57 protein-coding genes and 1 pseudogene (2 of these 58 only partly in view) are annotated in these 57,671 nt (G+C 40.2%); 22 read left to right on the top strand and 36 right to left on the bottom strand.

Annotated features, from left to right (window positions below; all coding sequences use genetic code 11):
• Positions 1–858 carry the 5' portion of an iron-sulfur cluster carrier protein ApbC gene (gene apbC / locus RB214_RS07360; RefSeq protein WP_309168701.1) on the bottom strand. The gene continues 219 nt to the left of window position 1, outside the view, so the window shows 858 of its 1,077 coding nt (coding positions 1–858); its start codon is at positions 856–858; the stop codon falls past the left edge of the window.
• A gap of 187 nt (positions 859–1,045) precedes the next feature.
• Between apbC and metG the strand changes: the two genes are divergently transcribed.
• Complete coding sequence (metG, locus tag RB214_RS07355) at positions 1,046–3,067, top strand: methionine--tRNA ligase (protein WP_309168700.1); 2,022 nt, start codon at positions 1,046–1,048, stop codon at positions 3,065–3,067.
• 182 nt (positions 3,068–3,249) lie between these two features.
• On the opposite strand, the gene lepB is transcribed toward metG, so the two are convergent.
• Positions 3,250–3,900 (bottom strand): signal peptidase I, encoded by a 651-nt coding sequence (lepB, locus tag RB214_RS07350; RefSeq protein ID WP_309168699.1) that lies wholly within the window; start codon positions 3,898–3,900, stop codon positions 3,250–3,252.
• Between the two features lie 183 nt (positions 3,901–4,083).
• Here lepB and RB214_RS07345 point away from each other — a divergent pair, with 183 nt between their 5' ends.
• Positions 4,084–4,584 (top strand): fasciclin domain-containing protein, encoded by a 501-nt coding sequence (locus tag RB214_RS07345; RefSeq protein WP_309168698.1) that lies wholly within the window; start codon positions 4,084–4,086, stop codon positions 4,582–4,584.
• Positions 4,585–4,667: 83 nt separating this feature from the next.
• Here the strand turns inward: RB214_RS07345 and RB214_RS07340 are convergent, their stop codons facing one another.
• The 3 genes from RB214_RS07340 to aceK all read right to left on the bottom strand — a co-directional run bounded on the left by RB214_RS07340 (position 4,668) and on the right by aceK (position 7,782).
• Complete coding sequence (locus tag RB214_RS07340) at positions 4,668–4,919, bottom strand: DUF2999 family protein (protein ID WP_007582532.1); 252 nt, start codon at positions 4,917–4,919, stop codon at positions 4,668–4,670.
• A 63-nt stretch (positions 4,920–4,982) separates the two neighbouring features.
• Positions 4,983–5,945 (bottom strand): zinc-binding dehydrogenase, encoded by a 963-nt coding sequence (locus tag RB214_RS07335; protein WP_309168697.1) that lies wholly within the window; start codon positions 5,943–5,945, stop codon positions 4,983–4,985.
• Positions 5,946–6,009: 64 nt separating this feature from the next.
• Positions 6,010–7,782, bottom strand: a complete 1,773-nt coding sequence (gene aceK, locus RB214_RS07330; protein WP_165742918.1) for a bifunctional isocitrate dehydrogenase kinase/phosphatase — start codon at positions 7,780–7,782, stop codon at positions 6,010–6,012.
• Positions 7,783–7,898: 116 nt separating this feature from the next.
• Between aceK and RB214_RS07325 the strand changes: the two genes are divergently transcribed.
• From RB214_RS07325 to RB214_RS07310, 4 genes are all read left to right on the top strand, one after another.
• Positions 7,899–8,846 carry a LysR family transcriptional regulator gene (locus RB214_RS07325; protein ID WP_165742917.1) on the top strand — a complete coding sequence of 316 codons (948 nt, stop codon included), beginning with the start codon at positions 7,899–7,901 and terminating at the stop codon, positions 8,844–8,846.
• A gap of 82 nt (positions 8,847–8,928) precedes the next feature.
• Positions 8,929–9,378: an N-acetyltransferase gene (locus RB214_RS07320; RefSeq protein ID WP_182720381.1), complete on the top strand. Its 450-nt coding sequence runs from the start codon at positions 8,929–8,931 to the stop codon at positions 9,376–9,378.
• 29 nt (positions 9,379–9,407) lie between these two features.
• On the top strand, positions 9,408–9,614 hold the full coding sequence (locus tag RB214_RS07315; RefSeq protein ID WP_007375422.1) for a hypothetical protein: 207 nt from the start codon (positions 9,408–9,410) through the stop codon (positions 9,612–9,614).
• A gap of 425 nt (positions 9,615–10,039) precedes the next feature.
• Positions 10,040–10,471: a hypothetical protein gene (locus tag RB214_RS07310; protein ID WP_002961558.1), complete on the top strand. Its 432-nt coding sequence runs from the start codon at positions 10,040–10,042 to the stop codon at positions 10,469–10,471.
• A 12-nt stretch (positions 10,472–10,483) separates the two neighbouring features.
• Here RB214_RS07310 and icd read toward each other — a convergent pair whose 3' ends face one another.
• On the bottom strand, positions 10,484–11,752 hold the full coding sequence (gene icd / locus RB214_RS07305) for an NADP-dependent isocitrate dehydrogenase (RefSeq protein ID WP_309168696.1): 1,269 nt from the start codon (positions 11,750–11,752) through the stop codon (positions 10,484–10,486).
• A 188-nt stretch (positions 11,753–11,940) separates the two neighbouring features.
• Here icd and RB214_RS07300 point away from each other — a divergent pair.
• Positions 11,941–12,745, top strand: a pseudogene (locus RB214_RS07300) (hypothetical protein).
• Here RB214_RS07300 and RB214_RS07295 read toward each other — a convergent pair.
• Positions 12,742–13,293 carry a hypothetical protein gene (locus tag RB214_RS07295; protein ID WP_309168695.1) on the bottom strand — a complete coding sequence of 184 codons (552 nt, stop codon included), beginning with the start codon at positions 13,291–13,293 and terminating at the stop codon, positions 12,742–12,744. The pseudogene RB214_RS07300 and the gene RB214_RS07295 overlap by 4 nt on opposite strands.
• 395 nt (positions 13,294–13,688) lie before the next feature.
• On the opposite strand from RB214_RS07295, the gene RB214_RS07290 reads away from it, so the two are divergent.
• Together RB214_RS07290 and RB214_RS07285 are read left to right on the top strand one after the other, a co-directional pair.
• Positions 13,689–13,832: a hypothetical protein gene (locus RB214_RS07290; RefSeq protein ID WP_167381322.1), complete on the top strand. Its 144-nt coding sequence runs from the start codon at positions 13,689–13,691 to the stop codon at positions 13,830–13,832.
• A gap of 139 nt (positions 13,833–13,971) precedes the next feature.
• Positions 13,972–14,814: a transporter substrate-binding domain-containing protein gene (locus tag RB214_RS07285; protein ID WP_154903278.1), complete on the top strand. Its 843-nt coding sequence runs from the start codon at positions 13,972–13,974 to the stop codon at positions 14,812–14,814.
• Positions 14,815–14,897: 83 nt separating this feature from the next.
• Here the strand turns inward: RB214_RS07285 and RB214_RS07280 are convergent, their stop codons facing one another.
• The 5 genes from RB214_RS07280 to RB214_RS07260 all read right to left on the bottom strand — a co-directional run bounded on the left by RB214_RS07280 (position 14,898) and on the right by RB214_RS07260 (position 18,492).
• Positions 14,898–15,479 (bottom strand): YceI family protein, encoded by a 582-nt coding sequence (locus tag RB214_RS07280; protein ID WP_309168694.1) that lies wholly within the window; start codon positions 15,477–15,479, stop codon positions 14,898–14,900.
• Between the two features lies 1 nt (position 15,480).
• Complete coding sequence (locus RB214_RS07275; protein WP_309168693.1) at positions 15,481–16,032, bottom strand: cytochrome b; 552 nt, start codon at positions 16,030–16,032, stop codon at positions 15,481–15,483.
• A gap of 145 nt (positions 16,033–16,177) precedes the next feature.
• Positions 16,178–17,014 (bottom strand): ScpA family protein, encoded by an 837-nt coding sequence (locus tag RB214_RS07270; protein WP_149606048.1) that lies wholly within the window; start codon positions 17,012–17,014, stop codon positions 16,178–16,180.
• Between the two features lie 6 nt (positions 17,015–17,020).
• Positions 17,021–17,641, bottom strand: a complete 621-nt coding sequence (locus RB214_RS07265) for an L-threonylcarbamoyladenylate synthase (protein WP_002961576.1) — start codon at positions 17,639–17,641, stop codon at positions 17,021–17,023.
• Positions 17,638–18,492 (bottom strand): PHP domain-containing protein, encoded by an 855-nt coding sequence (locus RB214_RS07260; protein ID WP_002961577.1) that lies wholly within the window; start codon positions 18,490–18,492, stop codon positions 17,638–17,640. The genes RB214_RS07265 and RB214_RS07260 overlap by 4 nt, the downstream gene beginning before the upstream one ends.
• Positions 18,493–18,956: 464 nt before the next feature.
• Between RB214_RS07260 and RB214_RS07255 the strand changes: the two genes are divergently transcribed.
• The 6 genes from RB214_RS07255 to trpA are packed head-to-tail and all read left to right on the top strand — an operon-like array spanning position 18,957 to position 25,545.
• A complete protein-coding gene (locus RB214_RS07255) occupies positions 18,957–20,525 on the top strand; it encodes an anthranilate synthase component 1 (RefSeq protein WP_309168692.1) in 1,569 nt (522 codons plus the stop codon).
• 1 nt (position 20,526) lies between these two features.
• On the top strand, positions 20,527–21,129 hold the full coding sequence (locus RB214_RS07250; RefSeq protein WP_182194407.1) for an aminodeoxychorismate/anthranilate synthase component II: 603 nt from the start codon (positions 20,527–20,529) through the stop codon (positions 21,127–21,129).
• A gap of 11 nt (positions 21,130–21,140) precedes the next feature.
• Positions 21,141–22,178: an anthranilate phosphoribosyltransferase gene (trpD, locus tag RB214_RS07245; protein ID WP_309168691.1), complete on the top strand. Its 1,038-nt coding sequence runs from the start codon at positions 21,141–21,143 to the stop codon at positions 22,176–22,178.
• Positions 22,171–23,535, top strand: a complete 1,365-nt coding sequence (trpCF, locus tag RB214_RS07240; protein WP_309168690.1) for a bifunctional indole-3-glycerol-phosphate synthase TrpC/phosphoribosylanthranilate isomerase TrpF — start codon at positions 22,171–22,173, stop codon at positions 23,533–23,535. The genes trpD and trpCF overlap by 8 nt, the downstream gene beginning before the upstream one ends.
• 7 nt (positions 23,536–23,542) lie before the next feature.
• On the top strand, positions 23,543–24,727 hold the full coding sequence (trpB, locus tag RB214_RS07235; protein ID WP_309168974.1) for a tryptophan synthase subunit beta: 1,185 nt from the start codon (positions 23,543–23,545) through the stop codon (positions 24,725–24,727).
• Complete coding sequence (trpA, locus tag RB214_RS07230) at positions 24,724–25,545, top strand: tryptophan synthase subunit alpha (protein ID WP_024595006.1); 822 nt, start codon at positions 24,724–24,726, stop codon at positions 25,543–25,545. The genes trpB and trpA overlap by 4 nt, the downstream gene beginning before the upstream one ends.
• Before the next feature lie 63 nt (positions 25,546–25,608).
• Here trpA and RB214_RS07225 read toward each other — a convergent pair whose 3' ends face one another.
• Positions 25,609–26,187 carry a type 1 glutamine amidotransferase domain-containing protein gene (locus tag RB214_RS07225; RefSeq protein WP_024595007.1) on the bottom strand — a complete coding sequence of 193 codons (579 nt, stop codon included), beginning with the start codon at positions 26,185–26,187 and terminating at the stop codon, positions 25,609–25,611.
• A 358-nt stretch (positions 26,188–26,545) separates the two neighbouring features.
• Positions 26,546–26,815 carry an HU family DNA-binding protein gene (locus RB214_RS07220; RefSeq protein ID WP_309168689.1) on the bottom strand — a complete coding sequence of 90 codons (270 nt, stop codon included), beginning with the start codon at positions 26,813–26,815 and terminating at the stop codon, positions 26,546–26,548.
• 191 nt (positions 26,816–27,006) lie between these two features.
• Here RB214_RS07220 and RB214_RS07215 point away from each other — a divergent pair, with 191 nt between their 5' ends.
• Both RB214_RS07215 and RB214_RS07210 read left to right on the top strand, forming a co-directional pair.
• Entirely contained in the window at positions 27,007–27,582 is a 576-nt protein-coding gene (locus RB214_RS07215; RefSeq protein ID WP_096792927.1) for an inner membrane-spanning protein YciB, read from the top strand.
• A 66-nt stretch (positions 27,583–27,648) separates the two neighbouring features.
• Complete coding sequence (locus tag RB214_RS07210; protein WP_309168688.1) at positions 27,649–28,290, top strand: CPBP family intramembrane glutamic endopeptidase; 642 nt, start codon at positions 27,649–27,651, stop codon at positions 28,288–28,290.
• A 109-nt stretch (positions 28,291–28,399) separates the two neighbouring features.
• On the opposite strand, the gene prpF is transcribed toward RB214_RS07210, so the two are convergent.
• The 5 genes from prpF to RB214_RS07185 all read right to left on the bottom strand — a co-directional run bounded on the left by prpF (position 28,400) and on the right by RB214_RS07185 (position 35,142).
• Positions 28,400–29,566: a 2-methylaconitate cis-trans isomerase PrpF gene (gene prpF / locus RB214_RS07205; protein WP_309168687.1), complete on the bottom strand. Its 1,167-nt coding sequence runs from the start codon at positions 29,564–29,566 to the stop codon at positions 28,400–28,402.
• Between the two features lie 15 nt (positions 29,567–29,581).
• Positions 29,582–32,188, bottom strand: a complete 2,607-nt coding sequence (acnD, locus tag RB214_RS07200; RefSeq protein ID WP_309168686.1) for a Fe/S-dependent 2-methylisocitrate dehydratase AcnD — start codon at positions 32,186–32,188, stop codon at positions 29,582–29,584.
• A 130-nt stretch (positions 32,189–32,318) separates the two neighbouring features.
• Complete coding sequence (gene prpC / locus RB214_RS07195; protein WP_309168685.1) at positions 32,319–33,443, bottom strand: 2-methylcitrate synthase; 1,125 nt, start codon at positions 33,441–33,443, stop codon at positions 32,319–32,321.
• Positions 33,444–33,491: 48 nt separating this feature from the next.
• On the bottom strand, positions 33,492–34,370 hold the full coding sequence (prpB, locus tag RB214_RS07190) for a methylisocitrate lyase (RefSeq protein WP_002962361.1): 879 nt from the start codon (positions 34,368–34,370) through the stop codon (positions 33,492–33,494).
• 82 nt (positions 34,371–34,452) lie between these two features.
• Entirely contained in the window at positions 34,453–35,142 is a 690-nt protein-coding gene (locus tag RB214_RS07185; RefSeq protein WP_024604139.1) for a GntR family transcriptional regulator, read from the bottom strand.
• A 265-nt stretch (positions 35,143–35,407) separates the two neighbouring features.
• Here RB214_RS07185 and rsmF point away from each other — a divergent pair, with 265 nt between their 5' ends.
• The gene (rsmF, locus tag RB214_RS07180; RefSeq protein ID WP_309168684.1) at positions 35,408–36,859 is read left to right on the top strand and encodes a 16S rRNA (cytosine(1407)-C(5))-methyltransferase RsmF; all 1,452 of its coding nucleotides are present in this window, start codon (positions 35,408–35,410) and stop codon (positions 36,857–36,859) included.
• 749 nt (positions 36,860–37,608) lie between these two features.
• On the opposite strand, the gene RB214_RS07175 is transcribed toward rsmF, so the two are convergent.
• From RB214_RS07175 to yceD, 14 genes are all read right to left on the bottom strand, one after another.
• Positions 37,609–39,468 (bottom strand): metallophosphatase, encoded by a 1,860-nt coding sequence (locus RB214_RS07175; protein ID WP_309168683.1) that lies wholly within the window; start codon positions 39,466–39,468, stop codon positions 37,609–37,611.
• 4 nt (positions 39,469–39,472) lie between these two features.
• On the bottom strand, positions 39,473–40,252 hold the full coding sequence (locus RB214_RS07170; protein WP_309168682.1) for a YchF/TatD family DNA exonuclease: 780 nt from the start codon (positions 40,250–40,252) through the stop codon (positions 39,473–39,475).
• A 115-nt stretch (positions 40,253–40,367) separates the two neighbouring features.
• Entirely contained in the window at positions 40,368–40,694 is a 327-nt protein-coding gene (locus RB214_RS07165; protein ID WP_002962367.1) for a PilZ domain-containing protein, read from the bottom strand.
• A gap of 11 nt (positions 40,695–40,705) precedes the next feature.
• The gene (locus RB214_RS07160) at positions 40,706–41,620 is read right to left on the bottom strand and encodes a DNA polymerase III subunit delta' (protein ID WP_309168681.1); all 915 of its coding nucleotides are present in this window, start codon (positions 41,618–41,620) and stop codon (positions 40,706–40,708) included.
• A 1-nt stretch (position 41,621) separates the two neighbouring features.
• Positions 41,622–42,248: a dTMP kinase gene (gene tmk, locus RB214_RS07155; RefSeq protein WP_002962371.1), complete on the bottom strand. Its 627-nt coding sequence runs from the start codon at positions 42,246–42,248 to the stop codon at positions 41,622–41,624.
• Positions 42,249–42,254: 6 nt separating this feature from the next.
• Positions 42,255–43,241, bottom strand: coding sequence for an endolytic transglycosylase MltG (gene mltG / locus RB214_RS07150; RefSeq protein WP_309168680.1), 987 nt, complete (start codon positions 43,239–43,241; stop codon positions 42,255–42,257).
• Positions 43,235–44,050, bottom strand: coding sequence for an aminodeoxychorismate lyase (gene pabC / locus RB214_RS07145; RefSeq protein WP_309168679.1), 816 nt, complete (start codon positions 44,048–44,050; stop codon positions 43,235–43,237). Before pabC ends, mltG begins: the two co-directional genes overlap by 7 nt.
• 59 nt (positions 44,051–44,109) lie before the next feature.
• Positions 44,110–45,348, bottom strand: a complete 1,239-nt coding sequence (gene fabF, locus RB214_RS07140) for a beta-ketoacyl-ACP synthase II (protein WP_309168678.1) — start codon at positions 45,346–45,348, stop codon at positions 44,110–44,112.
• 216 nt (positions 45,349–45,564) lie between these two features.
• Positions 45,565–45,801, bottom strand: a complete 237-nt coding sequence (gene acpP / locus RB214_RS07135) for an acyl carrier protein (protein ID WP_002962377.1) — start codon at positions 45,799–45,801, stop codon at positions 45,565–45,567.
• 250 nt (positions 45,802–46,051) lie between these two features.
• The gene (gene fabG, locus RB214_RS07130; RefSeq protein ID WP_002962378.1) at positions 46,052–46,798 is read right to left on the bottom strand and encodes a 3-oxoacyl-ACP reductase FabG; all 747 of its coding nucleotides are present in this window, start codon (positions 46,796–46,798) and stop codon (positions 46,052–46,054) included.
• A gap of 11 nt (positions 46,799–46,809) precedes the next feature.
• The gene (gene fabD / locus RB214_RS07125) at positions 46,810–47,736 is read right to left on the bottom strand and encodes an ACP S-malonyltransferase (protein WP_039490050.1); all 927 of its coding nucleotides are present in this window, start codon (positions 47,734–47,736) and stop codon (positions 46,810–46,812) included.
• A 52-nt stretch (positions 47,737–47,788) separates the two neighbouring features.
• Positions 47,789–48,829: a phosphate acyltransferase PlsX gene (gene plsX / locus RB214_RS07120; protein WP_309168677.1), complete on the bottom strand. Its 1,041-nt coding sequence runs from the start codon at positions 48,827–48,829 to the stop codon at positions 47,789–47,791.
• A gap of 12 nt (positions 48,830–48,841) precedes the next feature.
• A complete protein-coding gene (gene rpmF, locus RB214_RS07115; RefSeq protein WP_002962381.1) occupies positions 48,842–49,012 on the bottom strand; it encodes a 50S ribosomal protein L32 in 171 nt (56 codons plus the stop codon).
• Positions 49,013–49,021: 9 nt separating this feature from the next.
• Positions 49,022–49,546, bottom strand: coding sequence for a 23S rRNA accumulation protein YceD (gene yceD / locus RB214_RS07110; RefSeq protein WP_007375269.1), 525 nt, complete (start codon positions 49,544–49,546; stop codon positions 49,022–49,024).
• A 131-nt stretch (positions 49,547–49,677) separates the two neighbouring features.
• Here yceD and RB214_RS07105 point away from each other — a divergent pair, with 131 nt between their 5' ends.
• The gene (locus RB214_RS07105; RefSeq protein WP_309168676.1) at positions 49,678–50,277 is read left to right on the top strand and encodes a Maf family protein; all 600 of its coding nucleotides are present in this window, start codon (positions 49,678–49,680) and stop codon (positions 50,275–50,277) included.
• 9 nt (positions 50,278–50,286) lie between these two features.
• On the opposite strand, the gene RB214_RS07100 is transcribed toward RB214_RS07105, so the two are convergent.
• Positions 50,287–50,949, bottom strand: a complete 663-nt coding sequence (locus tag RB214_RS07100) for an HAD-IA family hydrolase (protein ID WP_309168675.1) — start codon at positions 50,947–50,949, stop codon at positions 50,287–50,289.
• Complete coding sequence (gene rluC, locus RB214_RS07095; RefSeq protein ID WP_309168674.1) at positions 50,946–51,905, bottom strand: 23S rRNA pseudouridine(955/2504/2580) synthase RluC; 960 nt, start codon at positions 51,903–51,905, stop codon at positions 50,946–50,948. The genes RB214_RS07100 and rluC overlap by 4 nt, the downstream gene beginning before the upstream one ends.
• A 772-nt stretch (positions 51,906–52,677) precedes the next feature.
• Here rluC and rne point away from each other — a divergent pair.
• A complete protein-coding gene (gene rne, locus RB214_RS07090) occupies positions 52,678–55,860 on the top strand; it encodes a ribonuclease E (protein ID WP_309168673.1) in 3,183 nt (1,060 codons plus the stop codon).
• 344 nt (positions 55,861–56,204) lie between these two features.
• On the opposite strand, the gene yejK is transcribed toward rne, so the two are convergent.
• Positions 56,205–57,221 carry a nucleoid-associated protein YejK gene (yejK, locus tag RB214_RS07085; protein ID WP_002961473.1) on the bottom strand — a complete coding sequence of 339 codons (1,017 nt, stop codon included), beginning with the start codon at positions 57,219–57,221 and terminating at the stop codon, positions 56,205–56,207.
• A 62-nt stretch (positions 57,222–57,283) separates the two neighbouring features.
• Between yejK and RB214_RS07080 the strand changes: the two genes are divergently transcribed.
• Complete coding sequence (locus RB214_RS07080) at positions 57,284–57,496, top strand: DUF1414 domain-containing protein (RefSeq protein ID WP_309168672.1); 213 nt, start codon at positions 57,284–57,286, stop codon at positions 57,494–57,496.
• Between the two features lie 5 nt (positions 57,497–57,501).
• Positions 57,502–57,671: the start of a DUF3413 domain-containing protein gene (locus tag RB214_RS07075; RefSeq protein WP_309168671.1), read on the top strand. Its footprint extends 1,327 nt past the window's final position; 170 of the gene's 1,497 nt are visible here — the first part of the coding sequence; it begins with the start codon at positions 57,502–57,504; its stop codon lies off the right edge, out of view.

Raw genomic sequence — 57,671 nt, 5'->3', positions numbered from 1 at the left:
GTCTTTACCAAATACGTGGTTAGCTTCACCACAGTGAGTGCAAATGTAGTGGCTCATATTTTCGATTAAGCCAAGCACCGGTACGTCTACTTTATTAAACATAGCAATGCCTTTTTGCGCATCAGCTAGCGCTAAGTCTTGCGGTGTAGTGACAATAACAGTGCCGCTAGCGGGTACTTTTTGGCTCATTGTAAGCTGAATATCACCGGTGCCCGGTGGCATATCAACAATTAAGTAGTCAAGCTCGCCCCAATCGGTTTCGTTAAGTAACTGGCTCAGCGCGCCTGACGCCATTGGCCCGCGCCATACCGTGGCATCATCGCTTGGAACTAAAAAGCCAATTGATTGCGCTTTAATGCCATTGGCATCAAAAGGCTGTAGCTGTTTGTTATCTTTAGTGACGGGCTCTGCGCCCACTAATCCTAAAAGCATTGGGATAGATGGGCCATAAATGTCAGCATCTAAAATACCCACCTTTGCGCCTTCATTTTTAAGCGCGCCTGCCAAGTTAACAGCAGTAGTCGACTTACCTACCCCACCTTTGCCTGAGGCAATAAGTACAATATGTTTAATCGCTTTAAACTTAGCCGCCTCTTTAATGATAACCTTGGCGCTAATTGTTACAGGCACATTTAAGCTTTCACTTACGTGTTGCTCAACTAAAGGCATTTCTGATTGCCCAGCAAATGGCAGAGTTAATTTAATGTGTAGTGATTTATCGTCATTTTGAGTAATAGTATCAATGAAGCTTTCGTCAATACCGACGGCAAAAGCCGCACTACGATATGCCGCTAAGGCAGTTATAATCGGTTGTTTTTGCACCGATTTAGAAGAGAATAGTTTCGACAGTCCAAACATAGCAATTAAATAGCGTTTCTTTGATGAAAAGTGCCACGGAATTATGTAACATTCAGGGCATTAACACCAGTCAATTAATAAAAATCCATAAGCTGTGCGCACTCTAAGCAGATAGCTTGTAGATAAATTAATGATAATTGCCGTTTGTATAATAAAAACGGCGTTTTATCCTCAATTCGGAATGATTATGACGCAGCGAAAGATCCTGATTACCAGCGCATTACCTTATGCAAATGGCCCTACTCACCTAGGTCATTTATTGGAATATATTCAAACTGATATTTGGTCACGTTTTCAAAAACTACAAGGCCACGAAGCTTATTATGTTTGCGCAGACGATGCCCACGGCACGCCAATTATGCTTAATGCGCAAAAGCAAGGGATCACGCCTGAAGAAATGGTAAAACAAGTGAGCATAGAGCGCCAACGCGACTTTGCTGACTTTAATATCAAATTTGATAACTACCACAGCACGCACAGCCAAGAAAACAAAGAATTAAGCGAACTTATTTATAACCGCCTAAACGATGCCGGTCATATTAAAAAGCACACTATTTCACAATTATTCGACCCTGAAAAAGGTATTTTCTTACCAGACCGCTTTGTAACAGGTACTTGCCCAACGTGTAAGTCTGAAAACCAAAACGGCGATAGCTGTGATTCGTGTGGTGCTACATACAGCCCTACCGAACTTATTAATCCGCGTTCTGTAATGTCAGGTGCTGAGCCTGTACTTAAAGATTCTGAGCATTACTTTTTTGACCTGCCAGCATTTGAAGGCATGCTAAAGGAGTGGTTACACTCGGGAACTATTCAACAAGAAATGGCTAACAAGCTAGACGAATGGTTTACCGATGGCTTGCAACAGTGGGATATTAGCCGTGACGCACCTTATTTTGGTTTTGAAATCCCAAATGCACCAGGCAAATATTTTTACGTTTGGTTAGATGCACCTATTGGTTACATGGCGAGTTTTAAAAACCTATGTGACGAAAAAGGCCTCGACTTTGATGCGTTTTGGGCTGAAGGTTCAGACGCAGAGCTTTATCACTTTATTGGTAAAGACATTATCTACTTCCACAGCTTATTTTGGCCAGCAATGCTAGAAGGCGCTAATTTTAGAAAGCCAACTAACGTATTCGCTCATGGTTTTGTAACTGTGAATGGCGAAAAAATGTCTAAATCAAAGGGTACGTTTATTAAAGCGCGTACTTATTTAGATAACTTAAACCCAGAATACTTACGTTACTACTACGCAGCAAAATTAAGCAGCGGTATTGTTGATCTGGATTTAAACCTAGAAGACTTTGCACAGCGCGTAAATTCAGACCTAGTAGGTAAAGTAGTCAACATAGCGAGCCGTTGTGCTGGCTTTATTACTAAAAAGTTTGATGGCAAGCTAAGCAGTACTATTATGCAACCAGAGCTGTTAACAGAGTTTCAAGCTGCTGCACCTAGCATTACAACACACTACGAGAACCGCGATTACAGCCGCGCAATTCGCGAAATAATGGCGCTTGCCGACAAAGCAAATCAGTTTATTGATGGCGCAGCGCCTTGGGTATTAATTAAAGACGAAACTAAGCAACAAGAAGCACACGAAGTGTGTTCTCTTGGTCTTAACTTGTTCCGCGTTTTAATTACTTACTTAAAACCCGTGCTACCAGGAATGGCAGACAACGTACAAGCGTTTTTAAATGACGACCTTGCATGGGACGGCGTTCAAAATGCACTCGTAAGCCACCCTATCAATAAATTTAAACCGTTAATGCAACGTGTTGAAATGGATAAAGTAAACAAAATGGTTGAAGAATCTAAAGAAAGCTTAGCATCAAAAGTAACAATTGACCCTAACAGCCCACTTGCAAAAGAGCCGATTAGCGACGAAATTGAGTTCGATGATTTTGCAAAAGTAGACTTACGCGTAGCTAAGATTGCTAAAGCAGAGCACGTAGAAGGCGCAGATAAACTACTTAAGCTAACACTTGATTTAGGCGGCGAAACTCGCCAAGTGTTTGCGGGTATTAAATCAGCTTACGCACCTGAGGATATCGAAGGCAAGCTAACCGTTATGGTTGCTAACCTTAAGCCTCGTAAAATGCGCTTTGGTATGTCTGAAGGCATGGTATTAGCAGCAGGCCCTGGCGGAAAAGAAATTTATATTCTTAACCCAGATGACGGCTCAGAGCCTGGTATGCGCGTAATGTAATATTACTCATACAATAAAAAAACCGCTGATATGTCAGCGGTTTTTTATGGGCTAAAGTAATGTTTAGTCGTATATTAAATACCGAACACGAGCGTAGTGTTCTTACCAAGCTTGTAAAAAAATATATAAGTAAACTGCCTAAATAGGCAGTTATATTTTAACTCTAAAATCAATTATCTTATTTAATTGAGCTTTTTCAATACGCGGTCTTTTCTTGGTAGGTAATAGTTATCGTAATTAAGTGAGACTATAACGCGCTCTGCTTTTCCTAATAACTCATTACGCGGAATTAAACCTATTACACGCGAGTCAGCGCTATTGTCGCGGTTATCGCCCATTGCTAAATAATAATCATCAGGAATTGTAATTGCATCAAAGCCCGATAAACGTGAAGGAATATTTGCCACTCTTATCGAATGCGCTAACCCGTTTAAATCTTCGATTTTATCAAGCGAGTCTATGTTGCTTTGCTGATCTGCATAATTAAGTTTTTTACCATTAATAATGAGTTCATTATTTTCAAGCGCAACGGTGTCTCCTGGCACACCAATTACACGTTTAATTAAACGGTTATCGGCAGCTTGTGAGTCAAAAACAATAATATCACCGGTTTGTGGGTCCGCTACTTTAAGTAGTTTTATATGCGTAAATGGGACACGAATATCGTAGGCCATTTTATTGGTAAGTATTCTGTCACCTTCTTGAATTGTTGGTTTCATTGAGCCTGTTGGCACTTCGTACCAGTCGGCTACAGCGCTTCTAAATACGCTCATTAGTGCAATAAATACGATAAGAGAGCGGTTGTTTTTCCAAAACCTATAAACTAATTTCATGCCTATTCCCTTCAATTGAACAAGTCTTTAATTGAGTAACTATTTATATGACTTTGTTAATTAGCTGCAGTTCAATCAATGATGTAACAAAACATGTTGACTAGTAATTTTAATTGATCGATTAAATTTAGAGCGTCGTAACATTTAACGAAGCCAACGGGTATTAACTTAAAGGAAAATAAAATGTTTAAGAAAATTACTACTGCATTATTGTTTACAACTGCAAGCCTTGGATTTACTACAATGGCTTATGCTGATCATCATGGTATGAAAAAAGACGTTGTTGAAGTAGCCGTTGAAAATGGTTCGTTCACTACTCTTGTTGCTGCTGTTAAAGCCGCAGGTTTAGTTGAAACACTGCAAGGTAAAGGGCCCTTTACTATTTTTGCACCAACAGATGCTGCATTTTCTAGATTACCTGAAGGCACTGTAGAAATGTTACTCAAGCCTGAAAACAAAGATAAGCTAACGGCGGTATTAACTTATCACGTAGTGTCTGGAAAAGTGATGGCAGCCGATGTAATGAAGGTAGATAGTGCGAAAACACTACAAGGCCAATCAGTTATGGTTAAAGCCGACAGCATGGGCGTAATGATAAATGACGCTAAAGTTGTAAAAGCTGATGTAAAAGCAAGCAACGGCGTAATTCATGTTATCGACACAGTACTACTTCCAAAAGAGTAGTCATAAAAGAATGAGCCAACTAAAAAAGCATAAGTAAATACTTATGCGCTTTTTTAGTTATTTTTGTTTCATGACATAACAAATTATTGATTTAGTTTTTCTTTCGCTTCTTTTACTTTTTCAAAATCTAAACCAAGTTCGTCAGTCGCTTCTTTAATAAGATGCGGTTGAGTCATCACGACTGCCATTAATTGTTGTAGCTTTTCTGGCGGAATACCAAGCTCTTGAACAAGCGCCATTGCCATCATTGGGTTTTGAGTAAACGCTTCAAACAATGCTTTTACTTTTTCGTCGCTTACATTGTGCTCTTTAAGTATTGCTAGTATTGGATTCATTATTAAACCTTAAGTGTTTTTTTATAGAGCTTAGTATATGGGCTAAACCCTAAAATTAAAGAGTTACTCTACAAGTAAAACCACTTTTCCTGCGTTTTCATTACGCTCTAAAATAGCATGGGCTTCGTTTGCGTCGCTCCAAGGCAATGTTTTATACAAGTTAAAGTCGTACTTTTTAGTGGCAATATCATTGTAAAAGCGTGCTACAAAGTCGTCGCGCACCTGGCGTTTAAACTCAATACTGCGATTTCTAAGCGTTGAGGCATGAAACGAAATACGCTTTTGTAAAAGCGCGGCAAAATCAACTTCAGCAAAACGTCCATCTAAAAATGCAAGCATCACAATTTGGCAATCCATGGCTGCAATAGCGGCATTTTTATTTAAGTAACTACCCGAAACAGGATCTACAATTGCATTTGCTGTTAACTCATTTGCTTTCATATATTCTACAAAGTCAGTGGTTTTGTAGTTAATTGCATGATCGGCACCAAGCTCTTTTGCGTGTTGGCATTTGTCATCCGTACCGGCAGTAATAACTACGGTAGCACCTGCGCTTTTAGCCATTTGAATTGCTGCACCGCCCACACCACTAGCACCTGCATGAATAAGCGCTGTTTGCCCTTTTTGTAATTTACCAAGCTCAAATAACGCGCCAAATGCCGTTAAATACACTTCGCTTATTGCGGCGCCCTCAGCCATTGTTACATCATCGGGTAATTCCATAAGCTGTTTTGCATCAACTGCTACATATTCGCTATAAGCACCACCTGAGCACAACGTAAAAATACGCTTGTTTAGCCAGCTTTTATCTACATCTTTTCCAAGCTCAGTAACTGTACCCGCACATTCTAAACCTAAAATCGGGCTATCTACCGCAGGGGCCGGGTATTTACCTTGGCGCTGCATACTGTCTGCACGGTTTACACCTATTGCTGCAACTTTAACAAGTACTTCATGGCTCTTTAAAACCGGCTTTTCGGTTTCACTAAATGCAAGATTACCATCTTCATGAGAAATATATTTCATTGTTGCTCCAAGCTTAAAAACTGTAATAACATATAGATGGGGATGAACACAGATTCAAACAACCTCAAAAGCGCCAACTTTGTTTGTAAGGATAAACATCGGGTAGATAACCATTATGTACTTGTTGCTGACAACCTTGCCAAAACGTCGCTAAAAACAAGTTACTGTGCTCATTATTAAAATAACTAAACGCAATCTCGTTGGCGCTAAAAAACACCTTAAATTGGCTCGGAAATATATCATTTTCAGCTATATCAAAATACGAGTTACTACTTAGCTCTTCAAGTGCATTTTGGGTGTGTGGCACCTCTCTAAAGTTGCAATCGGTTAGTGGGCAAATTTCGTCAAAGTCGTAAAACACCACTCGCCCCCATCGCGTTACGCCAAAGTTTTTCATTAGCATGTCGCCCGGAAATATATTAGCGCCCGCTAACTCTTTAATTGCTTTACCGTAGTCATGCATTACTCGCTCTAGGGTTTTGTTATCGCATTGGTTAATATATAAATTAAGCGGGGTCATTTTACGCTCAACATAAACGTGCTTTAAAATGAGTGCCTTACCCGATATAACCATACTGCTACCAATTTGGTTTTTCATCTGCTCAAGCAATTCATCACTAAAACGGCTTAAATCAAACGCTAAATATCTAAACTCGTGCGTATCTACCAAACGACCAACCCTATCGGCTTGTTTTACAAAGTTATACTTGTCTATCACTTGTGCTTTGGTGGCTGTTTTTGGCGCACTAAATTTGTCTTTAATTACTTTATAAACGTAATCTAGCCCTTCAATAGTAAATACCAGCATTACCATACCCGGCGTACCTGGCGCTTTAACATACTTGAAGTTGGCTGGGCTATTTTTAGTCGTATCGACCTTATACCGATAAAACTCAGTTTTGGCGTGCTTTATAAAACCAATGGCGTTAAATAACTCAAAGCGTTGTTTGTGTGGCATTAATACACTTAGGTAATCTACATAACGTGCGGGCTTATCGGTATCAACCATAAAATAGGTGCGTGCAAAGCCAAATAATAAACTTAATTGATCGGCGCCCATCATTACAGCATCAAGCTTTAGTCCCTCATCGGTATTTAAAATAGCGATAGCAAAAGGCATATTGTCGCCATTTTTAGCAATGCAGCGCCCAATTAAATAACAGGCTTTGTTTCTAAAAAATAATGAGTTGGCGTATTCAATATAGCCATCGTTTAAATTTATAAGTTCGTACACCTGTTTGCATTGCTGCTTAGCGCCTTGCATTAACGTACTTTGTAATGTGGCTACATCACGTTCTAAATTACTAAACGGCACTCTAAATACTTGATTAGTAATAAGCGTTTTAACAGCTTTATTAAACCCATTATGTAGCGATACTCTACTCACTAAGCTTTCATAAGAGCGCGGCTCACTACGATACTTTGCTTTTAATACGAACAAATGCACAGTACGAATTTTTTTATCGTCCCAAATTGCGCCAAACGTTGAATTAAAAAAGGTATGCGCTATGGGTTTATTTTCGTGATTTTGTACCATATCGCCATAAATATTTTTAGCTAACTGCCACGTTTGCGGGCAAGTAAGCTCAGCATAAGCAATAACTCTGACGGCTTCACTCACGTTTTTTACCTCACGCTCATACACTTGTAAACGTTCACGCATAGCACTTTGTACACTGTGATGCTGTCGTTGCTCAAACCGGCTCTGCGCACCCAGTGTAATATTTAAAAATTGCGAAAACATCGCCTCAAATCCAGCAAAAACAGATCGTGCAAGCTTACTGGCTACAACGTGTTGTAGCGCATTATTAGATTGATTTGTTAGCCTATTTTGCATAAATACAGCACTTATATTGATGCCAGTTATGGCGGTTATTTTTATTAATTGTTTACACCTTAGCAAGCAGGCTTTAATTTAGATAATTAATAAAGCATATAATTTAAATTGATCATATGAATATAAGAAACGTCGACCTCAACTTGTTAGTTTACTTAAATGTACTCATTGATGAAAAAAGTGTTTCAAAAGCTGCGAATAAGCTCGCGCTTACGCAACCTGCTATGAGTAACGCATTAAAACGTTTGCGCGATTTATTTGACGACCCGCTACTGGTGCGTGCCGCAGGCTCTATGACGCCAACAGCTAAAGCACTTGCATTAAAGCCTGAGGTTGAGACGCTATTAAAAATGGCCGAAGCTATTACGCAGCCTAGTGAGCAATTTAACCCTGCAACAGCTGAAGTTACGTTTAGAATAATGGCAAACGACTACATAGAGTCGACCTTAATAGCCCCTTTTATAACTGCGCAGCTTAGTAAAAATCCCGGTATTAATTTTGATGTATTAAGCCCAAGCGACGTAAACCTGCAAGACATGGAAAAAGGCACTATAGATTTAGCCATAAACCGCTTTAATGGTCTGCCTCGCTCGTTTCATCAAGCCAGTGTTTGGCGAGATAATTACTGTTGTTTAACGCATCCTAAAAATACATTTTTACAACAATCAGGGTTAGACGACTACTTACAAAAAGAACATATTTGGGTAAACCGTGCAGGCTGGGGGCCTGAGGCCGCAGTTACTAATAAATCAGGAAAGCAAAAATTAGGCTGGGTAGACGAAGCCCTTTGGCAACTAGAACAAACCCGCAAAATACGTGTTTTTACTCGCCACTACATGGTTGCAAGCCTGCTTTGCCAATCAGAGCAACTTATTGCCACCCTACCGCGCAGGCAGGCTAAGTTATTAACCTCTCATACTGATTTAGTAATCAGCCCTGTGCCATTTCAAATAGTGCCTATTGAGGTAAAAATGATATGGAGCCCACTGCTGCACCATGCACCGGCGCACCAATGGTTAAGGCGTGAGTTATTAGCGTTTGCTAAAACGATTGCAGATAGATAAATTATTATTTTCATCACATCAAGCACCAGGTATTTTACTATCGCGCATACTGTCCAAGCTTTACTTTCATTAGAAGAATATAATGATAAACAAACTTAATAATAAGAATAACGATACTGCAAATATAATTTTTGCTGTCTTTCAAAAGTCCTATGCTATAGAGGCTAAACTGATCGGCGCGCATAACTTTCCTCCTTTAGCGCGTAATATTAGAGGTATAAAAAAATCAGAAACAACCTTTTATGGCTACAGCGAAAATGAATGTTTAGCAGCCGTTATTGAAGTAGATACAAACAACGAGTGTTTAGATATTTGTAGTTTAACCGTTGATCCTAGTCATTTTAAAAAAGGTATCGCAAGTAAGCTAATAAGTTATGTTTTAGCGATGGATGATTTTTCTCATGCAATAGTGGAGACTGCGGTTGCTAATACTCCTGCAATAAATTTATATAAAAAGCATGGCTTCGTGGAATTTAAAAGATGGACTCCTTCACATGGTATTGAAAAGCTGGCTATGTCGGTCGTAATTTAAATCAGTATTTCAAAATAGGTAATTTACAAATGGATAGTGCATCAATAATTGCGTGGAGTGTTTTGTTTGGCGGCATTGGTATTGGCTACCTTACTTACGGGCGAAGAAAAAAAGCAGTAGTGCCACTTTGCATTGGTTTATCGCTATTGGTATTTCCGTATTTTATGAGCAGTGTGAGCATGCTGTTGATTGTAGGCGCTATTTTAGTGGCTATTCCCTACTTTATTAAAATTTAACATTACTATTGTTATTGCTACTGTAACGACTAAATAAAATAAATGCTCAAAATAAAAAAGCGCCGTGGTATTCAACTTTGGGAAAATACCATGGCGCTTTTGGAAATCGTCGATATAGGAGTCTACCTACAGTGTATGATTAGCAAGCTTAGTACCAACTTCATAAAACAATTAAAATTCAATAAAAACAATTAACTAAGCATCCACCTTAACTCATCAATTAATCCCCTTGTTCCAGTTTTGTGCACGTTTTTACCGCTCTGCACCAAATTAATTAGTATAATTTAGGTATGTTTTCTATTTTTTTATTTAGTTTTAAAACTTACTATTGATGAAATCAATGTCAGTTATTGAAAACAACAATTTTATTAATAATACACTTAGCGCTAGAGTGAAGTTAAGCCAACAAACTAAGAGTAATAATTATGACAACATCAAGCTTCACACAACAAGACGGGTTATTTATTGATGCTAACTTACATCAGTTTATTGAAGAGCAGTTATGCGCAAAAACTAACACCACTGAAACTTACCAAGCATTAGCTACTTTAGTTGATGAGTTTGGTTGTAAATGCCGTAAAACAAAGCACCAACCAAATGATGTATTAGAAGTGGATACATTGCTAAACGCATACCAACTTAAAAACCACCCACTTTGCCATGTTGATGCACAAACTACGGAAGCCGTTTTAGACGAATATTGCTGCCAGGTTCCTGCAATTATTGTTGTTGCGTTAATGGATACGCTTAGTGGTACGCAGTGCGATGAACCTCAAGCACATGAGATTTACCATCGTGCAGCGCAGTTAACCAACCGCCCTTGCATGCACAGAGTAAAAACTGCCTCAGCAGCTTAATAATGAATGTGTTTAAAAGTGCTCGATAACCTTCTTTGCAAAGCCAGTACAAGTTAAGGTTGTCGAGTTATGAATACTTGAGTTATCGCTCTGCTCTTGCGCTAAATCAAAGGTTACTTCACCGCTTTTAAATGTTTGCTCTAACGCATTTTCTATCAGTAATGCGGCCTCGTCCCATCCCATAAGTTTAAGCATTAATACCGCACTTAAAATACTACTGCTGGGGTTTGCTTTATTTTGCCCTGCTATACGTTCAAACGTGCCGTGTGTAGGCTCAAAAAATGCGACATCGTTATTTAAATTTGCAGCAGGCATTATGCCAACACCGCCAACTTGTGCGCTCAGCATATCCGCTAAAAAGTCACCATTTTGATTAGTCGTCACCACTACATCAAATTGCTCTGGGTGCATTAAACATTGCTGCAGCATGTTGTCGGCTATAACTTCTTTAATAATTAGAGGTGCTTGATTTACTCGCTCTATTTGCAGCCAACGCCCATTTTCATGTGCAGTGGCATTAAATTCGCTTTGTGCAAGTGCATACCCCCAACGCTTAAATGCCCCATCGGTAAATTTAAGTACATTGCCTTTATGCACTAGCGTTAATGATTCACTATCGTTTTTAAGTGCATAGTTAATGGCAAAGCGCATTAGTCGCTCAGAGCCTTCTTTAGATATATTTTTAATACCAATACCGCATTCTTGTGAAAACCTTAAGCGGGTTACGCCCATTTCCTCACATAAAAAATCGAGCATTTTTTCGCTTTCTACACTCCCTGCTTGCCACTCAATACCGGAGTACACGTCTTCGCTGCTATCACGAAGCACTGTTATGTTTGTTAAAAAAGGATTTTTTAAAGGAGAAGGAAGTGCACTAAAGCCTTTTATAGTGCGCATATTTACAAACAAATCCATTTCTTGCCTGAGTGCAACATTAAGCGATCTAAAGCCACCACCCAGTGGTGTGGTTAACGGCCCTTTTATGGCAATTTTGCAGGCACGTACCGCGTTAATTGTTTCTTGCGGGAACCAGTCACCGTCATACAGCTTTGCGGCCTGCTCGCCATTATAAACTTGCATCCAATGAATTTTCCGTGCACTTTTATAACAATGCTCAATTGCACTATCAACAACGTGGCGCATCACCGGCATAACATCCAGCCCCACGCCATCGCCATCAATAAAAGCAATGATAGGTTCTAACGGTATTTGCCAATGTCCTTGTGCATCAATAGTGATATTTTGGCCGTGCTCAGGAACTTGAATATGCTGATACGTCATGGCTAAAACCTAACTTAAAATAACGATTAATTGATTAAACCATGCTTAGCTAGAGGTGTCTGTATTTGTACTTTTATAGTTACTATCATTTTAAAAAATAAAGAATTAGGCGTGATTATTTATCCATTTAGTTGGTCTTGTATATTAAGCCTGGCGTACCAGTTATTAAATTACAGTGGAGCATTTTAATGAAATACTTTTTTGTACTGCTACTATCAATCAGCTCTTTTAACGTATTAGCCGCTGAAGTAGTCATACATAATCTTAGCTCGCTCTCAAGTAATGCTCAAAATACGGTGTCTACATGGGTTAATCAAAGTGTTGAAAAAACACAAAATACACTGGGGCCTTTAAAGCAAACCACTTTGCCTATTTATTTAAAACCGCAATACTTTGCTTTTGAGCCTGTACCTTGGGCTACAGTTAAGCGCAATAACCCCGATGGGATTGAACTACATATAGATCGCTACGCCAGTTTAAATGCATTCACTAAAGATTGGACGCTATACCATGAACTTTCGCATTTATATTTGCCGCTACTTCCCTACTCCGGTTTTTGGCTAAGCGAGGGTTTTGCCAGTTATATGCAAAACGTAATAATGCGTGACAGCGGTATAATCACCCAGCCACAGTTTGTACAACGTTTAAATGCAGGATTTGATCGTGCCCGCCTGCAAACCAAAACTAAAACACAGCCACTTAATAAGCTCTCTGCCGATATGTGGAAACAACGCGCCCAGCAACGTGTTTATTGGACGGGTGCGGCTTTTTTTTGCACAGGCCGACCTTAAGCTACAAAAACAAGGTTTATCTGTCGCGGGTATAATAAAACAGTATCAAACATGCTGTAGACCCGCTCGTTCTAGTGCTAAAACCTTTATAAAAGAGTTAGATAAGTTATCCGGCAGCAGCATTTTTACAACGCTGTATGCAAAATATAATACCCGTACTGATTTTCCTGATATTAATAAAAAGCAGTTAAACACGCTTTAACGGCTGCTCTGTTTTATATAGCTACTATATTCAACCAGCCCTTGCGCATTAAAATTGGTTGAGTACTCGTTCATAAAACCATGCAAAAAATTGGTTTTATAGCACTTAACACCCGCTTTGGTGCTTAAAGCTTTAATAACTTCATCAACATTAAAGTGACTCTCACTTTCTGGGAATATGAATTCACAGGGTACATTTGCATCTAACGCTAAATAATTACGAATTTGCGACGGATAAAAGCCAATTAACTTTTTAAGGTGTGTATTGCCTGTTAATAACTGTGCCCGCCATGCTGCACTTGCCCCTGCGCTAAACGCAATACATGTGGTCGGCACTTTTAAACTCTCAAAGCATTCTAGAAGTTTGTCCGTGTATTTGTCATGGCCACACTGCTGTATAAAATTATTATAACTATCTTTTTCACTTTCAATAGCTTGAATCTTGTTGTTGTATGGGTCAACAATCACTAAATTTGAACTAATTGCCTGTGATAACTTACTTAAAGCAGGGGTTAAACCATAAATATCACTCACTATTAAGTAATTCATACTTATCCTTTGGTAACTAAAAATGGGCTTTGTAAGCAGTTGATAAGATTTATTATAAATATTTTTATAATAAATAGCTTGCACACAATTTATATATAAGTTACCTTCCCTCTCTGGTTTAAAGAAACCGCCGCGGTTAACCATTTACCCTGATCCAGTAAGCCCCGCAAAACGTATATTTGAAAGCTAAGTTATTGTACGGCGAGAACCCCTTGAATAATACCGAGATGATTTTTTATTATCATCGCAAAAGTGTCATAAAGATCGTCAACACTGTAATGAAGCTAAACACAACATCGTTAATTTATTGACTGCAATTTGCTATACAAATATAGCGCAGAATAAATAACAAGAATAAAGTGAGTTTTATTATGTCTTATAAATATAACGGGTCTATGATCCAAATAGCACATCCAGTGCAATCAATTTCAGTAAACAAACATCGTGTAATCTTCAGTGATACACAGGGTTTAAAAAATGCATTATTTCAAAAAGCGAGTGATGCACGCCAGTTTGTTAAGTGGCTAAAAGCTAACTAAGCAACATATAACTTTAATTGCCATTCTATTATTGCAATTATTGATAAGATATTATGCCAGCCTTGTTGCTGGCATTTTACTTTTTAGCCCTTTATTGGTTACAATAGTTTTACAATAATAATTACTGGTAGCTGTTGTAATGCTCCGTATATTTTTAACTTTCTTACTTTTTTTCTGTCTGAGCTCAATAAGCAATGCTAGAACCATAAACTGGCTAGCGCACGATTTTGCACCCTATTATATTTTAAATGGTCAATATCAACACCAAGGCCGTGACGAAAGCATAATTTCTTTACTTGAAAAACAACTTCCTAATATTACCTTTAACCGCATGCTTATCCCCTCAGGTAAAGTAATTCAAGAGCTGTCCAATACTTCAAATAATGTTTGTGCGTTATCGCTTTATAAAAATGATTACAGAAAAGAGCATATTTATTTCACAGACGAAAGCTCAACAACGGGCCTCTCGCCTTCAATAGCAATGCATAAAAAGCTCGCCAAAGCGCTAAATATAGCGGAATCTAAAGAAGTATCACTACTCAATTTAATACAAGATAAAAAACTAACTCTTGGAGTTTCTATGAGCCGCTCTTACGGCCAAGAGATAGATACTTTAATAAACAGTACGCCTAATATAGATTTAGTAATTAGACCCACTCGCGATAGCCTAGCGAGCCTTACATATATGCTTAACCTAAAACGAATTGATATTTTGCTGGGTTACCCAAGCGAGCATTACTATTTAGCTAAATCAATGCACTTTGAAGAAAACTTAACCCAACGTCCATTAACCGAATCTCCCGCGTTAAGTTATGGTTTTATTGGTTGTACTAAAAACGAGCAAGGCGCAAAAGACATCGCTATTCTTAATGAGCAGCTTAAAGTTATTAAAAAAACGCAGGCTTATAACGATTTACTTATGCGTTGGTTGCCTGAGGATTTAAGGCCTCTATTAAAGTCACGTATTAATAGCACAAAATAAACAAATACAAAGTCGCATAATTTGAGTTTCTGTTAAGCAAAAAAACGCCACAGTAAGTGGCGTTTTTATATTCAATAATGGTATTACTGACGAACGCCTTCTATTGATAAAATAATATCAACATGAGTAGATGCAGGCCCTAAGTTGTAATCAATACCGTAGTCGGTAAGTTTAAGGCTGGTTTCGCCTTCAAAACCTACGCGGTAGCCGCCCCACGGATCTTTACCTTCGCCCACTTTATCTATTTCAAAGGTAATAGTTTTAGTTACGCCATGCAGCGTAAATTCGCCGGTTACGTCGGCCTCTTCACCATCTTCATCAAATTTAATACTGGTGCTTTTAAATGTCGCTTTTGGGTATTTATCTACATTTAAAAAATCTTTACCATGTAAATGCTTATCGCGCTCTGCATGGTTAGAGTCAAGGCTTGTGGTATCAATGTTTACCATAATTTTTGACGCATCAGGGTTTTTAGCATCGTAACTAAATGTGCCGTCAAAAGTATTAAAACGACCATATAACCAGCTGTAACCTAAGTGTTTAATTTTAAAGTTAACAGATGCATGCCCGCCTTTTGTATCAATTACATAATCAGCTGCATTAGCGGCTGTTGCCGATAACATCATTGCAGCCGAAACGGCTGTGCTTACTAATAATTTTTTCATTTTAATCATCCTTTAATGGTTTGATCATTCTGATTAAGGTTTTATCTTTATCGATAAAGTGATGTTTTAACGCCCCGAGTGCATGCAATACTGCAAACCCGATTAATGTGCACGCGCCATAATAATGTACTTTTCCTGCAATATCGGCTTGGTCATCAAATGCAAAATTAAGCGCTGATACATCAAATAAGGTAAACACTTCAATTGGACGCCCGTCTGCGGTTGATATTAAATACCCTGCAACAACAATAACGGCCAAAATAATATACATAGCAATATGCGCAGTATGTGCTAATTGGTTCATGCCTTTACTTTCACCTAAGGGTTTAGGTTGTGCAGATAAAGCACGCCATAAAATTCTAAATAAAAATACGGCCACAAGCGTAATACCAATGCTTTTATGTAAATCGAGTGAGCCTTTATACCAGCTATCATAATAGGTAAGCTCAACCATATATAAACCTAAACCAAACAGGCCAAAAATAGTCAACGCCATGAGCCAATGTAAAATAATGGCGACAAGTCCGTAAGATGAAGGTGTATTTTTAAACATGTGTAACGTCCTATAATGCTATGACGTTACAATATAGTGCATAGCCTTAAATGAAAATAACATTTACAAACACTTTACGTGCGTACACGCACAGAACTTTGATAATTAAAGTCAGTTTTAGAAGTTGAGGATTAAACAGATAAGTTTATAGGGTGGATTGCTCGCTCAAGCTGACATAAATTAAGCTCTCTGGGCTTACTTGCAAACAGGTAACAAGTCCTTCTTTAATGAGCTCAAGCATGGCTATAAAACTAACCACCACACCACTACGCCCTTCATCAGGAGTAAAAAGCGCATTAAATACCACCGCCGAGTTTGCCTGCGATAGCTGTTGTAATATTTGGCTCATTCTCTCTCGGGTTGAGAGTACTTCGGCAGTAATTTGATGATGTTCAAACGTTTTTGCTCGCGCCATAACATCACTCAACGCCAGCATTAAGTCTTTAAGTTCAATATCGGGGAGGTTTTGACTTGTGTTTTCATTTATTGGCATAGCGGCATGCGCTATAAAAATATCACGCCCAACACGGGGGATATCATCGAGGTTTTCGGCGGCTTTTTTAAATAACTCATATTCTTGTAGACGTTTAATAAGCTCAGCGCGAGGGTCTTCTTCCTCTTCAAGCTCTTCGTGTACAGGGAGTAATAAGCGCGACTTAATTTGTGCAAGTAACGCGGCCATAACTAAATATTCACCGGCAAGTTCGAGTTGAAACTCGGTCATCATTTCAACGTAACTTACATACTGCTCTGTAATACTAAAAATAGAAAGGTCGAGGACATCAAGCTTATGCTTTTTAATTAAATAAAGCAGTAAATCGAGCGGGCCTTCAAAGGTTTCTAATATTATTTCGAGCGCATCGGGCGGAATATATAAGTCTTCTGGTTTATCTACAACCGCTTTACCATGCAAAAAAGCCAGTGGCAGCTTTTGCTGCACTGGCTTTTCACTACTTTTTGTATCAGCAGTATTTTCGCTCACTTGTTATTACTCAAACGGGCTTGTATCACCACAGCCAACACGTAATATTTTAACTTCATCTTCAGACAAGTCGATTACTGTGGTTGCTTGCTCGGCTAAATGGCCACCGTGAATAATTAAATCAACGTGTTTATCTAATCGCTCTAAAATTTCATCCGGATCTGATTCAGTAAACTGCTGCCCGGGTAAAATTAAAGAACACGACATTAATGGCTCGCCAAGTTCGGCAAGTAACGCACAAGCAATTGGGTGTTCAATTACACGCATACCAATGGTTTTTTTCTTGTCGTTTAATAAACGCTTAGGGACTTCTTTTGTGCCTTTAAAAATAAAGGTATAAGGCCCTGGCGTATTATTTTTAATTAATCTAAATAGCTGGTTATCTACACGTGCATAAGTAGATAGCTCCGATAAATCACGGCACACTAGCGTAAAATTATCGTTTTTTTCAATACCACGAATACGCTCTATGCGCTCTTTGGCTTGCTTATTACCAATGTTACAGCCAATGGCATAGCCCGAATCTGTTGGGTAAACAACAACACCGCCTTGTTTAATAATATCAACGGCTTGACTAATCAATCTTGGTTGCGGGTTATCAGGATGAATATGGAATAATTGACTCATGTTAATGCCCCTTCTTGTCCTTCCCAAACTTGCCAAACACCTTGGCAGTCTTTTGGTAGGTATAAATTTTTGCCAAGCTCTAAATAGCTTGTCGGAAAATGAAAATCAGACCCTTGCGAGCAAAGTAGTTCGTACTCACGGCTGAGTTCACCTAAAAATTGACGTTCGCTTGGCGCCTGTTGAGGTTGTGCAACTTCCATTGCGTCTCCTCCTACACTTTTAAATTCTACTAATAATTTGCGTAGCCACTTGTTTGACATTTGATAGCTACTTGGGTGCGCAAGTACAGCAACACCACCTGCGGCATGTATTGCCTCTACAGCGGTTTGCATGGTGCACCAGCAACTTGGTACGTAGCCTGTTTTGCCGCGCCCTAAGTACTTTTTAAAAACACCCGGGAAATTTTTAGCTACACCGCGCTCAATAAGGGCGCGTGCAAAATGTGCGCGCGTAATTTGCGCGTCTTTTGCCAGCTCTTTAGCTTGCTCGTAAATGCCATCAAAGCCATTTTTTGCAAGGCGTGCGCCAATTTCTAGTGCACGCTCTTCTCGCTTTTGCTGCTGAGCCGATAATAAAGAGGTAAGGTCAATATTATTAATATCAATATTTAAACCTACAATATGAATTTCGAAGCTTTCCCATTTAGTAGACACTTCGGTACCCGTTATTAATGAAAGCGGTAAGTTTTCTGCTTCAATAAATTGCTGAGCAGGCTTAATAGCCGCCACAGTGTCATGATCGGTAATAGCAAACACATCAATATTTTTATCAACAGCGCGATGCAATAATTCTTCAACCGTTAAACGCCCGTCTGAATGTGTAGTATGGCTATGTAAATCGTATTTTATCAAAAGAAAACTGCTTAAAATTAAGGGTTATTGGTGTTTATGTAAGTATAACAACTTTTTTGACTAAATTGTTTTAAATAAACACTTGACACAAAAGCATAAGATACGTTTTACTGTAGCCACTTTCAGACACATTAAGAATTAACAATAATGATCAATTCAAACTTAAACACTATCTGGTGGTGGCACTCGTAATTTTCGGGTGATGAATTGTCGTGTCTAGCAAAAATTCAAAACCCGCAACTATGCGGGTTTTTTTATAACTAAATTTTACGAAACGTATACGTTAAAAATATTTAATAAATTTTGAGGCAGAAAAACATGAATAACGGTCTTACTCTTACACATCGTTGGTGGTGGCGCCTGATATAGCGGGACGGTAATGATCTGTTTGTAATTTAGATATCGTTATTCAAACCCCGCATTGCAAAAGCATTGCGGGGTTTAATTTTTTGAGGGAATGAGGTTTGATTTTTAGTCATATAACTACCACACCAGGCGAAGTAACAAGCATTACGCAAGTACGCGACTATATTAGTAGCCCTCTTGCATTATACGCGGCACTTGATAAGCCTAACTCACTACTGCTTGAATCAGCTGAGATTGATTCTAAAGACAGTGTAAAAAGTTTAATTTTAGTTGATAGCGCCCTGCGCATTGTATGTAAGGGTAAAACGGTAACTGTTAGCGCACAATCTAATAACGGCAAACAATTATTAAGCTACTTACAAGCAAATGTTAAGAGCTGTGATTCAAAATTAAACGACACAACGCTTACACTTAACTACCAAGACACCAGCAGCGATATAGACGAAGCAAGTAAGCTTGTTGCCGATAACGCCTTCAGCGCTCTTCGTACCTGTATTAACAGCATTCAAAGCACTACCGAAAATCCGTTTTCGGTATTTTTAGGCGGTGTGTTTGCCTACGACATGGTTGCAAATTTTGAGCAATTAAGTGATGTACCTGATGGCGAAAACACCTGCCCAGATTACGTATTTTACTTAGCCGAAACCTTAGTTGTTATTGATCATCAAAAGCAAACAACTGAGCTCATTGGTAATGTATTTAACGGCCCAGACGTACACGCTAACTGTTTTGAAGTAGGTAAAGAGCTTGAGCGCTTAAATACGCTGTGCGATAACGCAGCAGGATTTAGTGCGGATATGCAAAGTAGTGAATGTGAGGTAAGCGTTGATATAAGCGACGAAACGTATTGCGAGCAAGTTGTTAAGCTTAAAAAGAACATTGTAGATGGCGATATTTTTCAGGTAGTGCCGTCGCGTACATTTTCACTACCTTGCCCTGATTCTTTACATGCGTATAGCCAGCTTAAAAAGCAAAACCCAAGCCCTTACATGTTTTATATGCGCGATGAAGACTTTGCATTATTTGGCGCGTCTCCTGAGTCGGCCCTTAAGTACGACGTAAGTAATCAGCAAGTAGAAGTTTACCCAATTGCTGGCACTCGCCCACGTGGCAAATTTGCTAATGGGCAAATAAATCCAGACCTAGACAGCCGCATTGAGCTGGAACTAAGAAACGATCAAAAAGAACGCGCCGAGCATTTAATGCTCGTTGATTTAGCCCGTAACGATGTAGCTCGCATTAGTGTTGCAGGTACTCGTTTTGCCAAAGAGTTATTAAAAGTAGACCGCTATTCACAGGTAATGCATTTAGTTTCACGCGTTGTTGGCACACTAAAACCCGAGCTTGATGCACTGCACGCTTACCAAGCGTGTATGAACATGGGCACGCTTGTTGGTGCACCAAAGGTTCGTGCTGCTGAGCTTGTTCGTCAAACTGAAGGTAAGCGCCGTGGCAGTTATGGCGGCGCTGTAGGTTACTTAACCGGTGATGGCGCAATGGATAGCTGTATTGTTATTCGCTCTGCTTTTGTTAAAAATAACATAGCCTACGTGCAAGCAGGTGCAGGTGTAGTGTTTGACTCAGATCCTATTTCAGAAGCAAACGAAACTCGCGCTAAAGCACAAGCGGTAATCACCGCCATAAAATCTACCTATAAGGCGGTATAAAATGAGTAAAGCGAATCCTATTAAAATCTATTTTTTAGATAACTTTGACTCATTTACATATAACTTAGTTGATGAGCTTACGATGCTTGGCTGCGAACTGGTTGTTTATAGAAACAACATTAGCGCTGAGGTTATTTTTAATAAAATGCGCCAAGAGCAAGGACAAGTACTATTAGTACTTTCCCCAGGTCCTGGCACACCAAGCGATGCAGGCTGTTTAATGGAGCTTATTGAGCTCTCTAAAGGCCACTTCCCAATGTTAGGCATTTGTTTAGGCCAACAAGCGTTAACACAAAGCTATGGCGGAGTAATCGGTCACGCGGGTGAAACCGTACATGGTAAGTCTTCAATTATTAATTTAGGCGAACATCCTGTATTTGATGGTATGGGCAATACAATGCCTGTAGCACGTTACCATTCATTAATGGCAACAAAAGTGCCTGGTAATATAAAGGTTATTGCCCAGTATGAAGATATCCCTATGGCTATTTATCATCATGATGACAATGCATTGGGTTATCAGTTTCATCCAGAATCAATACTGACGCCAAACGGCGCAATGCTACTTCAGCAAAGTGTCGCTTACTTAACACGTGCCAAATAATAGAGGACATTATGAGTACACAACCAGAGCAACCCATAAATGTTCAACACGCTATTGAACAACTAATTACAGGGCAATCATTAAGCTACGCAGACGCCAAAGCACTGTTTGATGAAATAATGCAAGGTAACATGAGCGAGATTGAGCTAACCGCCCTACTAATAAGCCTTAAAATTAAAGGCGAAGTAAGCGATGAAATAGCAGGTGCTGCAGCCTCAATGCGCGATAACGCTGTTGCTTTTACTACCAGCAGTACACAACTTGCTGATAGCTGTGGCACAGGCGGCGATGGCTCAAACACAATTAATATAAGCACAACAGCAGCCATAGTTGCCGCTGCTGCCGGCATTAACATGGTAAAACATGGTAATCGCAGTGTATCGAGTAATTCAGGCTCTGCCGACTTACTAAAAGCGCTGGGCATTAATATAGACATGAGCCCAGAGCAGGCAGCAAAATGTCTTGAGCAAACCAATTTTACCTTTTTGTTTGCACCGCACTATCACAGTGGCGTACGCCATGCGATGGGCGTGCGTACAGCGCTTAAAACACGCACTATTTTTAATATTTTAGGCCCGCTTGCTAACCCTGCAGCACCTGATGTGCAATTGTTAGGTGTGTACAACGAAGCGTTATGTATGCCAATGGCACAAACACTTAAAACCCTTGGCACAAAGCGCGCTATGATTGTTCACGGCTCGGGCACTGACGAAATAGCTCTACACGGCCCAACAACGGTAGTTGAGCTGAATAATGGCAAGCTTACACAGTACACGCTAAACCCAAGCGACTTTGACCTTGCAAACTATTCACTTGAACAACTCGCTGGTGAAGGCCCACAATGCAACGCAAATGCTAGCCTTGCCATCTTACAAGGCAAAGGCACAGATGCACATAATGCTGCCATTGTGGTTAACGTAGCTGCCCTTTTATACCTAACAGGTAAAGCAGAAACGTTAAAAGAAGGGGCAAAGCAAGTACAAACATTATTAAGTTCAGGGCAAGCCATGAACACACTAAATGCAATTATTGAGGTAAGTAATGGCTAATGTATTAGATAAAATTGTTGCTGATAAAAAATTAGAACTAATTGAGCGTAAAGCCGCACGCCCGCTTGAAAGCTTTAAGCACCTTGCAGTGCCTACAAGCCGTAGCTTTTACAAAGCATTAGCCGCCCCAGGCACACAGTTTATTTTAGAGTGTAAAAAAGCATCGCCCTCAAAAGGGTTAATTAGAGAGCCATTTGATTTAACCGAAATCACCTCAGTTTATAAAAAATACGCCACCTGCATGAGCGTGTTAACTGATGCTAAATATTTTCAAGGCAGTTTTGATTACCTCGAATTTGTGCGCAGCCAAGTAGAACAACCGCTTATCTGTAAAGACTTTTTTATAGATGAATACCAAGTATATATGGCGCGTATTTATGGCGGTGACGCTATATTATTAATGCTTTCAGTACTCGATGACGAGAGCTATAAAGCACTGCACGCAGTTGCCGATTCTCTGAATATGTCGGTACTCACCGAAGTAAGTAATGAGGAAGAAGTACACCGTGCACTTGCGCTTGATGCACAAATTATTGGTATTAATAACCGTGATTTACGCGATTTAAGCACCGATTTAGCCACTACCGAAAAGCTACGCAAACTTATTCCGGCTGACAAAGTGGTTATTTCGGAATCGGGTATTTACACCCATCAAGACGTAAAACGTTTAGCTCCATTATGCGATGGTTTTTTAATTGGCAGCTCACTTATGGGCGAGCGTGATTTAGAGCAAGCATGTCGCCGTGTTATTTTAGGCGACAATAAAGTATGTGGTTTAACACGTACCAAAGATGCACAAGCGGCATATCAAAACGGTGCTATTTACGGTGGTTTAATTTTTCATCCTAAATCGCCACGCTATGTTGATTTAGATTGCGCAAAAGAGCTTAGCCAAAGTGCCCCGCTTAATTTTGTGGGTGTGTTTGTAGATGCCCCAATTGATCAAGTTGCTCAATACGCAAGTGTGCTAAAATTGGCGGCAGTTCAATTACATGGTCAAGAAAGTGACGATTACATCGCTCAGTTGCGTACACAGTTACCTACCGGCTGCGAGATTTGGAAAGCGCAGGCAATAAAAGATGCATTGCCAACGCCTGTAAATGGCGTTGACCGACACCTTTACGATACACACAGCGACACACAAGCTGGCGGTACAGGTAAAGCATTTGATTGGTCGGTGCTTCATTATGCAACCACACCGTTTATGCTCGCTGGAGGCTTAAATCCAGACAATATTAAAGATGCGCTTTTTAAAGGTGCCTTAGGCCTTGATTTAAACTCAGGCGTTGAAGAATCTGCGGGTAAAAAGTGCCCTAACAAATTACATAATGCTTTTACAAGCATCAGAAATTATTGAGGTTAAAATGCAAAATCCAGCTTATTTTGGCGAGTTTGGCGGTATGTTTGTACCCGAGTTGCTTGTCCCTGCGCTTAAGCAGTTAGAAAACGAATTTAACAAAGCACAAAAAGATCCTGAGTTTCAGGCTGAGCTAAGTAAATTATTAAACGAGTATGCGGGTCGTCCTACCCCACTTACTTTAACGCGCAATTTAGTTAAAAACCCAAAAGTAAAACTGTATCTAAAGCGTGAAGACTTATTACACGGTGGCGCACATAAAACCAACCAAGTACTTGGCCAAGCGTTACTTACTAAGCGCATGGGTAAAAAACAAGTAATTGCTGAAACAGGCGCAGGCCAACACGGCGTTGCAACCGCGCTTGCATGTGCATTACTGGGTTTAAAATGTCGAATTTATATGGGCGCAAAAGACGTTGAACGTCAGCAACCAAACGTATTTAGAATGAAGTTAATGGGCGCAGAGGTTATTCCGGTAACAGCGGGTTCTGGCACATTAAAAGATGCAGTAAATGAAGCCCTGCGTGACTGGTCAGCAAATTATCAGGACGCGCATTACCTACTAGGCACAGCCGCTGGTCCTCACCCATTCCCAACAATTGTACGTGAGTATCAAAAAATCATTGGTGAAGAAGCTAAACAACAAGTACTTAAAGCCGAAGGTCGTTTACCTGACGCTGTTATTGCCTGTGTTGGTGGTGGTTCAAACGCAATTGGTATGTTCACCGACTTTATTGACGAGCCAGGCGTTAAATTAATTGGTGTTGAGCCTGCTGGTAAAGGGCTTGATACACATGAGCACGGTGCAACAATTTGTAAAGGCACAAAAGGTATACTACACGGCACTTATACGTACATTATGCAAAACGACGATGGCCAAATTGAAGAGTCTTACTCTGTATCAGCAGGTCTTGATTACCCTGCGGTTGGTCCTCAGCACGCATTTTTACACGAAACAGGTCGAGCGCAATACGTTGGTATCACTGATACAGAAGCGCTTGATGCGTTTCAATCACTTGCTAAAAACGAAGGGATCATTCCGGCGCTTGAATCAAGCCATGCGCTTGCTTATGCACTTAAGTATGCAGAAGAGCAAACCGAGGAAAGCGTTTTAGTTATTAATTTAAGTGGTCGTGGCGATAAAGATTTAGCACACGTTCACAATGTACTATCTGAAAGAGGTCAGCTATGAGCCAAGTAAAAACGGATCGTTACGGTAAAATGTTTGCAGCGCTTAACGAGAAAAAACAAGGTGCGTTTGTACCATTTGTAACAATTGGCGACCCAGGTAAAGAGCAAAGTGTTGCGATTATTAAAAGCTTAATTGACGGCGGCGCTGATGCACTTGAGCTTGGTATTCCGTTTTCTGATCCTATTGCAGATGGTCCTGTAATTCAAAAAGCTAATATTCGCGCACTTGATGTACACATTAACACGCAAGATTGCTTTGATGTTATTAAAGAGATACGCGAGTATAACGCCGATATTCCAATTGGATTATTGCTTTACTCAAACCTTGTTTTTAAGCGCGGCATAGAAGCATTTTACAAAGATGCAAAAGCGGTAGGTGTAGACTCTATTTTAGTGGCTGACGTGCCTCTGCATGAATCTAAGATATTTAGAAAATCGGCAATGGATAACGGTGTAGACCCAATTTTTATTGCAACACCTAATGCAGATGACGACACACTTCGCCAATGCGCCTCTTACGGTCGTGGTTATACGTATTTACTATCGCGCGCAGGTGTTACCGGTACCGATACTAAAGCACAAATGCCAGCGGGTAATATTGTTACTAAATTAAAAGAATACCATGCAGCTCCTGCTCTTTTAGGGTTTGGTATTTCAACACCAGATGATGTAAAAGCGGCACTTAACGCAGGCGCAGCAGGTGCTATTTCAGGTTCTGCTGTAGTTAAAATTATTGAAGCTAACCTTAACGATTTAGACGCAATGACAACGCAGTTAAAAGCATTTGTTAGTGAAATGAAAGCGGCAACCGCATTATAAAAAGTGTAAATTTAGGCATTAAAAAGGGCATTTAAATGCCCTTTTTTGTTTTTGAAAACCAAATTAGTGAGCTTGGTGTTTACCCTCTAAAATCTCTTCGATAAATTTAGCATTAAATGCTTCTAAATCAGCTGGGCTTCGACTTGTTACCAAACCTTGGTCTACACATACTTCTTGGTCAACCCAATTAGCACCTGCATTAATTAAATCGCTTTTAATACTAGGAAAAGAAGTAATAGTACGGTCGCGCAATTTATTAATTTCAGCTAACAACCACGGTGCGTGGCAAATTGCAGCAACGGGTTTGTTTTTTTCTGCACCAAAAAATCCATCAATAAATGCTTTAGCATCTTTATCTTGGCGTAAACTATCTGGATTAAATAAACCACCAGGAAGCATAAGCGCGTCGTAATCAGCAGGATCCGCGTTTGTAACTAGTTTATCTACTGTTACTTTATCGCCCCACTTGTCTTCATCCCAGCCAGTAATTTGGCCTTCTTTAATTGATACTATTTCGATGTTTGCACCAGCATCAAGTAATGCGCTGCGTGGAGATAAAAGCTCACTTTGCTCAAATCCATCAGTGGCTAAAATTGCGATTTTTTTGCCTTGTAAACGTGTGCTTGTTTGTAATGTACTCATTGAGATCTCCTTATTTTCTTAAAAGGTATATTTAAAATACACATTCAAAAAAGCACGATGCGTGCCGATAACAAGCAATTGAAAATAAAGGAGTTAATTTAAGTAGGATTTATAATGCCATGTAAATCATTTAGAAGGGATGAAAAAACTACATAGATCAGACATAGCTTTGCTACTTGGTGATTTAAATACAGAAGCTTCGCTTCTCGCGTGAGCAAGCCCAACGCCTACAACTAACGCTCGGCATTATGTTTATTTTGTAGACGCACAACTTGTTGGCGTGATGGGCAAAGCCCATAATTTTATGTTTAATAACTCCACGCAAAGCTCAGTCAACGACCAAGCTAAGTAGTGCTATTTAAAGCAGGTCTTTTAACGCTTTAGCCGGTTTAAAAACCGCTTTATTTGCGCCTTCTATTTCAATTGCAGCCCCTGTTTGTGGGTTACGCCCAGTACGCGCTGGGTAATAACTTAGCGCAAAGGTACCAAAGCCATTAATTTGAACTTGATCGCCCTCAGAAAGCGATTTAGTAATGACTTTTTGCAAGCTTGAAAGTGCCGCTTGAGAATCTTTTTTTGTTAATTCACTTTTGTGTGCAATGGCAGCAACGAGATCTGCTTTATTCATTTTAGGCTCCTAAATACACGCCAAATCAGTGTTGGTTAAGCGTGGGAATATGATGATATGAAAAATACCAAACCAAATTGGTAATAAAGCCACGCAGGCTAAGGGTTACAGGGGAACAAGTCAACCTTGTAGTTGCTAAGCTTTATGTGGTAAAAAGCCTTTGACTCTTTTTTGTATAATTTAGGTAGTATATGCACGCATTAATTGAATACATTCCACTCATACTGTTTTTTGCAGTGTTTAAACTCGTCGATATTTATTGGGCTACCGGTTTATTGATGGCCACTACGCTTATTCAAGTTGCTTATAGCTACTTTAAACATGGCAATGTACCTACTCGTCATTGGATATTTTTTGGCATTGCTGCCGTGTTTGGTACGCTAACGCTGGTACTTCATGATGAGCAATACATTAAATGGAAAGCAACACTGATATATGCAGGTTTAAGTTTAACGTTACTTGTTAGCCGTTATGTACTTAATAAAAATCTCGTTAAAAAAGCGCTTAGCTCAATCCTCGAAAACGCTAATGATACAAAACAAGCCATTGTTGTCCCAGAACCATTATGGGATAAGCTTAACCTAATGTGGGTTGCTATAACTGCTGGTATAGCGGCACTAAACATTTATATTGCGTATAATTTTTCGCTCGACTTTTGGGTTAACTTTAAAGTATTTGGTTTAATGGGTATTACCTTTGTAAGTATTTTTGCCACTATTATCGCCTTATATAAATACTTCCCTGATGAAGAAGAGCCTGCAAAGTAACCCCCCTCGTCATAAAAGTGTCGTCTTAGCTTGCTAGCTTATTAAAAAAAGCAAGTTGAGACGACCTTGGACGCTAATCAATACCGCTGGTTTGAATTTACCCTCATTTTTATATTGCTGCCCTTGTTGGGTTTTGGATTACGCGAGCATTTAGCTAATTGGCTTATCCCTGCGCTTATTATACTTATGAGTGTGTGTTGTATGTTGCTACTAGGCGATCCCCATTTTAAACGGTTTAGACTCACAAGCCTTGGACAATTTTCTACTGTTAAAAGGCGTGTGTTTAGCTTCTTTTTTTTAGGTGCGCTGTTCTCAGGCATGTTTTGCGGGATTATTCATCAAGGCAACTGGTTTACCCTTCCCCGTAACTCGTTTAATGATTGGCTTTTACTGTTGGTGCTCTACCCAATACTGTCGGTTATTCCTCAAGAATTAATATTCAGAACGTATTTTTTTCATCGTTATAAACGCATTATGCCAAAAAAAGCAGTGCGTATTGTAGTTAGTGCGAGTGTATTTGCGTTGGCGCATATTGTGTATGCAAATTGGATTGCAGTAGCCTTAGCCTTTTTGGGCGGTTTACTGTTTGCGTATACCTACGCACAAAGCCGCTCAACGGTCGTGTGTGTTATTGAACACAGCTTATGGGGGCTATGGATGTTTACACTCGGGATTGGCAGCTACCTCGATTCAGGCGCTATGAATTAGTGCTGTTTTATTATTAGTTTTGACAATAAAGAAAGCGCATAAGCATTTTGATGCTGCAAATTAATCATAATACTTATGCGATAGCTGTACGATAGTTCTTAATTAAGAACTACTGAGGTACTCTTACAACCCCTTCCATTAGTACACGTGCACTTCGACTCATACTTGCTTTGGTAACTTGCCAATTACCTGCATTATTTTTAGCCTCAGCACCTACTTTTAGCGTGCCCGACGGATGACCAAAGTTAACTTCACTCAATGCGCCGCCACCTGCGGCTATATTTACGAGTGTGCCTTCGATTGCTGCGGCCGTGCCAATAGCAACAGCGGCTGTGCCCATCATGGCATGATGCAGTTTACCCATCGACATAGCGCGTACTAATAAGTTAATGTTGGCAGCCTCAATAACTTTACCACTAGATGCTTTGTAATCTAAAGGCGCTGCAACAAACGCAACCTTTGGCGTATGTTGGCGAGCTTGAGCTTCATTAATGTTAGTGATTAAGCCCATTTTAACGGCGCCATAAGCACGAATGGTTTCGAGCTTTTTAAGCGCTGCAACATCGTTGTTAATATCGCCTTGTAGCTCTGTGCCGGTATAGCCAATATCAGCGGCGTTAATAAATACAGTGGGAATACCTGCATTTATCATTGTTGCTTTTAAAATGCCAACACCCGGTACTTCTAAGTCATCAACTACGTTGCCTGTTGGAAATAAAGCCCCATCCCCATCAGCAGGGTCTACAAACTCAAGCTTTACCTCAGCCGCTGGGAACGTAACACCGTCAAGCTCAAAGTCCCCTGTTTCTTGCACTTCGCCATTAGTCATTGGTACATGCACTAAAATGCTTTTTTTAATATTAGCCTGCCACACACGCACAATAGCAATACCATTATCGGGCACTTGGTTTTTATCAACTAAGCCATTACTAATAGCAAACGCACCCACTGCCGAAGTTAAGTTACCGCAGTTACCGCTCCAATCAACAAAGGCTTTATCAATAGCGACTTGCCCAAATAAATAATCTACATCGTGATTGGCTTGCTCACTTTTACTTAAAATGACCGTTTTACTGGTGCTTGATGTAGCACCACCCATGCCATCGGTTTGTTTTCCGTAAGGGTCGGGGCTACCAATAACACGAAGTAATAAGTTATCCCGCGCCTCACCTGCCACTTGGGCAGGCTTTGGCAAATCGGTTAAATTAAAAAACACACCTTTACTGGTACCGCCACGCATATAGGTTGCCGGCACTTTTATTTGTGGTTTAAACATTTTAAAAAATCCTTATTACGCATTTGTCGCTTCTAAAAAGTCTTGAGCAAAACGCTGTAATACACCACCAGCAGCATAAATAGAAAGCTCTTCTTGCGTATCGATACGGCACTTCATAGGCACAGTAAGCACTTCACCGTCTTTACGGGTAATACTTAAATTAACGGTGGCACCTGGTTTTAAATCACCCGTTACATTGTACGTTTCACTGCCATCCAGCTTTAGAGTTTTACGCGTTGTGCCTGCTTTAAACTCAAGCGGTAAAACCCCCATACCAATTAAGTTAGTACGGTGAATACGCTCAAAACCCTCTGCTGCGATTACTTCAACGCCTGCAAGTCTTACGCCTTTTGCAGCCCAATCGCGCGACGAACCTTGACCGTAATCGGCACCGGCTACAATAATAAGCGGTTGTTTACGCTCCATATAGGCTTCGATTGCTTCCCACATACGTGTGTTAGTGCCTTGTGGCTCTAAGCGTGCATACGAACCTTGCTTAACTTCGCCGTTTTCGTCAAGCACCATCTCGTTTAGCAGCTTTGGATTGGCAAATGTTGCGCGCTGCGCTGTTAAATGATCGCCCCGGTGCGTTGCGTACGAATTGTAATCTTCCTCTGGCACGTTCATTTTGGTCAGGTATTCGCCAGCAGCGCTGCTTGCCATAATTGCGTTTGATGGCGATAAATGATCCGTTGTAATGTTATCGCCAAGTACTGCAAGCGCGCGCATACCGGTCATAGTGCGCTCACCCGCACGTGCACCTTCCCAATAAGGAGGGCGACGAATATACGTACTTTCTGGGCGCCAGTCGTAAAGTGGGTCGTTATCTTCACCGTAATCTACGGTTAAATTAAACATCGGCTCGTATACTTTTCTAAATTGCTCAGGCTTAACGCTTTGCTTAATTACTGCGTCAATCTCTTCATCTGATGGCCATAAATCTTTAAGCGTAATATCGTTGCCTTGTTGATCTTGCCCAAGTATCCCTTTTTCAATATCAAAGCGAATAGTACCTGCAATAGCGTATGCAACAACCAAAGGAGGTGACGCTAAAAATGCTTGCTTAGCGTAAGGATGAATACGCCCATCAAAGTTACGATTACCTGAAAGTACAGCCGTTGCGTATAAATCACGTTCAATTACTTCTTTTTGAATCACAGGGTCAAGCGCCCCGCTCATACCGTTACACGTTGTACACGCAAAACCAACAATGCCAAAGCCAAGTTGCTCAAGCTCTGTTAGTAGGTTTGCATCTTCAAGGTATGATTGCACCGCTTTTGAGCCCGGTGCTAATGAGGTTTTAACCCAAGGTTTGCGCATTAAACCCTTAGCATTTGCATTACGGGCAAGGAGTGCTGCAGCAATTACATTGCGTGGATTACTGGTATTGGTACAACTAGTAATAGCCGCAATAATACATGCGCCGTCTGGCATTAAGCCTTCTTCATTTTCAACAACGCCCGAAATACCTTCTTTAGCTAAATCGCTTGTTGATACACGGCGGTGCGGATTAGATGGACCGGCAATATTGCGCCCCACGCTTGATAAATCAAACTTAAGTACACGTTCGTATTTTGCGGTTTTTAAGCTATCGCTCCAAAGGCCTGCTGTTTTTGCGTAGTTTTCTACAAGGGCGATTTGTTCTTCTTCACGCCCTGTTAAACGCAAGTAATCTATTGTTTTATCGTCGATATAAAACATGGCTGCAGTTGCGCCAAATTCAGGTGTCATGTTTGAAATGGTTGCTCTGTCGCCAAGTGTAAGCGCCTCAGCACCTTCACCGTAAAACTCTAAATAAGTAGATACAACACGTTGCTCACGTAAAAATTCAGTAATAGCCAGCACAATATCGGTTGCGGTAATACCTGGTTGGCGCTTACCTGTTAGCTCAACACCAACAATATCAGGTAGGCGAATATAAGAAGCGCGGCCAAGCATAACGCTTTCAGCTTCAAGCCCGCCTACACCCACGGCAATAACACCCAGCGCATCAACATGAGGCGTGTGGCTGTCGGTACCAACTAAGGTATCGGGAAATGCAATGCCATCTCGGTTTTGAATAACTGGCGACATTTTTTCAAGATTAATCTGATGCATAATCCCGTTACCCGGTGGGATCACGTCAATATTTTTAAACGCAGTTTTAGTCCAGTTTATAAAGTGAAAACGGTCGTCATTTCGTCTGTCTTCAATGGCGCGATTTTTTTCAAATGCGTCAGGCTCAAAACCGGCATGCTCTACCGCTAACGAATGGTCAACTATTAGCTGCGTAGGTACTACCGGATTCACTTTTGCCGGATCGCCGCCTTTGGCTGCAATTGCATCACGAAGCCCAGCTAAATCAACAAGTGCCGTTTGGCCTAAAATATCGTGGCATACTACGCGCGCCGGATACCACGGAAAATCCAAGTCTTGCTTGCGTTCAATTAGCTGATTAAGTGCATCGGTTAACATGGTAGGGTCGCACCGACGTACTAGGTTTTCGGCAAATACACGCGATGTATAAGGTAGCGTGGCGTATGCACCTGGCTTAATTGCATCTACGGCTTCTTGCGTATCGTAATAGTCGACGTTTGAGCCAGGTAAAGGTTTACGGTATTGGGTGTTATTAATTATGGTCATGGTAAGGGTTCGCTAATTTGGTGACGGTGTTTGCTCACAGCTAGCGTGTTTAATAAAAAGTTTGAGAAAAACTACTCGCTAATGGCTATGTGCAATAAAAAAGTGAGCACATGCGTGCTCACCCATTTTTTTAACGTGACTCTATTGGTGTGTAACTGCGTGCGTCAGGCCCTGTGTAATCGGCACTTGGGCGAATAATACGGTTGTTAGCGCGCTGCTCTTTTACATGTGCTGTCCAGCCCGTAACACGGCTCATTACAAATATTGGCGTAAATAATTTAGTCGGAATATCCATAAAATGATAAGCAGATGCATGGAAAAAATCAGCATTACAAAACAGTTTTTTCTCGCGCCACATAATTTCTTCACAACGAACAGACACAGGGTAAAGCACGGTATCGCCTACCTCTGCCGCTAGTTTTTCAGACCATTTTTTAATGATCACATTACGTGGATCAGACTCACGATAAATGGCATGGCCAAAGCCCATTATTTTGTCTTTACGTTCAAGCATGCCCATAATTTCTTGCTCAGCATGCTCAGCACTTGTAAAGCCTTGAATCATATCCATAGCGGCTTCGTTAGCACCACCATGTAATGGACCACGTAGCGTACCAATCGCACCTGTTACACAAGAATGAATATCAGAAAGCGTTGATGCACACACACGACCCGCAAATGTAGAAGCATTAAACTCATGCTCTGCGTATAAAATTAGTGATACGTTCATCACTTGTGCAAATAACTCGCTAGGTGCTTTGTCGTGTAACAGCGTTAAAAAATGTGCGCCAACTGAGTCGTCATCTGTTTGTGTTTCAATGCGAACGCCATCGTGTGTAAAGCGGTACCAGTAACAAATAATACTTGGGAACACAGCAATCATACGGTCGATTGCATCATTGGCTTGGCTAAAATCAAGCTCCATTTCAAGGTTACCCAACATTGAGCAACCCGTGCGCATTACATCCATTGGATGCGCATCTTTAGGAATATTTTCAAGCACGGTTTTAAGCGCATCAGGTAAGCCGCGTAAACTTTTTAGTTTTGCTTTATACTCAGCCAATTCGCTAGTTGTTGGTAACTCACCGCGTGAAAGTAAAAAAGACACTTCTTCAAACTGCGCTTTTTCGGCAAGTTCGCTAATATCGTAACCACAATACGTTAAACCAGAACCACTTTGTCCAACAGTACACAATGCTGTTTGACCAGCCACTTGTCCGCGTAAACCCGCGCCGCCTAATGCTTTATCTACCATGATCTTCTCCTATCTTAAATTTGTGTGTGATATCTATTTTAATAATTATTATTTGTCAGATTTTGATGAAAAAAGGGTGTCGAGTGTGTTCTCGTACGTGTGGTAATCTAAAAAGTCGTAAAGCTCAGAACGCGTTTGCATATTTTCGATTTGGCTTTGTTGCGAGCCTTCATTTAAAATTGCTGAATACACGTTTAATGCTGCTTTGTTCATGGCTCTAAATGCACTGAGTGGGTAAAGCACCATTTCAACACCTACATCGCTTAACTGCTCTTTAGTGTAAATAGGTGTTTGGCCAAACTCAGTAATGTTTGCCAAAATTGGAACGTTAATCGCTTTTGCAAATGCTTGGTAATCAGCAAGGTCGTGTACGGCTTCTGCAAAAATAGCGTCAGCACCGGCTTCAACACAGGCAGCTGCACGGTCTATCGCGGCGTTTAAACCTTCTTTTTGAAATGCATCGGTACGCGCCATAATATAAAAATCGCTATCGGTTTTTGCATCAACCGCCGCTTTAATGCGGTCAACCATTTCACCTTGGCTTACAATTTCTTTATTAGGGCGATGACCACAGCGCTTTTGCGCTACTTGGTCTTCTATATGAAAACCCGCTGCCCCCGCTTTAGTCATTTCTTTTACTGTGCGTGCAATGTTAAACGCCCCACCCCAACCGGTATCGGCATCAACAAGTAGTGGTAAATCGCTAGCACCGGTAATACGGCGAATATCTTCAAGCACGTTATCAAGGCTCGTCATACCCAAATCAGGCATACCAAACGAGGCGTTTGCAACACCGGCACCTGAGAGGTAAATAGCTTGGTGGCCCATTTTTTCAGCCATCATCGCGGTGTATGCGTTAATAGTACCTACTACTTGTAACGGGCGGTTATTGGCAATAGCGTGTTTAAATTTTAATCCTGCTGACATTACTTTCTCCTCACTTTGAACGGTTGCTACGTGGAGTAACTTATAGTTTTAATCTGTAATTATGACTGTTTAACTGCTCTACTTAACTTTTAGCCGTTAATAAATCAAATTTGGTTTGAATATTTGCTTGCGATGCACTTATATGGCGCTTCATGAGCATTTCGGCCAGTTCGCCATCGTGGTTTTCAATCGCGTTAATAATAGCTAAATGCTCATCAAACGCTTTTGATACACGCGGCCCCACCATGCCCATTTGTACACGGTACATGCGTATTAATTGATAGAGCTCATTACACAGTAAATGAATTAAATGCGCGTTTTTACTGCCTTGAATAATACGGTAATGAAAATCTAAATCGCCGGCTTCTTGATAATAAGATTCGCCCTCTTTAACACGTTGTGTTTGTAGGTGCTGATTAAGTAATTGCTTTAAGCCTTTTACTTCTTCGGGTTCCATATTGTCGGCAGCAAGTCTACATGCCAAGCCTTCAAGCGAACTACGAACTTGATAAACTTCAATCAAACGCTCAGCAGTAAGGGCAACTACTCGGCAACCTACGTTAGCTTTGCGCTCAACAAGGTAGCAACTTTCTAGGCGATTTAACGCCTCTCTAAGCGTTGCACGGCTTACACCATAACGTTTGGCAAGCTCAGGCTCTGATATTTTACTGCCTTGAACTATACTGCCTTCAACAATCTCACGGCGCATATCTACAAATACTTGATCTGATGCGGTAGTTATAGGCGTTTCGTTTAAAAATGTGTGTGTCATAAGTTATTTTTTAGATTGTCGACAATTAATGTGGTTACTATGGGCTTATTAAAAAATCATGTCAACCCTTAAACACATCACAATGGCTAAAAAACACGCTTATTGTCGACACTATCAACCTAAAGTCGCATAAAGATGGGTTTAAAATGGACTAAAACAGTGAAGTGTCGACAGCGCAATAAATCAGATGTTACGCTTTTTAGCGCTGAAAACACCTCGCATAAATGCTATTATCGCGCTTTATTTTTATAGTATGAGCTAACGCGTGAACGCCAACACTTTTATTCCTGAGCACTTTATTGATGACGTAAAAACCTATTTACCAGCGCATCTAAACTTAGATGACTTTTTAAATGCGTGTCGTAGGCCCCTCAGAAAATCTATCCGCGTTAATACATTAAAAATTAGCATTGAAGAATTTGTAGAACGTGCAACTGAAAAAAATTGGCTGCTAACCCCAATCCCATGGTGCAGTGAAGGCTTTTGGTTAGAGCGCCCAAGCGATGAAGAACAAAACCTGGCCCTAGGTAATACCGACTTGCATTTAAGCGGGGCTATGTACGTGCAAGAAGCAAGTTCAATGCTGCCCCCTATCGCATTAAAGCAAAGTATTAAACTCGCTAACTCGCAAAATAACACCGTGCTTGATATGGCATCAGCACCGGGTTCTAAAACATCACAACTTGCAGCACTTATGGATAACCAAGGCGTGCTTGTTGCAAATGAGCTATCGTCATCTCGCCTAAAGGTACTTAGCGCAACACTCAAACGTATGGGAGTTGGTAACTGTGCGCTCTCGCATTTTGATGGCGTTATATTTGGCAACTACATGTTTGAATGCTTTGATAGCATATTGCTAGACGCGCCATGCTCTGGCGAAGGTACTGTGCGTAAAGATGCCGAAGCACTAAAAAATTGGTCAATAGAATCAAACATACAAATAGCCCAAGTACAAAAAGACTTAATTAAAAGCGCTTTTTATGCATTAAAACCAGGTGGCACATTAGTGTATTCAACCTGCACACTTACCCCGCTCGAAAACCAACAAGTGTGCGATTATTTACTCAGTGAGTTTGGCGACTACATAGCGCCTGAGTCACTAAGTGATTTATTTGAAGGTGCAAGTAAAGCAACAACAAGTGAAGGCTATTTGCATGTTTGGCCGCAAATATTCGATAGCGAAGGCTTTTTTATTGCAAAATTTAAAAAACACACAAGTTGCAACAATCCAAATCAAACAGTTAAAAAAGGCGCATTTCCGTTTAACGAGTTTGATAAAAAACAAAGTACCGCGTTTATGCAATCGCTTAAAAAGCACTTTGGGTTAACTAACCTACCTGGCAGCCTAATGCAACGCGACAAAGAGCTGTGGTTATTTCCTGAGGGGTTTGAAGCCATACAAAATAAAATTAAGTACGCACGTTTAGGTATTCAAATTGGCATTATTCATAAAAATGGCGTAAGACTAACGCACGAATTTGCTACTGTGTTTGGCAACGAGTGCAAAACGAATATTTACGCGTTAAATAACGAGCAAGCCAATGATTATTTTCAAGGTAAAGATATACGCTTAACTGAGGCAACTCAAACAATAGGTGAAGTAGTTTTAACGCTGTGTGGTTGCCCTATCGGGCTGGGTAAATGGCAAAAAAATAAGATCAAAAACTCACTACCACGCGATCTAGTGCAAAATACGCAGTTAATAAGCTGGGGTTAAACTAAAGTACAAATTACGCATAATTAATCTAATCCTTTGTTATCAAATGTAACTAGGTGGCAAAATTAGTTATGCTTTATTGAGTAGCTTTACTATAGTTTTAAGTACTTTCTTCTCCCTAATGAACCAGAAAGTTTTTAGTTAACGCTAGACTCAATTTAGAGTCACTTTATAGCCCAGAGGTTTTTATAAGTCTCTGGGCAATTTTTTGCGCAGTATAATAACAATTTAGCTTTACCAAAAAACAAGTATTCATAAAGAAGTTATGAGACGCTGCGCTTTTAGAGAAGTGATAAATCAGTTAATTGAATAGATCACTTGGTCTCTGCTCATTTACTCCTCATTCACTTCTCTTTGTGCAATTGGTTTTTCAGATTTAACTTTAACGTGAACCCGCTTCACGATTATAAGTAAGCACAATTCTCTTGTAGAGATACAAGACGCACAGGCAAGCTCACTGACTTCGATGTGATAAATGATAGCTAATCATTTATCAATGAGAGATACAAGACGCACTGCTTACTGGCGTTTAAAAGCAACGCTTTTACATTTGAATGCATTAGTAAACAAGTGATTTAATCACCACAGAGAGCACCGAGAAAAAAAGGAGTAGTTATTTTAGAGCTAGTAACTGCTAGCAAATTTAACTTAGCTTTTCTCTGTGTAGCGCAAAGCGCCTCTGTGCTCTCAGTGGTGGGATCCATTTTTAAGTAATAAGAAACTGCGCTTTTACGTTTATGAGTAACTTATTACTTATGATCTAAATCAAACTCAGTTAAATGGCCATCGCCGTGTATTAACTGGTAGCGGGCTAAATTTCCTTGCTCTAGTGTTATTAAACTAATAGCTGAGTCACTTACTAAGTATTTTTGCCCTTCACCTTTAGTTTGGTGTTTATCTACTTCCATATGCCAGCGTTTAGTAAAAAAGTTTAAGGGACTTTTTGGGCCGTATAAAATTGAGTCGAGCTTATCGAGTATGTTTATTAATTTACGCGGGAACTCGTTTTTAATACCACTGGCGGTAAGTTGCCAAATTCGATTAGGATGGTCGCCAAAACGCTTTTGTACCGAAAAGCAAAATGAGTAATGTACGTCTCCCGATAAAATAAGCGTTTCGTTAGGTGTGTCGGTTCGTCTAAATGTATCAAGTAGCTTTTTGGCTGAGCCTTCGTGCGCCATCCAGTTTTCTACGTCAACCATAAGAGGTTGCCCGCAAATATTAAACATGGCTTGAATGGCTTCTATTGATTTAACACCAAATACGGGGGCTGGCGATACAATAATAACCTGATCGTAGCTTAATAGGCTTTCTTCAAGCTCTGTGAGGCGTTCCCAATCAAGTAGACCTGAAGGCTCATTAAAGTTTTGCTCATTTCGCCAACGGTGTGTACGTGTATCTAGCACCACTACTTTTGGGGTTATTGTTAACTCATAATGCCAAAAACTAAAATCGTTTAGTGGTTTATCAAATGCTTTAAACTGCCATAAATTATTAGCAGTACGGCTTTGCTTAAAAGGTGTTAGTAACTCGCCTGTTTTATTTAGTGCATCGTTCCCCATTCCTTGAAAAAGCCAATAACTAATTAAGCCGTTATTGATGATCCGTTTACTACTTGGGTTTTCATTTATAGCTTGCTCCCACCCAGCGGTGAGGTTCCAATCATCAGTTACATCGTGATCGTCAAACATCATTAATGTCGATACATTGGCAAACAATCGCTCTACTTCACTTAATCCTTTTGCATAATCAATCAGTGCTGTTTTTTCAGCGTCAAAAATAGTTTTGTTTTGCTTGTTTTGACCTGAATACATTGTGTTTTGTATATCAACGCATTGCCAAGCAGCAGCACTAAAATTTAATAAATAGAGTGCAATGTATTCTTCAAAATGAATAAGGTGATTGTAGGCTTTTACGCTTGAAAAATGAGGTTCGTCTTTTTTTAGCCAGTAACCAACACCTAACTTTGAGCGTTTTTGCCAAGGCGTTTTTGGTAAAAATAAATGGCGATTATAAAGTTGCTCATTTATATCGCCCGGTAGCTCAATGGCAAGTGGTTGCTCTTTATAGATACCTAAGGCTTTAATTAACTGATGAATAGCTAATAACATGGGGCCTGCTACATCATCGGCGTAAACCTGGTCACCGCTCAGTAATAACAATTGTGCGCCTTGAGTATTATTACCGCGCTGAGTATTTTGCCAGTAACTTGCAGACACTAAGCTATCTTTTGCTGGATGATGTGCATTACGGCACGAGCCATGCAAAATATCACTGAGTTTATCGGGGATTACAAATGCAGGCGTTGTTTGATTGCTATAGCACCAAGGCGATAAATCGATTGCTGTATCGTCAATTACAAGCTCATAGCTTAATAAGCTATCTAGAGGGAGTTTGTTGTCTATTGGCTTTATAATAATGAAATGCAGGTATAAATGTTCCCCTAAAGAAACAGTGTGTTGCTCGCTATAACACTCAACATTTAATAAGTTTATATGGCAGTTTGCAGGCTTGGAGGTAGCAAACTGAATACAGACTCCAGTTTGCTCTGCACGGCGCACCATTGGCCCCATTAGTAAAATAGGAAGGTTTGCCGTGTGAGTAATCATTTATTTAACCTTTAGCTGCTAATTTAAATAAAGAATAAAAGTTCTCGGTAGTCGCTTTAGCCAGTTCATTAAAGCTAATGCCTTTAAGTTCGCTAATGTAATAAGCAACATCTTCTACGTACGCTGGCTGATTTGTTTGCCCACGATACGGTACCGGCGCTAAATAAGGCGAGTCGGTTTCTATTAGTAATCTATCGAGCGGTATTTGTTTTACTACTTCTTTTAGCTCACTTGCATTTTTAAAGGTAACAATGCCCGAAATAGAAATATAAAAGCCCATGTCTATGGCTTTTTTAGCCATATCCCAGTCTTCAGTAAAGCAATGTAGTACACCACCGCAGTTTTCGGCCTTGTGCTCACGCATTAAATTAATGGTATCGCTGCGGGCATCACGAGTATGAATAATTAACGGTTTTTGTAATTCGTTAGCTACTTCAATATGCCCAACAAAGCTTGCTTGCTGCACTGCGTGAGTATCTTTTGAATAGTAGTAATCAAGACCCGTTTCACCAATAGCAACGACTTTGTCGTGTGAAGCTAAGTCGATTAGTTGCTGTTTATTAAGGGCGTCTTTTTGATCAAGTGGATGTACACCACATGAGGCTGAAACATCGTCGTAATGCTTAATTTTATCAAGCATGCTTGGAAACTGATCAAGCGTTACGCTTACACATAAAAAGTGCTCTATTTGCTTTGCACGCGCTTTATCAAGAACTTGGTCAAGGTTTAAGTCTAGTTTATCAAAATCAAGACGGTCTAAATGGCAATGAGAATCTACAATCACTATAAGGCCTGTATTATGTTCAGGGTTTAAATTTGTTCGTTTAATTTATTATCTTAGTAATTAAAAGAACCCAATATAGGGCGGCGTTAATCTCAATGAAAAACCGACCCTATAACTACATGGTATATGTTTGATCGCCTGAGTTTAACATAGTCCCAAGGAGCTTTTCGATTTTAGCGTTTAGGTTTGTTTTATCATCTAAAAAACTAATACCAATACCTGGAGGATTAGAGCTTTGTGCACCTTGTGGCGTGATCCACGACACTTTACCTGTTACTACATCATCTTCTAAGGCATCGGGCAAGGTAACTCTAAGCGCTAATGAATGCCCTGCTTCGTAACGCATATTAGTACGTACAAATAAGCCACCTTTTTTTAAGTAAGGCATATAACAACGGTATAACTCGTCTAAATCGTCTATGTCTACTAGTAGTTCTTGCATGATTAATCCTTTTAAGAATTTCGCAATGTGTATGATAATCGTGATACAGCAAGCGGTAAATTAAGGCCAAGTACTTGTGTGTTATTTTGTAAAAACTCGCCTAATGCATTTTGCGCACTTTGATAAGCGTCAAAACTCATGCCTTGCAGTAATTGCTGCTTTAGTTGCACGCTTAAAAACAAAGTAAATATGCGAACAAGTTCAGGCTGTTTATTTATTATATCGACTAACGCTTTGAAATTATGGCTTTGTTTAAACTCAGTTGCAAACTTATACAGTGTATCAATATTTTTTAGCTGGTCTTGCTGTTGCCAATGCTTTACTTGCAGCGGTTGGTTATAAAAAAGTGCTAACCAACTATAGTTAGGAATATCTAATGTCTCTAGCCATTGCTGAGCAAGTGTTGTATTAGTTATTTTTACATCACTTTTAGCACATCGACTTAAAATAGTTGCAGGGAGCTGCTGTGGTTGGCTTGTGGTTAATATTAAAAAGCGGCTATTAGTTGGCTCTTCAAGTGTTTTTAATAATGCGTTAGCTGCTGCTGTGGTCATTTTTTCGCAATTTTCGATTATCGCGACTTTATTGCCATTTTGCGCTGCAGAGTGATTCATAAAATCACTAATACCACGAATATCATCTACACCAATACTTTGCCCATCGACTTGCGTTAAACGTTTGTCGGGGTGAGTACCCGCAAGAGTAAGTAAGCAGCTTTTACACTGTCCGCAAGGTTTTAGCATACTGTTTTGCACAGCTACCTGCTTAGCTATATTTTGGCATAACAAAGCATTCCCAAGCTCATCACTTAGCTCAAACTTACCTACGCCAACAGGCCCACAAAATAATTGCGCATGATGAAAACGCTCTGCGCGATAACTTTTCGCTAAACGTGCTTGAGTATCATGTAGCCACGGCAATGGCATATTATTTTAGGCCTTCAAAAAATGAATGCAGTACATTGGTAATATCGCGATGTACTTTATCAATACTTTGGTTTGCATCAACTGTTTTAATTGTGTTGTCGTCATTAGCAAGTTCAACATAACGCATACGTGTACGCTGAAAAAACTCAATGGCTTCTTGTTCAATACGGTCAAGCTCACCACGCCCTTTTGCACGTTCAAGGCCTATTACTGGGTCAATATCAAGGTAAATAGTTAAATCAGGCTTTAAGCCTTTTAACACCATTGACGAAAGTGAAGCTAATGTATTTGAGCTAATGCCACGCCCGCCACCTTGATACGCCTGAGACGATAAATCATGACGATCGGCAAGTACCCATTGGCCTTTATCAAGCGCTGGGGTAATAACATTGTGCATCAGCTGCGAGCGAGCTGCGTACATAATAAGCAACTCGGTTTCAAAGGCAATTTCTTCTTCGTGCTCTGCTTTTACAAGCGTACGAAGCGATTCAGCCAGTGGCGTGCCGCCAGGTTCGCGGACGTTAATGAAGTCTATTTTTTGTTTGTTTAAAAAGTCTTGGCATAGCGAAATAGCGGTTGATTTACCCGCGCCTTCTAGCCCTTCTATTACTATAAATTTTGGTTTCATAAAATATTAATTCTTTTTATTTAATATATACGTTTTAACTGCTGCGTTATGCTGCTTTAACGTGGTTGAAAATTGGTGGCTACCATCGCCTTTTGATACAAAGTAAACGTATTCACTTTGCGGCGGATTAACTGCAGCTAAAATAGCGGCTTTTGATGGCATTGCAATCGGTGTTGGCGGTAAACCATTAATACGATACGTATTGTAAGGCGTATAATCGCGCAAATCTTTACGTTTAATATCACCATCAAAGTCAGCGCCTAATCCGTATATTACGGTTGGATCGGTTTGCAGACGCATATTGGTGTTTAATCGATTAACAAACGCTGATGCAATTAATGGACGCTCGCTGGCAAGGCCTGTTTCTTTTTCAATAATTGAAGCCATTATTAGTGCTTCGTATGCTGTTTTATAGGGTAGATTAGCAGCGCGCTGCTGCCAAGCATCATCTAACGTTTGCTGCATTTTTTGTGCTGCACGTTTTAATACACTGCTTGCAGTATCGTTATTATGATAATGGTAAGTGTCGGGGAATAACCAGCCTTCTAAGTGCGTGTCATTACCCAGTATTTGAGTACTTAGTTCGTCAGTTTTTAAATCGTTTTGTAAATTATCAGCTTTTTTAATAGCACTTAGTACTTCACGTAAGTTTTGCCCTTCAATTATGGTAAAACTAAAACTAATTTGCTGACCTTGGTTAATTTTTTTTACGTTGTTAATAACGCTATCGGCTGTTAGCTCGTAAAGCCCCGCTTTTAAGTCGGTAAGTGTGGGATCTAATTTGGCAATTACCTGATAACGCCAACAACTTTCTACCCAGTTATTAGCTTGCCATTGTTGGCATAACTTATTAAAGCCAGTGCCATGCTTAACTTCAAATTGTGTGTTTTGTGCTACCTTTAACGGGCTATTTATTGTTGCTTGTAATTGCTGGTAACCAACAGCAGTGGTTATAACAGCTAACAAAAGTACCGATAAAATAACTTTTAACACTCAGCCTCCTTGGCTAATAATTTAGTTAGTAATGCGTGGCTTTCTTCTGTATTAAATACCTGTTGCTCAATACGTTTTACAGGTACTGCTCCCATTAAGCTATTACACACAAATACGGCGTCTGCTTGGGTTAAGTCTTCTACTTTCACGCGTTTAAATTCAACAGGCAATTTATCACATAACGATTGTAGATAAACGCCCTTTATTCCGCACTCATCAAGCAATGGCGTAAACACACGCTTATTTTTAATCGCAAAAATATTAGCTGCAGAAGCTTCAATTACATTGTTATTGTAATCAAGCACTAACACATCGTCGCAGTTTTGCGTTTGCATTGCTTTTTTAACTAGTACTTGCTCAAGCCGGTTTAGTGTCTTAAGACCCGCTAAATAAGGCTGTGCTGCTAATTTAATTGGGCTTACTTCTAGATTTACACCTTTTTTAACAAGCGCTTCGTAATTACTAGGGTAATCTAATATGCTCAATAAAATAGTAATATTACACTCACTTGGCAGCCCATAACCACGTCCGCCTTCGCCTCGCGTTACAAGTATTTTAAGCACGTTGAGTGGTGCAGCTTTTATATGCAAAGCAATTTGGTTTTCAAGGCGATTAAAATCTAGCTCAGGAAAACCCAAACGCTGTGCGCATTCAATCAAACGCGCTTTATGATGAGCCCAATACTGTACTTGCCCATCAACAACTTTAGCCGTTGTAAAAAAGCCGTCACCGTAATTTAAGCCTCTGTCACGCGTGCTTAAAGTGCTGTTTTGATCTACTGCTATTATTGTTTGCATTTTATTTGGCATATAAAAAAAGCCCAGTTAAACAACTGAGCTCTTATAATTTGATTCGTTGTTAAAAAAGATTATACCTTTTTAAATAGCAACGAGCCATTAGTACCACCAAAACCGAACGAGTTACACAGTGCAAAGTCTAACTTTGCATCACGTGCAGTGTGAGCAATATAATCTAAGTCACACCCTTCGTCTGGGTTATCAAGGTTGATAGTTGGCGACACTTTTTGATCTGTCAGTGATAAAATCGAAATAATCGATTCAACCGAGCCTGCAGCACCTAACAAGTGACCCATCATCGATTTAGACGAGCCTACCATTACATCTTTAGCTGCGTTACCAAAAATAGACTTAACAGCGGCAGTTTCTGCTTTATCGCCTGCATTTGTAGATGTACCGTGTGCGTTAATGTAACCAATTTGCTCAGCGTTTACTTGCGCATCATTTAGTGCGTTTTGCATTGCAAGGGCAGCACCTGCACCATCTTCTGGTGGTGATGTCATGTGGTACGCATCGCCGCTCATACCAAAGCCAACAAGCTCAGCATAAATTTTAGCGCCACGTGCTTTAGCATGTTCGTACTCTTCAACTACAACAACACCTGCACCGTCAGAAAGCACAAAGCCATCGCGGTCTTTATCCCAAGGGCGAGAAGCCGCTTGTGGGTCGTCATTGCGGGTTGAAAGTGCACGTGCAGCATTAAAGCCACCCATACCAATTGGGGTACAGGCTTTTTCTGCACCGCCAGCAACCATTGCATCTGCATCACCGTAGGCAATCATGCGCGCGGCATGGCCAATATTATGCAAACCAGTAGTACAGGCTGTTACAATTGAAATATTTGGACCACGAAGTCCATGCATCATTGATAAGTGACCTGAGATCATATTAATAATAGTAGACGGCACATAAAATGGCGATAACTTGCGCGGACCACTATTTAATAACTTAATGTGGTTTTCTTCGATAAGCGTTAAGCCACCAATACCAGAGCCCACAGCAACACCTATACGTGTTGCGTTTTGCTCAGTAATTTCAAGGCCTGAATCTTTAAAGGCTTGAACACCCGCTGCAATGCCGTACTGAATAAACAAGTCCATTTTTTTAGTATCTTTCGCTGACATGTATGCAGTTGCATCAAAGTCATTTATTAAACCAGCGAATTTAGTACCAAATTTTGATGTTTCAAAGTGGGTTATTGTTTGAATGCCACTTTTGCCATCTAATAAGCCTTGCCAGGTTGATTGAACATCATTACCTAGCGGCGTCAACATTCCTAAGCCAGTTACGACGACTCGACGTTTAGCCACGGTTTGCCTCCAATAAGGGATATTTTACAAGGGGATGATCATACCCAAGCTACCTCAAAGTGCTAGTCCCAAAATAGATTAAAAACGCATAACACAATCAAAATTAATTTTTAGCTAAAATTGAGCATTGAGGCTTAAGTTTTGAATCACGAACTTTGAGGTGGTTTGGATATAAAAAATTAAAGGCAGCGGATGCTGCCTTTAACGTGCAATTAATTACTCAGCGTGTGCTGTTACGTAATCGATAGCAGTTTGTACTGTAGTGATCTTCTCAGCTTCTTCATCTGGGATCTCAGTATCAAACTCTTCTTCAAGAGCCATTACTAGTTCAACAGTATCAAGAGAATCTGCACCTAGGTCATCTACGAAAGAAGATTCATTTTTAACTTCTTCTTCTTTAACACCTAGTTGTTCAATAATAATTTTCTTTACGCGTTCTTGGATATCGCTCATTCTTCTTTCCTTTATTAAAAACGCCGATGCGTTATTTTCAGATTGCCGCGTAGTTTACGCGGCATAATTCTCTGATTCAATGATTTGACCATAAATAATTGTCTGGTCAAACCTCTGAGTGTGTGTTTTGTCTTTTATCGCTTATTTTCGCAGCGATTTCAAGTATGTTTAAAGCAAGTTCACAAATAATTCAATGTTTTTGAGGTAACTTACTTAACTTTATTAGGTAATAATGTGGTTACAATGGTTATTAAACCATGTACATCGCGCCATTTACATGCAAAGTTTCACCTGATACGTACGCAGCAGCGTCAGATGCTAAATAACATACCGCAGCTGCAATTTCGTCTGGTTGACCTAAACGCCCTGCTGGAACATTTGCAAGTGTTGCTGCTTTTTGCTCGTCAGTTAAATCATCAGTCATATCAGTTTGAATAAAACCAGGTGCTACTACATTTACTGTAATACCACGTGATGCCACTTCGCGTGCAAGTGACTTAGAAAAACCAATTACGCCTGCTTTAGCCGCTGCATAGTTAGCTTGCCCTGCATTACCCATAGTGCCCACTACTGAGCCAATATTGATAATACGACCTTTCTTTTTCTTCATCATTGGACGAAGTACTGCTTTAGATAAACGGAAAATCGAGCTTAAGTTAGTGTCGATTATATCGTCCCACTCAGTCTCTTTCATACGCATTAATAGGTTATCACGTGTGATACCTGCGTTATTAACAAGTACGTCAATATCGCCAAAATCAGCTTTTATTGCGGCAAGTGTCGCTTCAATAGATGCAGGATCCGTTACATTTAATGCATAACCTTTACCATTGTCTCCTAGGTACTCGCTGATTTTAGCAGCGCCTGACTCGCTTGTAGCAGTGCCTGCAACTTTTGCACCTTGCGCAACTAATGTTGTTGCAATTGCTTTACCAATACCACGGCTAGCGCCAGTAATTAGGACAATTTTGCCCTCTAAAGAAAATAAATTAGACATTTTATATACTCTTATTTAGCTGCAGCGATTGAAGCGGCATCGTTTACTGAGCCACAAACCATTGCTTTATCAATTCGTTTCGCAAGCCCTGTTAATACTTTACCAGGACCAAATTCGTAGCTTTGCGTTACATCTTGTGCAACCAAGGCTTGTACTGTTTCTGTCCAGCGAACTGGGCTATAAAGCTGGCGTACTAGTGCATCTTTAATTGCATCAGCGGTCGATTCAGCTTTTACATCAACATTATTAATTACATCACACTTAGGTGTATTAAATGTTAAAGCGGCTAAGTCTACCGCTAGCTTATCAGCTGCTGGCTTCATTAGTTCACAATGTGAAGGTACGCTAACCGAAAGTGGTAATGCGCGTTTAGCACCAGCATCTTTACATGCTTGTGATGCTCTATCTACTGCCGCTTTATGCCCTGCGATAACAACTTGACCAGGAGAATTGTAGTTAACAGGAGATACAACCTCACCTTGCGCTGAGGCAGCACATGCCGCTTTTATTTCTTCATCGCCTAAGCCAATAATCGCAGCCATTGAACCTACGCCTGCAGGTACAGCTTCTTGCATGTATAAACCACGGTTTTCAACAAGCTTAACAGCTTCGCTCAAGCTTAGTACGTCGCTACATACTAGTGCTGAATATTCACCTAAGCTGTGACCGGCCATAACAACGTCTGCATCTGGGTTTGCTGCAAGCCAATCACGGTAAATAGCAACACTTGCAGTTAATAATGCAGGTTGTGTACGATGAGTTTGATTTAATTTTTCTTCTGGGCCATTAAGAACTAGCTCTGCTAAGTCGTAACCCAGTGCATCTGATGCTTCTGCAAATGTTGCTTTAACAATGTCAGAACTCTCTAGTAGTTCTTGTAACATACCAACGCTTTGCGAGCCTTGACCTGGGAATAGAAGTGCAATTTTTTGTGCCATACTTTGCTCTTTTTAATTAAACAAATAAATAATGAAATACACGGCACATCAATTATTGATTAACCGCCGTGTCTTTAGAATGTGTTTTTTCGAAAATAGCGGCTATTTTATCAGGAAGTTGACGTTCAACCTCTTTTACCGCTTCATCAATTGCTGCTTGAAATGCTTTAGCTGACGCATTTCCATGACTTTTAACGACAATACCGCACAATCCTACCAGAGAAGCACCGTTATACTGGTCGGGGTTCACCCTTTTATAGAGTTTTTTTATTATTGGACGCAATATAAACGCCATACATTTATATAAAAGGTGCTTTTCGAGCGCAGCTGTAAACTTATTCATAATCAGCTTGGCAATGCCTTCGCATGTTTTAAGCGCCACGTTACCCACAAACCCTTCGCATACAATAACATCAGCCTTACCAGAAAAAATATCACTTCCTTCGCTATAACCAATGTAATTAATATGTGGGCTTTGCTGCATTAATTGTGCAGCCTGTTTAATATCATCGTGGCCTTTAATGTCCTCAGCGCCAATATTTAATAAGCTAACGCGAGGGTTATCGCAGCCAAGTGCTTGACCAGCAACTACAGAGCCCATAATGCCAAACTGATACAGCATTTGCGCATCACAATGCACATTAGCACCTAAGTCGAGTAAATATACTGGGTTTTGGCTTTCTGTAGGAACAGATGAAATGAGTGCGGCACGTTTAACACCTGGCAGCATTTTTAATACGTAGTGAGCCATAAAAAATAAAGCGCCGGTATTACCTGAGCTAACACACGCTTGTGCTTCGCCCGATTTAACTAAATCAAGGGCAACACGCATAGATGAATCTTTTTTTGAACGTACAGCAATTGCAGGTTCGCAGGCGTTAGTGACTATTTCACTACAGTGACGAATTATGAGTCTTGGATGAGATAAAGAATCGAGGGATTCGAGTTCTTTAGATATAACGTCTTCATTGCCACATAAAATGAGACTTAAATTGGCATGAGCGTTTACCGCATGAACGGCAGCAGGAATAGATGAACGGGGGCCGTAATCGCCCCCCATCATATCTAACGCTATGGTTAGATCTTTCAGCATATAAGTAATCTCTTATTTAGAAATTACTTGAACGCCTTTGTAGTAACCATCTGCAGTCACATGGTGACGACGATGAGTCTCACCAGATGTTTGATCTACAGTTAAAGTTGGACCACTGATCGCATCGTGTGAACGGCGCATGCCGCGTCTTGCACGAGACTTTTTGCTTTTTTGTACAGCCATAGTCTTCTCCTAAGAATCTTTCTTAAGTTGTTTCAAAATATCAAATGGATTAGGTTTATCATCTTCCGCCTTTAATACACCAAAGCTGGCAGGCTTTGCTGAATAACTGCATGAAGCTTCGTTGTGGGTAGCCACTAATGGAATTGCTAAAATTAGTTCGTCTTCAATTAAATCAAAAACGTTAACTTCACCATTTTCATCAAGTGCTACTTCGTCGTAGTCTTCAGGAAAAATATCTAACTCTGTATCTTCACCTACTGGTGAATATGCAAAGTCTTGAACCAAATCCAACCCTAAATCACCATTACAACGTTGACAAATGACAGTAACATGTGTGGACAAATTGCCTCTAATCACAGCGAAACCTTGATCATCGTTTTTGCAATGTATTTTTACCGCTATTTCACCTACTTCTTCCTGCACAACTTTCTCTAAACGAGTAAGTTTTTCAAGCGGTACAATTCCGTCATACTTTAAACGGTGCTGCGCTGCTTTGCCTGGATGAAGAGTGATGGGAATTTTCACCTTTTGCATAGGGGCTGCATCATATAGATAGTTAGTTTGTTAGTCAAAGTAAAAAACCATTTTTACTTGGTTTTTAACGTGTTTTACTCTCGGATCTGATTTATTCTAACTCAATCTGAATTATCGTAGGAAAACAGTCCATGAAGCTTCCACTCATCTTAGCGTCAAGCTCGCCTTTTAGGCAGTCTTTATTACAAAAATTTAATTTACCCTTTGATACGTTTTCACCCGACGTTGACGAATCAGCACTTGAATGCGAAACACCTACTGAACTGGTTAAGCGTTTAAGTGAGTTAAAAGCCTCAGCAGCTAATAAACACTTTAAAAAAGGGTTAGCAATTGGATCAGACCAAGTCGCTGTGTTTAACAATCAAATTTTAGGTAAACCGCACAATAAACAAAATGCTCTAAAACAACTAAATTTATTTAGCGGTAATACTGTAACATTTTTAACTGGGCTTTGTGTTTACGATATTGTAACTGGAACAAAAAAAACCTGCGTAGAACCTTTTAATGTGACGTTTAAAACACTCAGTGATGCACAAATTAGTGCTTATTGCGACGCAGAGCAGCCTTATAATTGTGCTGGCAGCTTTAAAAGTGAAGGGTTAGGTATCTGTTTATTTGAAAAACTAAGCGGAGAGGATCCTAATAGCTTAATTGGATTACCATTAATCAAACTCAGCCAATTACTGGCTGAGTTTGGTATTGATGTACTTACTGCTCAAAACAAGCTCTAGTTAAATAAATTAGCCAAGCAAAACCTGTTGCAATTGCAGATAATTATCTACTGTTGCAACAGGGCTAAGCTTATTTAGCTGCTGTGCGTTATGTACACCCATTGTTACGCCAATTCTATCCATGCCTGCAGCTTTTGCCATTGTCATGTCTATTTGGGTATCACCAATCATTACAGCGTCTTGAGCGCTTATGCCAAGTTCTTCAAGTAATTGATGCAGCATATTTGGAGAGGGCTTAGACAGTCCGTCATCGCTTGTACGTGTTGCACTAAAAAAATGTCTAAGTTGGCTTTGATCAAGCAAACGCTCTAATCCATCTCGACCTTTACCTGTTGCAACCGCTAAAACAATGCCTTGCTCTTTTAAGGCACCTAAAACGCTAACAACATTATCAAATACAGGAGTTGGCGTGGTATCAACACTATATTGGTGTTTATACCCCTTAATTAGCGCTTGATGCTGCGCGGCATTATCGGGAAATAAAACATCAATTGCTTTTTCAAGCGACATACCAATGATATTTTTAATTGCCAAATCACTTGGCGCCATTAAATTAAGTGACTCAGCACTACTACGAATACAGTTAACTATTTTAGTGACTGAATCCATAACGGTGCCATCCCAATCAAAAATGACAAGCTTATATTTTTTAATCGGCGTCACTGTAATCACTGTTTTGCGTCTCGTAATTTTAGTAATGTATTTTTAAGCGTTTTATCAAGGGGTGCTTCAATACGCATCGTTGTTTCGTTTTTAGGATGATAAAAACTTAAATCGTGTGCATGTAAGAATAAGCGGTTTAACCCAACTTTACGCATAGAATCGTCAAAACCCTGATCGCCATATTTGTCGTCGCACGCTATTGGGTGACCTTTACATTGCGTATGCACACGAATTTGGTGCGTACGCCCTGTAACAGGCGATGCTTGTACAAGTGAGCAATCGTTAAAACGTTCAAGTACTTTAAAACGAGTGTGTGAAGGTTTTCCCTCAGTGTTGTCTACACGTACTACGCGTTCACCCGATTTAAGCGTATTTTTACGCAGCCCTTCGGTAACGTTTTTAGTTTTAGAGTCCCACTGCCCTTCTACAAGTGCCCAGTAGTTTTTTTCCATGGTTTTTTCACGAAGTTGTTCATGCAATGCGGTTAACACCGAACGGCGCTTCGCTATAAGTAAACAGCCCGATGTATCACGGTCAAGCCTATGAACTAGCTCAAGGCTGCGCTCTTCTGGGCGAAGTGCGCGCAGCGCTTCAATTAAACCATAACTTAAACCACTGCCACCATGAACAGCCATACCTGAAGGTTTATTTATGACAATAAGGTATTTATCTTCAAATAAAATATCGTCTTCTAGGCGAGTTACTTTGTCTAACTTTGATGGTACAAACTCTTCACGCTCAGCAACTCTGATAGGTGCAATACGCAGTACATCGTCAAGCTGTAGTTTATATACAGGCTTAATACGCTTTTTATTAACGCGTACCTCACCTTTACGCAAAAGTTTATAAATAGCGCTTTTAGGCACCCCTTTTAAATGGGTAATAAGAAAGTTATCAATACGTTGACCTAAATGGTCTTCATTGATCGTGACATAAGTTACTTGTAAGTCGTTTTTTTCTGACATTGCCTAATCACTAATTTAAGTAAAATAATTTAGTTGCTAACACTGTAATAATAGTGGGATAATCAGCAGCGCAAATATTTAGTATTTGCAAATAACAACGGTGCTTTTTAACACATTAAAACATTCGTGATGCACATTCTGGGTAGCCGATCATACAGATCCGAGTTAAGTTTTCCAAAGCTTTTATGCCTCCTCAGTTAACACGTGCGATCAATTAACGGCAATGCGCGTAATATATTGCTGGTTAAGTTTGAACATGAAGCGATTTTTAATGTGCTAGAGAAAGCAATGAACAGATAATTTGTCTGATAGTGACGACGTAAAAAACGTCGTTCAGCACTAGCTCAATTATTGTAGTACCGTACAGCAGCTTATTTAGAATTAAAAAAATCTAATAAATAAGCGTTCATTAACATCGGCAGCGATTTTTGCTCTTAAAACGGATATTAGCGATACATCAGTATGTATTGCTCACCAACTTAATGAGCCCTACGCGCCTAATATGAATGATATTTAGTAAGATTAATATGACAGGCCGACTTCTGGGTAAAACTTGCAAACGTAGCTGAAAAGCCGACAGTTTTAGCACCATTAAGAATTTAATAGCGATAATAATCGCTATTGTTTGCCAGCATTTAAAATACTGCATACGAAATACAGAGCCGTTCCGTTAAAGACCCAGTCGTGAGGCTGCACATTCTAAAAATAGGAACAACTGAACAGGCGAGAAAAACATCGTCATGTCAGCGACATAAATAAGTAGAGTAACAATATGAAACGTATGCTAATCAATGCAACGCAGCAAGAAGAAATGCGCGTAGCACTGGTTGATGGCCAGCGCCTTTATGATTTAGATATCGAAAGCCCAGGTCACGAACAGAAAAAAGCCAATATTTATAAAGGCAAAATCACTCGCATTGAACCATCTCTTGAAGCAGCATTTGTTGATTACGGTGCTGACCGCCATGGTTTCCTTCCTTTAAAAGAAATTGCCCGTACTTACTTCCCTGCAGGTTACACTTTTCATGGTCGCCCTAACATTCGCGACGTAATAAAAGAAGGTCAAGAAGTAATAGTACAAGTTGATAAAGAAGAACGCGGCCAAAAAGGCGCAGCGTTAACTACTTTTATCAGCGTTGCTGGTAGCTATTTAGTTCTTATGCCTAATAACCCTCGTGCTGGCGGTATTTCTCGTCGTATTGAAGGTGATGAGCGAACTGAACTTAAAGAAGCATTAGGTCGTTTAGAACTACCTAAAGGTATGGGCTTAATTGTTCGTACAGCGGGTGTTGGTAAGTCATTTGAAGAACTTAACTACGATTTAAAAGCACTATTAGTACATTGGGATGCAATTAAACAAGCAGCCGATAGTGCTAAAGCACCGTTTTTGATTCACCAAGAAAGCAACGTGATTTTCCGCGCAATACGCGATTATTTACGTCGTGACATTGGCGAAATTTTAATTGATAAACCACGTGTTTTTGAAGAAGCTAAAGCGCACATTGAGCGTTTTCGTCCTGACTTTATGAGCCGTGTTAAGCTTTATCAAGGTGACACGCCTTTATTTACACATTACCAAATTGAAAGCCAAATTGAGTCTGCGTTCCAGCGTGAAGTTCGTCTTCCTTCTGGTGGTTCAATCGTAATTGACCCAACTGAAGCACTTACATCTATAGATATCAACTCGTCTAAGGCAACTAAAGGCGGCGATATTGAAGAGACAGCACTTAATACAAACTTAGAAGCGGCTGATGAAATTGCACGTCAATTACGTCTTCGTGACCTAGGTGGTTTAATTGTAATCGACTTTATCGATATGACTCCTCCACGCCATCAACGTGAAGTAGAGAATCGTTTAAAAGATGCTGCTCGCCCAGACCGTGCTCGTGTTCAAATTGGTAAAATTTCACGCTTTGGTTTACTTGAAATGTCGCGTCAGCGTTTGCGTCCTTCATTAGGTGAAGCAAGCCAAGGCCCATGTCCACGTTGTAGTGGCCAAGGTACTATTCGTTCAAACGAATCAATTGCGCTTTCAATTCTTCGCTTAATTGAAGAAGAAGCAATTAAAGACAATACAGCACAAGTAAATGCACAAGTACCTGTTGCTGTTGCCGCTTATTTATTAAATGAGCAACGTCGTAGTGTTCATCGCATTGAAAAACATCATAAATGTGACGTAGTGATTATTCCAAATCAACATATGGAAACACCACATTATGAAGTTATGCGCTTACGTAAAGACGAAACACTTGAAACTGTAAGTTACGGACAAGTTGTTGCACCAGAGCCTGAAGTATTCGAGATGTCAAAATCTCCAAGTACGCCAGTCCGTGAAGAGCCGATGCTAAAAGGCGTGGTAATGCCTTCTACTCCTGCTCCACAAGCAACGCCAGCTAAAGCCGTAGAGCCTGCTGCGGTAGCACAAACTAAAACTGAAGGTGGCTTACTTGCTGCTATTGGTAATTGGTTTAAGTCGTTATTTGCAAGTGAATCTGAAGAAGAGAAAAAAGAAGCTGTAGAAAAAGAGCAGCAAGAAGCGCGTAATAACGCTCGTCGTGGTAACGATAATCGTCGTCGTAATAACAATCAACGTCGTCGTAATAATAACCCACGCACTAACAAGCCGCGCAATGAGCGTCCAGCCGCTGAAGAGGAAGCTAAAACTGACTCAGCAGCAAGCACCGAGACTCAAGAGAGAAGCGAGAACCGCAACAAGCGCCGTCGTAATCCTAACTCTCGTAAGCGCCCAGAGCATAAAAACCAAGAAAAAGATCAAGTTAAAACTGAAACCCCTGCAAAGGTGGAAGTAGAAACTGGTTCTAAGCCAGCACAAGCTGCAGAGCCTAAAGAGCAGAAGCCTAAAGTTCGCCGTCAACGTCGTAACATACGTAAAAAAGTACGTCTGCAAGATGAAAAAGCTGAGCAAGCTAACTCAACAGAGCAAGTACCTGAGCAAACGGCTGTAACTGAAACTCCACAAGTTCAAGAGCAAGCTCCTGCTGTAGAAAAGCAAAAGCAAACTCCGGCAGAAAAAACAGCTCACATTAAAGAAGAGAAAGTTGATGTTGTTGATTCTAACGATGAAACAGCAACTACTGAAGACGAACAAGAGCAAACACGTACACGTTCACGTCGTTCTCCTCGTCATCTTCGTGCATCTGGTCAACGTCGTCGCCCTGAAAGTGAAGCAGAAGTTAAATCTGATGAAGCCCCTGCATTTATTCCAGTTGCTGATCAAGCTGCTGCAGAATACGAAGCAGAACTTAAAGCGAAATCAGAAGAAACACCGGTAGATGCGTCGCAACAAGTTGAACAAGCCGTTGCGGTTGAAGACTTAGCAAAAGTTGAAGCTGTAGAAGAGCCAGTAAAAGCTAAAGAACCGGCTAAAGCTGAAACGCCAGTAGCCACTGAAGAGCCAGTTAAAGTTGAAACACCAGTAGCAACTGAAGAGCCAGCTAAAGCTGAAACACCAGTAGCCACTGAAGAGCCAGCTAAAGTTGAAACACCAGCAGCAACTGAAGAGCCTGCTAAAGTTGAAACGCCAGTAGCAACTGAAGAGCCAGCTAAAGTTGAAACGCCAGTAGCAACTGAAGAGCCAGCTAAAGTTGAAACGCCAGTAGCAACTGAAAAGTCTGCTAAAGCTGAAACATCAGTAGTAACTGAAGAGCCTGCTAAAGTTGAAACGCCAGTAGCAACTGAAAAGTCTGCTAAAGCTGAAGCAAAAGTGAAAACTGAAAAATCAGCACCGCATGTTAAAACAGAGGTTACTCAAGGGTCAGCAAGTGCGCCAATGGCACAACCTACTCCTGTAGCTGATAGCGAAGTGAAACATACGTCTGTAGCAATGGCTCACGATAAACGTGAACTAGTTCCAGACAGTGGTTTACGTGCAGGTTCAATCAAACCTGCTGGTCGTGCAAGTTCTGCAATGACTAAAACAATGAGTGTTGATTAATAACTAACATTCATTTAAAAGCCCCGCTATTTAATAAATAGCGGGGCTTTTTTGTTTATATGATTTGAATAATCAAAAAATTACTTCACGCCCGTAAAAAGCGATTTATTCACAAAGAGGTTAAGAGACGCTGCGCTTTTAGAGGTAGTAAAAAGTCTAAGTCTTGCTAACTTTAAAAAGCCCCACTAGTAAACCATCGCTTGTGTTTCTCATTTACTCCTCTTTCACTTCTCTATGTGAAATAAATCTTTAAGGTTTTTTTCCGATGCAACGAATTTATATACCGATACAAAAAAGCGCGATATAAATACCGCGCTCTTAAATCAGCTTTTTACTTGTGAAATTTACTCGCTTTCACTTTCCATAAAACGTTGTAACTGATCTTTTAAGTTTGGCGGAATACCTTTAATTACAAGCGTGTCTGTTGCCTCGTTGTAAGTTACGCGCTCACCTAAGTGTTTACGTTCAAAGCTTACACTCACACCACCACCAAGACCTGAGAACTTAACCATGCTGGTTACGGTTTTCTTATCAACAGGGAAAGTTTCTTCTAAGTCATAGCTTTGTTCTTTACAAAAACTATCAAACGGGCTGTCATCGCCTTTTGTAAGCGTTGCAGATAGCTCGCTTACGCTTGCATCTTCACCAGTTGTCACACAGTCATTACAGTAGTCAAAAACTTGTTTACGTAAATCGTCTTTTTCTGATTTATCAAATTGTTGCTCAGATAAATAATCCTCTACTGCGCTAAGCATTACTTGGCTTTGCTGTTTTGAATCAATACCCTCTTCACAACCTAAAAAGTCTAAGAAAAAGTCAGCAACTTTACGTCCAGCTCGCCCTTTGATAAATGAAATATAACGGTTGTCGTCAGCTTGTGTATCCCACGCTGTTAAATCGATACGAGCAGCAAGTTGCATGCGTGATATGTCTAAATGACGAGAAGCGGCTAAATCAAGCTCTGAGGTCATAGAATAATGCTCTTTGATGTTAATCATCGCAATTAGCATGTAATCAGTTGCAACGTACTGGTAATGACAAAATACTAAATAGCCTGTTTCACTAAATGCATACTTATCAAGCTCTTCTTTTAAAACCGTTGAGGCTTGCTCGGTCATATGCCAAAAGCCTAACTCATCGTTACGGTAACTTTGCATTGCAGATGCTACAACACTGTTTTTGTCACCACTGAAAGCACAATAACCTTTACCAGGTTTACCATTGTATGCATGATGTAATTGTTCGATAAAAACGGCTACTTTATCGTTAATTACCATCTCATCATTTCGAAGGTGAATTTGCGTATCGTCGTCTTTTTTGTCTACATAGTGAACGACTAATTTTTTAACGTCTGTTGTCATCTTTGTTTTTCACGCCTCTAGTGTTAAAATAAGAGAATATAACTATTTTATTGAACCAACTAATGCCAATCTTATCAAAATACTCTAATGAAGAAGTAGAACAAATCGTCGATCAGCTTATTGATGTGCTAACTAAACACAATGCGCCGGTTGATTTAAGTCTTATGTGTTTAGGAAATTCTATCACGCATATCTTAAAAGAGCATGTACCAACAGGGAAAAGACAAGCTATAACCGAGAACTTTGCAAAAGCGCTCGCGCAGTCGGTTAAATAAAATTTATGAATTTATCGCAGCACAATCAATTTTCATCAAAAGCGAGTCAGCTGCTAAGTTGGGGGCATTGGTTTACCTTTGCCAATATCGGCTTAGCCCTACTTATTAGCTTAAGCTATTTATTTGCAGACTCGCCACCTACAAGCTTTTTAGGCATTACCTATATGCTAGTTAC

Source organism: Pseudoalteromonas sp. HL-AS1, assembly GCF_031198785.1.
In the GTDB taxonomy this organism is placed as follows: domain Bacteria; phylum Pseudomonadota; class Gammaproteobacteria; order Enterobacterales; family Alteromonadaceae; genus Pseudoalteromonas; species Pseudoalteromonas distincta.
This window is presented reverse-complemented; position numbering and strand designations above follow the sequence as displayed.

Coding starts and splice junctions, on each gene's coding strand:
- tmk (WP_002962371.1), bottom strand. CDS start 42,248: ATGAAACCAAAATTTATAGTAATAGAAGGGCTAGAAGGCGCGGGTAAA.
- yceD (WP_007375269.1), bottom strand. CDS start 49,546: ATGCAAAAGGTGAAAATTCCCATCACTCTTCATCCAGGCAAAGCAGCG.
- RB214_RS07220 (WP_309168689.1), bottom strand. CDS start 26,815: ATGAATAAAGCAGATCTCGTTGCTGCCATTGCACACAAAAGTGAATTA.
- prpC (WP_309168685.1), bottom strand. CDS start 33,443: ATGGTAGATAAAGCATTAGGCGGCGCGGGTTTACGCGGACAAGTGGCT.
- trpA (WP_024595006.1), top strand. CDS start 24,724: ATGAGCCAAGTAAAAACGGATCGTTACGGTAAAATGTTTGCAGCGCTT.
- RB214_RS07175 (WP_309168683.1), bottom strand. CDS start 39,468: ATGATTACTCACACGGCAAACCTTCCTATTTTACTAATGGGGCCAATG.
- aceK (WP_165742918.1), bottom strand. CDS start 7,782: ATGCAAAATAGGCTAACAAATCAATCTAATAATGCGCTACAACACGTT.
- RB214_RS07160 (WP_309168681.1), bottom strand. CDS start 41,620: ATGCCATTGCCGTGGCTACATGATACTCAAGCACGTTTAGCGAAAAGT.
- RB214_RS07275 (WP_309168693.1), bottom strand. CDS start 16,032: ATGTTTAAAAATACACCTTCATCTTACGGACTTGTCGCCATTATTTTA.
- RB214_RS07310 (WP_002961558.1), top strand. CDS start 10,040: ATGACAACATCAAGCTTCACACAACAAGACGGGTTATTTATTGATGCT.
- trpD (WP_309168691.1), top strand. CDS start 21,141: ATGAGTACACAACCAGAGCAACCCATAAATGTTCAACACGCTATTGAA.
- acnD (WP_309168686.1), bottom strand. CDS start 32,188: ATGACCATAATTAATAACACCCAATACCGTAAACCTTTACCTGGCTCA.
- rluC (WP_309168674.1), bottom strand. CDS start 51,905: ATGTCAGAAAAAAACGACTTACAAGTAACTTATGTCACGATCAATGAA.
- plsX (WP_309168677.1), bottom strand. CDS start 48,829: ATGCTGAAAGATCTAACCATAGCGTTAGATATGATGGGGGGCGATTAC.
- RB214_RS07080 (WP_309168672.1), top strand. CDS start 57,284: ATGCCAATCTTATCAAAATACTCTAATGAAGAAGTAGAACAAATCGTC.
- RB214_RS07345 (WP_309168698.1), top strand. CDS start 4,084: ATGTTTAAGAAAATTACTACTGCATTATTGTTTACAACTGCAAGCCTT.
- RB214_RS07265 (WP_002961576.1), bottom strand. CDS start 17,641: ATGAGTCAATTATTCCATATTCATCCTGATAACCCGCAACCAAGATTG.
- RB214_RS07295 (WP_309168695.1), bottom strand. CDS start 13,293: ATGAATTACTTAATAGTGAGTGATATTTATGGTTTAACCCCTGCTTTA.
- RB214_RS07215 (WP_096792927.1), top strand. CDS start 27,007: ATGCACGCATTAATTGAATACATTCCACTCATACTGTTTTTTGCAGTG.
- RB214_RS07105 (WP_309168676.1), top strand. CDS start 49,678: ATGAAGCTTCCACTCATCTTAGCGTCAAGCTCGCCTTTTAGGCAGTCT.
- metG (WP_309168700.1), top strand. CDS start 1,046: ATGACGCAGCGAAAGATCCTGATTACCAGCGCATTACCTTATGCAAAT.
- fabD (WP_039490050.1), bottom strand. CDS start 47,736: ATGGCACAAAAAATTGCACTTCTATTCCCAGGTCAAGGCTCGCAAAGC.
- pabC (WP_309168679.1), bottom strand. CDS start 44,050: ATGCCAAATAAAATGCAAACAATAATAGCAGTAGATCAAAACAGCACT.
- RB214_RS07335 (WP_309168697.1), bottom strand. CDS start 5,945: ATGAAATATATTTCTCATGAAGATGGTAATCTTGCATTTAGTGAAACC.
- RB214_RS07320 (WP_182720381.1), top strand. CDS start 8,929: ATGATAAACAAACTTAATAATAAGAATAACGATACTGCAAATATAATT.
- acpP (WP_002962377.1), bottom strand. CDS start 45,801: ATGAGCGATATCCAAGAACGCGTAAAGAAAATTATTATTGAACAACTA.
- RB214_RS07185 (WP_024604139.1), bottom strand. CDS start 35,142: ATGACACACACATTTTTAAACGAAACGCCTATAACTACCGCATCAGAT.
- trpB (WP_309168974.1), top strand. CDS start 23,543: ATGCAAAATCCAGCTTATTTTGGCGAGTTTGGCGGTATGTTTGTACCC.
- prpF (WP_309168687.1), bottom strand. CDS start 29,566: ATGTTTAAACCACAAATAAAAGTGCCGGCAACCTATATGCGTGGCGGT.
- rpmF (WP_002962381.1), bottom strand. CDS start 49,012: ATGGCTGTACAAAAAAGCAAAAAGTCTCGTGCAAGACGCGGCATGCGC.
- RB214_RS07250 (WP_182194407.1), top strand. CDS start 20,527: ATGAGTAAAGCGAATCCTATTAAAATCTATTTTTTAGATAACTTTGAC.
- RB214_RS07280 (WP_309168694.1), bottom strand. CDS start 15,479: ATGAAAAAATTATTAGTAAGCACAGCCGTTTCGGCTGCAATGATGTTA.
- prpB (WP_002962361.1), bottom strand. CDS start 34,370: ATGTCAGCAGGATTAAAATTTAAACACGCTATTGCCAATAACCGCCCG.
- RB214_RS07290 (WP_167381322.1), top strand. CDS start 13,689: ATGATCCAAATAGCACATCCAGTGCAATCAATTTCAGTAAACAAACAT.
- fabG (WP_002962378.1), bottom strand. CDS start 46,798: ATGTCTAATTTATTTTCTTTAGAGGGCAAAATTGTCCTAATTACTGGC.
- trpCF (WP_309168690.1), top strand. CDS start 22,171: ATGGCTAATGTATTAGATAAAATTGTTGCTGATAAAAAATTAGAACTA.
- RB214_RS07285 (WP_154903278.1), top strand. CDS start 13,972: ATGCTCCGTATATTTTTAACTTTCTTACTTTTTTTCTGTCTGAGCTCA.
- RB214_RS07315 (WP_007375422.1), top strand. CDS start 9,408: ATGGATAGTGCATCAATAATTGCGTGGAGTGTTTTGTTTGGCGGCATT.
- RB214_RS07225 (WP_024595007.1), bottom strand. CDS start 26,187: ATGAGTACATTACAAACAAGCACACGTTTACAAGGCAAAAAAATCGCA.
- lepB (WP_309168699.1), bottom strand. CDS start 3,900: ATGAAATTAGTTTATAGGTTTTGGAAAAACAACCGCTCTCTTATCGTA.
- rne (WP_309168673.1), top strand. CDS start 52,678: ATGAAACGTATGCTAATCAATGCAACGCAGCAAGAAGAAATGCGCGTA.
- yejK (WP_002961473.1), bottom strand. CDS start 57,221: ATGACAACAGACGTTAAAAAATTAGTCGTTCACTATGTAGACAAAAAA.
- RB214_RS07325 (WP_165742917.1), top strand. CDS start 7,899: ATGAATATAAGAAACGTCGACCTCAACTTGTTAGTTTACTTAAATGTA.
- RB214_RS07165 (WP_002962367.1), bottom strand. CDS start 40,694: ATGCAAGAACTACTAGTAGACATAGACGATTTAGACGAGTTATACCGT.
- icd (WP_309168696.1), bottom strand. CDS start 11,752: ATGACGTATCAGCATATTCAAGTTCCTGAGCACGGCCAAAATATCACT.
- RB214_RS07340 (WP_007582532.1), bottom strand. CDS start 4,919: ATGAATCCAATACTAGCAATACTTAAAGAGCACAATGTAAGCGACGAA.